Here is a 56,993-nt window from a genome sequence, read left to right on the forward strand (position 1 = left end):
CGATGGCGTAGAAGGAACCGGACGGTGCGTCCACGCCGCGGCGGGCCAGGTAGCGGTAGGCGTCGGTGGTGTCGCGGCCGTCGATGGTCAGCAGCAGGGTGGGGGTGCGGTCCGCGGCGCGGGAGTGGACCGTGATCGGGTCGAGCGCGGCCAGTCCCTTGTCGATGCGCAGCCGCAGCGCGTCCTCGTGTTCTCCGAGGGCCGCGTACGCCGATGCCAGGCGTTCGCGGCGGCTGCCGCGCGCCCGCGGGTCCAGTCCGGCGAGGAAGTCGACGGCCGCGCGGGTCCCGGCGAGGAATTCGTACGGCAGGGTGCCCAGCTCGAACCGCTCGGGGATGGCGTTGGTGGAGGGGAGCAGCTTGTCGGGGTGGAGGGTTTCCAGGAGTTCGGGGCGGCTCGCCAGGACGCCGAGGTGGGGGCCGAGGAACTTGTACGGGGAGCAGGTGTAGAAGTCCGCTCCGAGCTGGTCGAGGTCGGCGAGGGAGTGGGCGGTGTAGTGCACTCCGTCGACGTACAGCAGCGCCCCGGCGCGGTGGGCGCGGCGGGCGATCTCCGGTATGGCCGGGCGGGTACCGATGAGGTTGGAGGCGGCGGTGACGGCGACCAGCCGGGTGCGCTCGCTCAGGACGGCGCTGATGTCGTCCGGGGTCAGCTCGCCCGTGGCCGGGTCGAAGTCGGCCCAGCGCACGGTGGCCCCGGCCCGGTCGGCGGCCTGGATCCAGGGGCGGATGTTGGAGTCGTGGTCCAGGCGGGTGACCACGATCTCGTCGCCCGGCGACCACGTCGTGGCGAGCGTACGGGAGAAGTCGTAGGCCAGTTGGGTGGCGCTGCGGCCGAAGACGACCGCGGTGGGGTCCGCGCCGAGCAGGTCGGCCATCGCCTGCCGGGCCTCCGCGACGATCGCCTCGGCGTTGCGCTCCCCCGCCGTGGCCCGCCCCCGGTTGGCCAGCGGATGGGCCAGTGCGTCGGTGATGGCCTCGATGACGGGGACGGGGGTCTGCGTACCGCCGGGGCCGTCGAAGTGGGCCGAACCGGCCTTCAGGGCGGGAAACTGCGCGCGGATGGCGGTGATGTCGTACGTCACGGCAACTCCTTGCTGCGGTGCGGAGGGCGGTCGGCGGATGAGGCACCGTGGTGATCGATTATGGAGTTCGCCGGGGCTGTGGGGAACAGCGCCACAGCCCCCGCCGGTTCGCGGGAGGGGCTTCGAGGAGCCCGTGGCGGCCGCGGTCGGCTTCGCCGGGCGGAGTCGTGATCAGGCGCGTGCCCGGCCATCCTGCTTGAATCATCCCATCAGGCATATAACGGGAAGAATGGCCGCCCCGTCCCGCCGCGCGGAACCGGAGCGCGGGGACCGGGTGCGGAACCGGGCGCGGAGGGTGGTGGCACCGGCGTGAGCAGCGAGTCCCCTCCTCCGCCGGAGCGGGCGCGGAGGCGGGAGGGCGGACGGCGTCCGGAGATCCGGCGCGGCGGGCGGGCGCGGTACGCGGCGCTCGGCAGCCGTCCGCGCCGGGCGCTGCGAGCCGTGGCGCGGATGTCGGCGGGGCCCCGGGGGGCCGGTGCGGACGGGGCGAGCGATCGGGTGCATCCGGGGCTGCGGCTGGCCGCCGCGTACGCGTGGCGGCTGCTGGCCGTCGGGGTGGCGGTCTATCTGGCGTTCACCGTGCTGGGCCGCTTTCAGCTGGTGGCGGTCGCGGTGTTCCTGGCGCTGGTGGGCACGGCGCTGCTGCGGCCGCTGGCCGATGTGCTGGCGCGCGGGCTGCCCCGGCCGCTCGCGGTGGCGCTGGCGGTGTTCGGCAGTCTGCTGGTGGTGCTGGGGCTGCTGGCGCTGGTGGGCACCGCGGCGGCGGGTGAGGCGGGCCGGCTCGTGGGCGAGTTCCGGGGCGGGATCGGCCGGATCACGCAGTGGCTGGAAGGGCCGCCGTTCCATGTCCGGCACCGCACGCTGACCGGGCTGCACAACAGGATCGGCACCTTCGTGTCGACCCATCGCGCCACGCTCATCAGCAGCGCGCTCAGCAGCGCGGGCCGGATCGTGGAGGCGCTGACCGCGGCGGTGCTGGGGCTGTTCTGCTCGCTGTTCTTCGTGCATTCCGGTGACGGGATGTGGCGGTGGTTCCGCGAGCAGCTCCCGGAGGGGGCCCGCTCCCCGTGGGACCGGGCGGGCCGGGCGGCCTGGAGCACCTTCGCGGGGTACACCCGGGGGATCATCGTGGTGGCGGCGGCCAACGCGGCGCTGGTCGGCCTGGCCCTGCTGCTGCTGCGGGTGCCGCTGGCGCTGCCGCTGACCCTGCTGGTCTTCTTCGCCACCTTCATCCCGCTGATCGGCTCGCCGATCGCGCTGGCCGTGGCCACGGTGGTGGCCCTGGCCGGGCGGGGGCCGGTCATCGCGGCGGTGGTGCTCGCGCTCATCGTCGTGGTCGGGCAGTTCGAGGGACATGTGCTGCATCCGCTGGTGATGAGCTGGGCGGTGCGGCTGCACCCGGTGGTGGTGGCGATCTCGGTGATCGGCGGAAGCATCATGGCGGGGGTGGTCGGCGCGATCGTGGCCGTGCCCATGGTGTCCGTGGCCTGGTCGGTGACCCGTGCGCTGCGGGCCCCATCCCGATAAATTGCATCTGAGATTCGTATTATCTAATCTGGTGTCATGCGGCTGACGAAATCGACCGACCTGGCCCTCCGCGCCATCATGCGACTGGCGGTCACCGGGGCCGAGCCGTGCACCGCGCGGCAGATCGCCGGGGAGATGCGGGTGCCGTACAGCCACTTGGCGAAGGTGGCCGCCCGGCTGCAGCACCTCGGCCTCATCGAGACGCGACGGGGCCGCGGCGGCGGGCTGGTGCTCACCGGGACCGGCCGCACCGCGTCGGTCGGCCAACTGGTCCGGGAGCTCGAAGGACCCGCCGAGGTGGTCGACTGCGAGGGCGACACCCCGTGCCCGCTCCGGCAGGGCTGCCGGCTGCGGATGGCGCTGCGGCAGGCGCAGGAGGCGTTCTTCTCCTCGCTCGACCCGCTGACGGTCACCGATCTGGTCGACTCCCCCACCGGGCCCGTCCTGCTCGGACTGGTCGGGCGGGGCCCCGGGACGGACCGGTGAACCCGCCGGGGACGCCGAGCCGGCCCTCCCCCGCCAGACCCTCCCCCGCCCGTGTGCCGACGCTCGCCGCGCCGGGTTTCTTCGCGCCGTTGAATACGAATCTCACGTACCACTTAGGAGCCGGTGATGCTCTCCCAGAAGTCCGCTGACACCGTCCGCGCCACGCTGCCCGCCGTCGGCGCGGCCATCGAGTCCATCACCGACCTGTTCTACCGGAAGCTCTTCGAGGCCCACCCGGAGCTGCTGCGGCACATGTTCAACCGGGGGAACCAGGCCGCCGGAATCCAGCGGCAGGCCCTCGCCGGCGCCGTCGCCGCGTTCGCCACCGCGCTGGTGGAGCACCCCGACGTCCGCCCCGACGCGATGCTGACCCGGATCGCGCACAAGCACGCCTCGCTCGGGGTGAGCCCCGCTCAGTACCCGCTGGTGCACCGCCACCTGTCGGCCGCGATCGCGGAAGTGCTCGGCGACGCGGTCACCGAGGACGTGGCGGCCGCCTGGGACGAGGTCTACTGGCTGATGGCCAATGCCCTCATCGAGATCGAGCGGCGGCTGTACGCCGAGCAGGGCGTGCTGGCGGGCGGGACCTGGCGGCCGTGGGAGGTGACCGAGCGGGTCCAGGAGACCGCGGACGTCGTCACCTTCCGGCTGCGGCCCGCGGACGGCCGCCCGGCACCGGCCTTCAAAGCCGGCCAGTACGTCTCGGTCCAGGTCGAACTGGCCGACGGGGCGCGCCAGATCCGTCAGTACAGCCTGACCAACCCGCCCGGTGCGTCGGTGCGCTCCATCACCGTCAAGCATGTGCGCGGCGGCACGGGGCCGGACGGAGAGGTCTCGGGTCATCTGCACGAGCACCTCCGGGCGGGCGATGTGATCAGCGTGTCCGCCCCGTACGGCGACCTCGTGCTCGACGCCACGGACGCACCCCTGCTGCTGGCGTCGGCCGGTATCGGCTGCACACCGATCGTCGCCATGCTGGAGGACCTGGTCGACCGGGGGCATCAGGCCCCGGTCATCGCGGTCCACGCCGACCGCTCCCCCGCCGACCACGCGCTGCGCGCCGACCAGGAGCGGCTGGTCACCAAGCTCGCCCAGGGCTCCGCGCACATCTGGTACGAGCGGCCGGGGGACGGCTGGCCGGCCGAGGCCACCGGCCGGGTGGACCTGTCGGGCGTCGAGATCCCCGACGGCGTCCATGCCTATCTCTGCGGGCCGCTGGGGTTCATGCGGTCGGTGCGGGCCCAGCTGCTGGAGCGCGGTGTGCGGCCGTCGGCCATCCACTACGAGGTCTTCGGCCCCGACCTGTGGCTCGCCCAGGACTGACCCCGGCTCACCCGACCGCCGCTTTCCGGCCGTCCGCGGCGGCCGCCGGGCCCCGGATCGCGGCGTGAAGGACACGAATGGCCCAGGGTGCGGTCGCCCCGGTCCGGGTACTCGTGGGACGGTACGCAGCACGGATTCCGCCCATCCCGGATGAATGCCGGACATGGCCGCCGGTATCCCCGCACCCGACCGAGGAACCATGGATCGCGAAAAGATCACTCTCAGCGGTACCCAGGAGACGATGCTCGCCACGCTGTACGGCCGGGCGGTGGACAGCCGCTCACCGCACTCCGTCCTGGGCGACCACACGGCCCAGGAGGCGGTGGACCGCGTCGCCTACGACTTCGCCAAGACGGGCATGACGGAGACCACCGCGGTCGGCATCGCACTGCGGGCCAAACAGCTCGACGACTGGACCGCCGCGTTCCTGGCCGAGCACCAGAAGGCGACCGTGCTGCACCTGGCGTGCGGGCTGGACACCCGGGTCCACCGGCTCGACCCGCCGTCGTCGGTGCGCTGGCTGGACGTCGACTACCCCGACGTCATCGAGCTGCGCGAGCAGCTGCTCCCGCGGCCTTCGGGCGCCTACGAGATGATCGCCTCCTCGGTGACCGAGGAGGCGTGGCTGCGCGAGGTGCCCGACGACCGGCCGACCGTGGCCGTCTTCGAGGGCCTGACGATGTATCTGCACAAGGAGGAGGGCAAGCGCCTCATCCAGCGGATCACCGACCGGTTCCCCGGCGGTCAGCTGCTCTTCGACGTCTACGGATCGCTGGGCATCCGGCTCCAGAAGATGGTTCCGGCGGTGCGCAACGCGGGCGCGACGCTGCACTGGGGACTGGATGATCCGCGTGAGGTCGAGGGCTGGCACGACGGGCTGACGCTGATGGACTCGGTGCGCAGCGTCGACATGCCGGGGATGGAGGCGATGCCCACCGCGGGCAGGATGAGCATGAAGGTGATGGCGCGTCTGCCCGGTTTCAAGGACGTGGGCCGCATTCTGCGCTACCGCTTCTAGTGCCGCGTCAGTCAAGGTTTGCCCGGTAGCGAGGCGTCCTGGTGCGGTCAGACGCAAGGCGCCGGATCGGGCTCGCGGGGGCACCTCCCGGACGGAGTCTGGGGGCGGGCCTACTCGGTCGATTCGGCAACGCCGCAGATGGCCGTGCCAGCGCGGCGAGCGGGGTGAACCTTGGCTGACGCGGCACTAGCTCATGGAGAGCGCCACCGGGCGAAGGGGACGCCGGGCGATCCACAGACTGATCCCCGCCAGGGGGATCGTGGTCAGCGCGGTCACGGCGACCGTGCCGAGACCGTCGTCCCCGCTGTCGAGCAGCTGGCCGGTGAGCAGGAAGAGCACCATGTTGTTTCCCGCGTGGGCCAGGCTCGCGGTCCATATCGTGCCGCTGCGTATGAAGAGCCAGGCGAGAATGACTTCCTGACACTGGAAGCTGAGGGTCCACACCAGCAGCCCCAGCAAGAGATGCGGGAATTCGACATAGCCGATGAAGGCCAGCGGAAAGTGCCAGGACGCCCAGATGAGCCCGGTGACGATCATCGATGGCGCCGTTCTTCCGCCGAAGAGCCGCGGCCGGAGATAGCTGGTCCAGCCGAACTCCTCACCCCAGTACAGCGGGGTGAGGAGCGGCATCGCGAGCGTCAGGCCGAGTACCGCCGCCCAGCCCGGGACACCGTCCGCGATCTCGTCCAGCGGGCTGAGGTCCGGGCGCCACACGCCCAGCGCGGCCGCGAGCGCCACGGTCACGGCGGCGATCACCAACGGGCCGAACCAGGCCAGGAGGTAGTAGCGCCAGGACGTCTTCAGCCGGAGCCGGAGCCCCGCGTCGGCGAATCCCTCCCGGGTGACCCAGCGCCGTACGACGAACGCCGCGATGCCGGGGACGCAGAAGGCCGGAAGCTGCAGCAGCGGATTCAGTGCGGACAGTCCCATGACTCCGTACGCCACGAACAGCCACAGCCAGGTTCCGGCGAAGGACAGGGCGAGGTACGCCACGATCCCTCTGGTTTTCGATGACATCAACGCGCATGCCTTTCGTGAGTCATGACGGGTGGGTGCGGAAAGCCGCGGGAGAACGCTGGATCAGGCTGCCGTCCGGCGGCGTGCGGACGCATCGCTGCCGAGAGCGAATTCCCCGTCCCCCGGCATCGCGAGGGCGGCTGGCTCTTTCGGGGGAGGCGGTGCGCTCCGGGCCGCCGGTAGCGTTCGGGCCATGCGCACACTGATGCGCCCGCTTTTCGATGGCGCCACGTATCGGAGTTGGGCTTACGCGTTTCTCGGAGCGGCACTGAGCGTGCCGCCGCTGGTGGTGGCGGTGGTGTCGGCGCCGCCCGGGTGGCCGCTGCCCGGCCGTATCGCGGGCTTCACGCTCGCGCTCGTCGCGGTGATCGCCGTCATGGGCGGTCCGCGCGCGGCGCGCCGCGGATGCGTCACGCTGGCCAATCGGTGGCTCGGCACCGAACTGCCCGCCCCGGCCGCCGCGTCGCCCCGGTCCCGGTGGGCCAACCGGGCGCGGACGGCGGCCTGGCTGGTGCCGCACGCGGCGGTGGGCGTGGCGGCGACGACGGTGACCGGGGCGCTTGGCTTCGCCGCCGTCATCTTCCCGGCCGTATGGCTGGACGGCGGGGGCCGGGTCGACGTCCTCGGGGGCCACGTCACCGTGCGGGCGGGCGTGGCGGGAGCGTGGTGCCCCGTCGTCACCGCCCTGTGTCTGCTGCTGGCCGCGTACGTGACCGCGGCCGCCGCCGCGGGGCTCCGGCTGCTGGCTCCGGTCCTCCTCGACCACCGGCCCGCCGAGCGGGCGGCCGCCGCCGAGGAGCGGGCGCGCCTGCTGGCCGGGCGCAACCGGCTGGCGCGGGAGCTGCACGACTCCATCGGGCATACGCTGACCGCCTCCACCATCCAGGCGGCGGTGGCGAGCGAACTGCTGGAGCGTGACCCGGCGGCGGCCCGGCGCGCCCTGAACACCATCGAGGAGACGGCCCGCGCGGCGATGGACGACCTCGACCATGTCCTCGGCGTCCTGCGGGAACAGCACGCGCCCACCGCTCCCGCGCGCACCCTCGCCGACCTCGGCACGCTCGCGGAGTCGGTGCGCCGGGCGGGCGCAGTACTGGAGATGACGACCGAGGGCGCCCTGGACCGCGTCCCGGCGACCGTGTCGCGCGAGGCGTACCGCATCGTCCAGGAGGGGCTGACCAACGCACTGCGGCACGGCGCCGGGGCGGGGATCACGCTGCGGGTAGCCGCCCGCGAGGGCCTGCTGGAGGTGGAACTCGTCAACCCGGTGGGCGGCGGGGCGCGCTTCCGCCGGGGCGGGCGGCCGCGTCAGGGGCTGGCCGGGATCGCCGACCGGGTACGGCTGCTGAACGGCGAGGTGTCCGCCGGGCCGGTGGACGGCCCCGGGGGCGGGGGCGCCCGGTGGCGGCTGGTGGCGCGACTGCCGCTGGGGGCCGGGCGATGACCACCGCGGACGCCGGTGGGGCGCCGGACGGGGCCACGACTGCCGGCCGTACGGTGCGCGTGCTCATCGTGGACGACGAGGAACTCACCCGCACCGGACTGCGGACCCTGCTGTCCGCGAAGCTCGATCTCACCGTGGTCGGCGAGGCCGCCGACGGGTCCGAGGTGCTGCCGCTGGTGGACGCGTCGCGGCCCGATGTGGTGCTGATGGACGTGCGGATGCCCACCGTGAACGGCATCGAGGCCACGCGGCGGCTGCGGGCCGCGTCGGCGGAGCCGCCGAAGGTCATCGTGATCACCACCTTCGAGAACGACGAGTACGTCTACGACGCCCTGGAGGCCGGGGCCAGCGGGTTCATCCGCAAGCGGGCCCCGGTTCAGCAGATCGCCCATGCCATCCGGCTGGTGGCCAGCGGGGATTCGGTCCTCTTCCCCGAAGCCGTCGCCCGTCTGGCCACCGGACGCCCGGTGCGGCGGGAGGCCGCGGAGCGGGTGGCGGCGCTCACCCGGCGGGAGGCGGAGATCCTTCAGCTGATGGCGGAGGGGCTGACGAACCAGCAGATCGCGGGGGCGCTGACGGTGAGTCTGGAGACCGTCAAGACGCATGTGGGCCATGTGCTGACCAAGCTGGGCGCCGGGAACCGGACCCAGGCGGTGATCCTGGCCTTCGAGGCGGGGCTCGCGCCACGAAGGTGAGAAAGCGGTTTCAATCATCAAGTCGCTTGTGCGACAGGCACCTTGACACCACTGGTGACAGCGCTTTCTATTGCGTGATGACCTCTGGACGACGCTCCGTCAGACCCGGCCGACGGCCACTCGGCCTGCTCACGGCCGCCGCCCTCGGCGCCGCCGCCACGCTCACGGTGCTCCCCGCCCCCGCGTCCGCCTCCGCCCCCGTCGCCTCCGGGCGGGCCTCGGGCACCACCTACTACGTCGACTCCCGCTCCGGGAACGACGGCGCGTCCGGCACCAGCGTCCGGGCGGCGTGGCGCAGCCTGGAGCGCATCGGCCGGACGACGTTCCGGCCCGGTGACCGCGTCCTGCTGAAGGGTGGCGGGTCCTGGAAGGGCCGGCTGTGGCCGAAGGGCTCGGGCGAGAAGAACCGCCCCATCACGATCGGGCGTTACGGTCCCGGGCCCAAGCCCCGCATCCGCGGGGAGGGCACGGTCGATGACGCGGTGCGGCTGTTCAACCAGGAGTACTGGGAGATCCGTGACCTCGATGTCAGCAACGCGCTGCCCGCCACGGAGACACCCGGGGAGAATCTGCGCGATCTGCGCGGCATCCATGTGTCGGGGGACGACTCACGGCAGCTGGACCACTTCGTGATCGACGGGGTCGATGTCCACGACGTCACCGGCGAGGTGAACTGGATCAGCGGCGACACCGCGGGCAACGCCCCGGGGGTGCGCTTCAAGACCGGATGGGACCGGTCGAAGAAGACCGGCGGCATCGTCTTCGACACCACGGTCCCCGACATCACCGCGCCGCCCGCCGCCCCGACCGTGCTGCACGACGTGCGGGTGCAGAACTCCACGGTGCGCGACACCTCGTTCGCGGGCATCGTCGTGAAGCAGTACACCGGCGATCTGAAGGACGCGGACGGCGACCCGGTCGCCCGGCCGACGGGCTGGGGCACCCGGACCTCGGCGTCCGACACCACGTTCACCCCGCACACGGACATCACCATCCGGAACAACCACATCTCCCAGGGCGGCACCGCCTACGGCTGCAACGCGATGTATCTGACCAACGTGCGCGGCGCGGTGGTCGACCGCAACGTGGTCGACCAGGCGGGGACGTCGGGCATCGAGGCGTACTACGCGGACGACGTGGTGATCCAGCGCAACGAGGTGTACCGGACGGAGCGGAAGGCCGGGGGCGCGGACTCCAACGGCATCGACGCGGACAAGGGCACCACGCGGGTGGTCATCCAGTACAACTTCGTCCACGACAACGGCGACGGGATCCTGCTCTGCCAGTTCGCCTTCGGCGACGTCGTGGTGCGGTACAACGTCCTGAACGGGAACTCGCGCTATCCGCTGTATCTGCACTCGGACAAGGCGGCGTCGGCCGAGGTCTACAACAACACCGTGCACAACCCGGCGAGCACGTACCTCGTCTACGGCTACGGCTCCTCGCTGAACGCCCGCTACGACCTGCACGACAACGCGTTCTCCTCGGCGGTCGCCGACGCGACCCTGACGGCCAGCCCGACCATCACCTACGACCGCAACTTCTACGGCGGCGCCCCGCTGCCGGTGCCCGCCACCGACGCACACGCCCGCACCGGCGACCCGCTGTTCGTCGATCCGGACGTGTCCGGCCCGTACGGCACCCCCACCAGCGGCCCGCGGCTGCGCACCGGCCTGGCCTTCGCTCCCCGGCCAAGCTCCCCTCTGATCGACGCAGGCGCCCCCACGCCCGGCAACGGCGGCCGCGACTACCGGGGCACTCCGCTCTACCACGGCGCCCCCGACATCGGTGCGATCGAGGGCCCGCGTTAATCGCTGCCGTTCGCCGGTGGCGCCTCGTACCGTGAGGAGATGACGGAGACGGAGAGCGACATCCTCGATCCGATGGAGCGGCTGCTCGCCGAGCGGGCTTGTGAGCGGCTGATCGTGGAGTTCCTGTGGCGGCTCGATCTGGGGGAACCGGGCACGGTGGCGGAGCTGTTCACCGCCGACGGGACGTGGGAGTGGCCCGCCGGGGATCGGCTGGTGCGGGGGCGGGACGCGCTGCGGGAGTATTTCGCGTCGCGGCCGGCGGATCGGCTGTCGCGTCGGGTGTGTTCGAACGTCCTGGTCACGATGGACTCCGCGACCACGGCCGGTGCGACGTCGTATTTCGCGACGTACCGGGTCGACGGCTATCGCGGCGGCATCATCCCGTCGCGGCCGCCGGTCAACGTGGGGCACTACGAGGACGCGTTCCGCCGGGTGGAGGGGCGGTGGCTGCTGGCCTCGCGGACCACGCATCTGGCCTTCGGCGGGGACACGGAGCGGCTCGGGGGCTCGGAGCGGACGTGAGTCAGCGGTCCTCCGCTTCCGCGCCGCAGCGCCAGCAGCGCTCGAAAGGAGTGGTGTCCTGGAGGGCGCCGCACGCGGCGCAGACGCGGTCCAGCCAGCAGGCGGCGTCCCCGCCCTCCGGTTCGGCGGGGGCGGGGACCGAGGGCTGCCGGGGGTCTGTCTCGCTCATCGTCGATGTCCCTCTCTCGCCGGGCTCCCTGCCGGGTCATTGGTCGGGGTATCAGGATCCCATGCGACGGACAGATCGGACCTATGAGAGGCGAGCGAGGCGTTGATGGGCCATTGTTCGGCCTCAGCCCTCCCCAGTTGTCGGATGAATCGGTAACGTGTCCGCCTCGGGAGGCACATATGGAGAGATCTGTCAGACGCTCCACCCTGGTCCTTCTCCTCTGCGGCGCACTGGCCATGACGTTGTTCGTCACGGGCCCGGCGCGCGCGAAGGGGCAGGCGAAGGACTCCGCGTGGACGGTGAGCGGTCCCCTGCCGAACGGGGCATCCTCAGCCGCGGACTCCGGTCCGCTCGCCCGGTTACGGCTCGACCGGGCCTCGGGCGCGCTGACGCTTCAGGTGTCCCGAGGCGGTCGTACGGTGGTCGAGCCCTCGCCCGTGGGCATCGTCACCGAGCGGGCGGACCTGTCGCGCGGGCTGAGGTTCCTGGGCCGCAGCGACCGTACGGTGGCCGGGCGGTACCGGTCCACGGTCGGCAAGGAGCGCTCGCGCGCCTACCGCATGACCGAGGCGCGCTTCCGGTTCCGGGGCAGCGGCGGCGCCCGGCTGGACGTGCTGGTGCGGGTGTCCCGCGACGGGGTCGCCTATCGCTACGTCCTGCCGTCCGGCAGCGGCGATGTGCTGGGCGAGACCTCGGCGTTCACGCTGCCCGCGGACGCGGACGCGTGGCTCGGCACGTACCGCAAGGACAACGAGAACCTGTTCAATCAGTACACTGCGGCGACCGCGCCCACCGGCGAGTACATGGCGCAGGCCCTGTTCGAGACGGGCGGCGTCTACACCCTGATCGCAGAGTCGGACCTGACCGGCCGCTACTCCGCCGCCCGCCTGGTGCACGAGGAGGGCAGCACGACCTACCGCGTCGGGCTGTGGGACCAGCGGGTCGAGTCCGACGGTGCGTATCGCACCCCGTGGCGCGCGATGGTCGTGGGCGATCTGGCGACCGTCACCGAGTCCACCTTCACCGACGATCTGGCTCCGGCGTCGAAGGTCGCCGACACCTCGTGGATCCGGCCGGGGCCCGCGCTGTGGACCTGGCTGGCGGGCGGGCGCCCGGCCGGGCAGAGCCTGTCGATGCAGAAGGGGTACGTGGACTACGCGGCGCAGCGCGGCTGGCCGTATGTGGTGGTGGACGCGGGCTGGTACTTCGACCCGGAGCAGTGGGACGTCACCGACCCCGACTGGCAGCGCGACAGCTGGATCCCGGAGCTGGTCCGGTACGCCCGGGAGCGGCACGTCGGCATCCAGGTCTGGATCCACCACCGGGACCTGGACACCGCGGAGGAGCGCGAGCAGTGGCTGCCGACCCTGGAGAAGTGGGGCGTGAAGGGGGTGAAGATCGACTTCATGGATTCCGAGTCCCAGGAGACGCTGCGCTGGTACGACGAGATCCTTCCGGCCACCGCGGCCCACCATCTGCTCGTCAACTTCCACGGCTCGACCATCCCCAAGGGCATTCAGCGCACCTGGCCGCAGGTGATGTCGATGGAGGGGGTCAACGGCGAGGAGAAGCGGGTGAACACCGCGCAGCACCTGGCCACGCTCCCCTTCACCCGCAATGTCATCGGCTCGATGGACTTCACCCCGGGCGCCTTCCAGCGCGCCGAGCGCCCCAACGCGGCCTCGGACGCCGGTGAGCTGGGCCTGTCGGTGCTGTACGAATCGGGGATCCAGAACCTGGCGGGCACCCCGGAGTCGTACGACGCCCGTCCGCGGGCCCGTCGCTTCCTGGAGCAGATCCCCGCCTCCTGGGACGACACCCGGCTGCTGGCGGGACGGCCCGGGGAGAGCGCGGTGCTCGCGCGGGCGAAGGGCGGGCGCTGGTTCATCGGCGGCACCTTCACCGGCGCCGCGCACACCGCCGCCGTGCCGCTGCGGCTGGGCGGGGGGAAGTGGCTGGTCGACCTCGTCCTCGACGGAGCGGACGGCCTGGTGCGCGAGCCACGGGTGGTGCGCGGCGGGGACACCGTGTCCGTCCCGGTGGTGAAGGACGGCGGATTCGCCGCGATCGCCTGCCGCTGGCGGCCCGGCCTCACCAGCTGCGACCGGTCCTGACCGCGCATTGACGCACATGACCGCGCCCGCGCCGGATCCGGCGCGGGCGCGGAGCGGCGGATCCCGCGCGTCTGACGCATGATCGTTCCAGGGCGACCGAGCGGATCACACGTCAGGAAGCGGATATGTCGATCACCAGATGGTTCTTCGAGCCCGGCCACACGGCCGCCGAATTCAAGGCCAGGCACATGATGGTCACGTACGTGCGTGGGCAGTTCAAAAATATTCAGGGGTCGATCGAGGTGGACCCCGACAAGCCGGAGGACGCCCGGATCGAGGCGACCATCGACGCGACCCAGGTGTACACGGGGCAGCCGCAGCGGGACGCCCATCTGCGCAGCGCGGACTTCTTCGACGTCGCGCACCATCCGACGTGGACGTTCACCAGCACGGGCGTCACCCAGCTGAGCGAAACCGAGTTCGAGGTCACGGGCGATCTCACCGTGCGCGGTGTCACCCGCCGGGTGCCGCTGCACGTGGCCTATCTGGGGCAGTGGGGCACGCCCTGGTGGGAGGGCGACCGGGACCTGGGGCCGAGGCAGCGGGCGGGCTTCCTGGCCACGGGCCGGGTCAACCGGCATGACTTCGGGGTGTCCTGGAACGACACGGTGGACCGGGGCGGTGTCGTGGTGAGCGACATGGTCGACATCACCGTCGACGTCGAGGCCGTGCTCGACCCCTCGGGCACGCGTTCCTGAGCAACGGAGACGCTAGTGCCGCGTCAGCCAAGGTTCACCCCGCTCACCGCCCTGGCACGGCCATCTGCGGCGTTGCCGAATCGCCCGAGTAGGCCCGCTACGAGGCCGATCCGGCGCCTTGCATCTGACCGCACCAGGACGCCTCGCTACCGGGCAAACCTTGACTGACGCGGCACTAGGTGTGCTGTCCGGCGGATCTTCGTGGATCAGTCCGCGACGCCTGGCGCAGGGGGCACCTCCCAGCGGTAGCTGGGGGAGCATCACAAGGCGGAGGGTCGCCCTCGTACCGGGTCGTACTCGGGCGATCCCGACAACGCGGCGAGGTGCCGCGCCAGGCGTCACGGGCCCGCGAAGATCCGCCGGACAGGGCCTAACGGCCCGGGGGGCCTGCGGGTGCGCGTCCACTCCCCCAGCTGCCGGGCCGTCCAGGTGTTGATGACCCGCTCCTTCGGCACGCCGCATTCCACCGCCCGGGTGCATCCGTTGATCTGCCAGTCGAGCTGACCGGGCGCGTGGGCGTCGGTGTCGACCGAGAAGAACGTCCCCGCCCGGACCGCCTCCCGCAGCAGCCGCCGCGGCGGGTCCAGCCGCTCCGGTCTGCAGTTGATCTCCACGGCGGTGCCCGACTCCGCGCAGGCCGCGAAGACCTCGGCGGCGTCGAACGCGGACTCGGGCCGCTTGCCGCCCAGCAGCCGCCCCGTGCAGTGCCCCAGCACATCGACGCGCGGATCGCCGACCGCGGTCACCATCCGGCGGGTCATCGGGCGGGCGTCCATCCGCAGCTTGGAGTGGACGGAGGCCACCACCACGTCCAGCTGGTCCAGCAGTCCGGGCTCCTGGTCCAGCGAGCCGTCGGCCAGGATGTCGACCTCGATCCCGGTCAGCAGCCGGAAGGGCGCCAGCGTCTCGTTGAGCGCCGCCACCACGTCCAGCTGCTCGCGCAGCCGGTCCGCCGAGAGCCCCCGGGCGACGGTCAGCCGTGGGGAATGGTCCGTCAGCACCGCCCAGTCATGCCCCAGCCGGGCGGCCGTACGGGCCATCAGCTCGATCGGGGAACCGCCGTCGGACCAGTCCGAATGCAGATGGCAGTCGCCGCGCAGCGCGGCCCGCAGCTCGCCCGCGGCGGCCTCGGTCCCGCGCTCCCCGGGATCCCCCTCCCCGGGAGGGGCTTCCAGCTTCCGCAGATAGCCGGGCACCTCCCCCCTCAGCGCCTCCTTGACCACCTGTGAGGTCTTGGGGCCGAGGCCCTTGAGCGAGGCGAGGGTGCCCGCCGCCACCCGTCGCTCCACCTCTTCCGCCGGCAGCCCGGCGAGCACCGCCTGCGCGGTACGGAAGGCGCGCACACGGTACGTGGGTGCCTGCTCGCGCTCCAGCAGGAACGCGATCCGGTCCAGAGCCGTCAGCGGGTCCACCACGCCCTCCATTGTCCTCGCGGTGCCTCAGGCGCGCCGGTCCGGGCGGCGGCCCGGGGGCTGCCGGGGCTCGGGCCGGGCGGTCTGCTCGGGCATGTCGCAGGTCTGGGGCGACTTGTCGGAGACGGTGATGGGCCGGCCGTAGTGCTGGATCTCCAGCGGGGCGCCCTCGACCAGGGCGTAGGTGGCGGTGAGGTCGGTGATCTCCACCCGCAGCCGCCGTCCCAGCACCTGCACGCTGAAGGCCAGCCGGGCCAGCTTCTCCGGCAGCTTGGGCGAGAAGCACAGGCTGCCCTCGCGGTACCGCATCCCGCCGAACCCGGCGACCAGCGCCATCCAGGTGCCCGCCAGTGAGGCGATGTGCAGGCCGTCGCGGGTGTTGTGCTCCAGGTCCCGCAGGTCCATCAGGGCCGCCTCGCCCAGATAGTCGTAGGCGAGGCGCAGATGGCCGACCTCGGCGGCCATCACCGCCTGGGCGCAGGCGGACAGGGAGGAGTCCCGGACGGTCAGATGCTCGTAGTAGGCGAAGTTGCGGGCCTTCTCCTCGTCGGTGAAGCACTCGCCGCGCAGATACATGGCCAGCACCAGGTCCGCCTGTTTGACCACCTGTTTGCGGTACAGGTCGAAGTAGGGGAAGTGGAGCATGAGGGGGTACTGGCTGGGGTGGGTGTTCTGGAAGTCCCACTCCTGGTGGTCGGTGAAGTCGGCGGACTGCTCATGGACGCCCAGCGTCTTGTTGTACGGGACGGTCATGGCCTCGGCCGCGTCCCGCCAGGTCGCGGCCTCCTCGTCGTCGGCGCCCAGCACCGAGCCCTTGTCCGGGTGGCGCTCCACGACGTCCGCCGCGGCGCGCAGGTTCGACTGGGCCATGAGGTTGGTGTAGACGTTGTCGTCCGCGATGGCGCTGTACTCGTCCGGGCCGGTCACCCCGTCGATGTGGAAGCGGCCGTGGTGGTCGTGGTGGCCCAGGGAGCGCCACAGCCTGGCGGTCTCCACCAGGATCTCCACCCCGGTCTCGCGTTCGAACTCCTCGTCGCCGGTGGCGGCGACGTAGCGCACCACCGCGTCGGCCACATCGGCGTTGATGTGGAAGGCGGCCGTGCCGGCCGGCCAGTAGGCGGAGCACTCGGAGCCGTCGATGGTGCGCCAGGGGAACGCGGCCCCTTCGTGGCCCAGCTGACGCGCCCGCTCCCGGGCGGCGGGCAGGGTGGACTGGCGCCAGCGCAGCGCCTGGGCGACCGCCTCGGGGAAGGTGTAGGTCAGCAGTTGCAGGACGAAGGTGTCGGCGTCCCAGAAGGAGTGCCCGTCGTAGCCGGAGCCGGTGAGGCCCTTGGCGGGGATGGCGCGTTCCTCGGCGCGCGCGCCGGCCTGCAGGACGTGGAAGATGCCGAACCGTACGGCCTGCTGGATCTCGGCGTCGCCCTCGACCTCGACGTCGGCGCGGGCCCAGAAGTCCTCCAGCCAGGCGCGCTGCTGTTCGACCAGGCCCTCCCACCCGGTGGAGGCGGCTCCGGCGAGCGCCGCCTCGACCTGGTCGCGTACGGCGGGCAGGGAGCGGGTGCCGGACCAGCCGTAGGCCACCAGCTTGTCCAGCCGTAGCGTCTCGCCCGGTTTGAGGACGGAGGTGACGGTGAGGCGGGCGACGTCGTCGGCGCTCTCGCTGGCGTGACGGGTGGGCGGCGGCCCGGTGATCAGGTGATCGGCGGCGGCTCCGACCCGCAGCCGGCTGGCCTTGGTGCAGTGGATCAGCCGCAGCCGCTTGTCGACGGCGGCGTGCTCCTCCGGCTCCAGCGGGCTCTCCAGCGCGGAGGCGACCCGGGGATCCCCGCCGCGCTCCGGCAGCTGCTCGTTGGCGACCAGTTCGGACTGGACGACGACACGGATTTCGGCGTCCAGCGCCTCGACCTCGTAGGCGATCGCGGCGATGGACCGCTGGGTGAGGGAGACCAGCCGGGTCGAGCGGACGCGCACGCTGGTTCCCGAGGGGGAGGTCCATTCGCAGGTGCGGTGCAGCAGGCCGGCCCGCAGGTCGAGCACGCGCTCGTGGGAGCGGAGCCGCCCGTAGCGCAGGTCGAAGGGCTCGTCGTCCACCAGCAGCCGGATGACCTTGCCGTTGGTGACGTTGATCATGGTCTGGCCGGCTTCGGGGTAGCCGTATCCGGCCTCCGCGTACGGCAGCGGGCGCAGCTCGTGCACACCGTTGAGGTAGGAGCCGGGCAGTCCGTGCGGCTCGCCCTCGTCGAGGTTGGCGCGCCAGCCGACGTGGCCGTTGGAGAGCGCGAACACGGACTCGCTCTGCGGCAGCAGATCGAGGCGGAGCGCGGTCTCGCGCAGCTGCCAGGGATCGACGGCGTACGAGGAATCGGTGATCACGGGGGGCCCTCCAGCAGCTCGGCGAGATCCTTGACGACGATGTCGGCACCGTGTTCGCGCAGCGCGCCGGCCTGGCCGGCCCGGTCCACTCCGACGACGTAGCCGAAGCGGCCCGCGCGGCCCGCCTCCATGCCCGCCAGGGCGTCCTCGAAGACGGCCGCCTCGGCGGGCGCGGCACCCAGTTCCCGGCCGGCCTCCAGGAAGGTGTCCGGGTTCGGCTTGCCCGGGAGCCCCCGCTCGGCGGCGACCACGCCGTCGATCCGCACCTCGAAGAGGTGCTCGATGCCGGCGGCGACCAGCACGTCACGGCAGTTGGCGCTGGAGGAGACGACCGCGGTGCGCAGCCCGGCGGCGCGCACGGCCTCGGCGAAGCGCACCGATCCGGGGTACGCCTCGACGCCGTCCTCCCGGATCTTCTCCAGGACGAGGATGTTCTTCCGGTTGCCGAGCCCCTGGACGGTGTCCTTGTCGGGCGGGTCGTCCGCGCTGCCCTCGGGGAGGTCGATGTCCCGGGAGGCCAGGAAGGTGCGTACGCCGTCGGCGCGCGGGCGGCCGTCGACGTACTCGTCGTAGTCGGTGGTCTTGTCGAAGGGGCGGAAGGAGGGGCCGCCGCGGCGTCGCAGGAACTCGTCGAACATCTGCTTCCACGCCGCCGCGTGCACCACGGCGGTCCGGGTCAGTACTCCGTCGAGGTCGAACAGGCAGGCCCGGATGCCCGCCGGCAGGCAGAGCTTGGTCATGGCTCCCGGTTCCCCAGCGTCCGCCGGAATATGCGGCGCGGTCTTCGGCGACCGGCGGCGGTCGCGGGGAAGGCCTCAGCGCGGTACGGCGGTGCGGCCCTCGCGGCGGGAGCGGTCGGCGGCCTCCAGCACGGCGACCACCTCGCGGCCGAACCGCACGTCGCAGGGGTCGGGCACGCCGTCCCGGGCGCCGGCCAGCAGCCGGTCGACGGCCGTGGTGAACGCCTCCACCGCCGTGGTCCCGGGGTCGGGCACCTCGGCCGTCCCCTGTTCCCCGTAGAAGTCGCAGCCGAAGCCGACGGCGGCGGGCCGGGCGTCCAGGGTGAGCGCGAGGGTGCCGACCGCGCCGGAGCGGTGCCGCAGCAGTACGTGCGCGGCGCCGCGCGGTCCGTCGAGGGCGGTGACCTCGGCCACCGGGCCCAGCACCGGCAGCAGCAGCGACAGGGCGTGCGGGCCGACGTCCCACAGCCCGCCGCGTTCGCGGCGCCAGGGGGAGCCGCCGTAGGGGCTGCCGGACCTGAATATGGAACCGAAGCCGGTGGCCCGGCCGCCGTCCCACCCCCCGGCCGCCGCGGCACGGTCCAGGAACGACGCGACGGGCGCGGCGAAGCGCCGGGTGAAGAAGACCACCGAGGCCGACGAACCCTCCTCGGCGGCCGCCACGATCCGGTCGGCGGCGGCGGTGGTGAAGGCCAGCGGCTTGTCGAGCAGCAGATGGCGCCCGGCCAGCGCGGCACGCTCGGCGAGGCCGCTCTGGATGTCCGGCGGGAGGGCGACGGCGACCGCGTCGACGTCGGCGATCAGCGCGTCGGCGTCGATGTAGGCGCGGCTGCCGTAGCGGTCCGCCAGCGCCGCCGCCTTGGCCGGGTCGCGGCCCCAGATCCCGGCGAGTTCCGCCTCGGGGTGCGCGGCGAGCGCCGCGCCGTGGGTCTCGGCCGCCCAGTGTCCGGTGCCCAGCAGTCCGAAGCGCATCGTTCCCGCCCTTTCGCCCGGTCCGCCGCGGGGCGCTCCCGCGGCCGGGCGCGATCCTACGCGGCAGCCCGGGGCGCGTCGTCGGCCACCGGCGGTACGCCGCTCACCTGCTTGGACGTGGGCGGATGCCGGTGGGCGGGGGCGGTGACAATCTGGGGCCGACGGCCCCACCGCAGTCCGGCACGGCCGCGCCCCCTCACCGCTGGAGGACCTCTCCGTGGCCAGCCCGATTCGCCGCCCGAGCCGCACGACACCGGGCCCCGCGACACGGTCTTCCCCGGGCCCCCGCCGCGTCGCACCGCGCGTGGTCGCGGCGCTGCTGCTGTGCTGCGGGGTGGTCCCGGCGTGTGCCTCCTCCGAGCACGCCTCCCATCCGCGGAAGTCGGCGGCGCCGCACCACTCGGCCGGGGCGCGGTCCGCGGCCGGGAAGGCGGCCCGGGCGCGTATGCTGCCGGGCATGCCGCCGCCACTCGATCCGCACGACCTGTACGCGGCGGACCGGCCGGGCGAGTTGTCGCGGGCGGTGAAGGGCTTTCCGTCGCGGGTGTACGTGCCCAACACGCTGTCGGACACGGTGAGCGTGATCGACCCCAAGACGTACAAGGTGGTGCGCACCGTCCGGGTCGGCCACCAGCCGCAGCACGTGGTGCCCTCGTGGGATCTGAAGACGCTGTGGGTCAACAACGACCTCGGCAACAGCCTCACCCCGATCGATCCCGCGACCGGCCGGGTGGGCCGCCCGGTGGACGTCCACGATCCGTACAACCTCTACTTCACCCCGGACGGCAAGCATGCCGTGGTGATGGCCTCCAAGGACCGGGCCCTGGTGTTCCGGGACGCGCACACCATGCGGGTGGTGAAGTCGGTGCCGGTTTCGTGCTCCGGTGTCAACCACGCGGACTTCTCCCCCGACGGGCGCTACTTCATCGTCAGTTGCGAGTTCTCGGGCGAGCTGCTGAAGGTGGACACGGCCCGGATGAAGGTGGTGGCCAAGCGGCGGCTGCCGCTCGCGGGGGCCATGCCGCAGGACGTCAAGATCTCGCCGGACGGGAAGGCCTGGTACGTCGCCGACATGGCGGCGAACGGGGTGTGGGTGCTGAACGGGGACACCTTCGGCCGCCCCCGGCTGCTGCCCACCGGCAAGGGCACCCACGGCCTCTACGTCAGCCGGGACTCCCGCACCCTCTACATCTCCAACCGCGGCGAGGGCACGATCTCCCTGCTGTCCTTCAAGACCGGCAAGCTCACCGGCCGCTGGCGGCTGCCCGGCGTCACCAGCCCCGACATGGGCGGGGTGTCCTCCGACGGCAAGGTGCTGTGGCTCTCGGGCCGCTACAACGGCGAGGTGTACGCGATCGACACCCACACCGGGCGGCTGCGCGCCCGGATCCCGGTGGGCGGCGGCCCGCACGGACTCGCCGTCTATCCGCAGCCGGGCCGCTACTCCCTCGGCCACACCGGCATCTTCCGCTGAGCCCGGCGGAGTCGCCCGGCGCCCGGTGTACAGCCCGCCTGTACAGACCGTGATACACATGTACGTGTGGAGTACACGCATCAGTCCGGCTCACCGGAAACCCCGGACACCGAGGTCACCGAGGCCCGCGAGGAGGTCGCGGAGGCGCTGGAGCGGCTGGCGCTTCTCGCGGTGCGTCATCTGGCCACCCGGGACATCAGCTTCACCGCCGCCTCCACGCTCGGCCGCCTGGACCGCGAGGGCCCGGCCCGGCTCACCGCACTCGCCGCCGACGAGGGCGTCAGCCAGCCCTCGATGACCCAGCTGATCCAGCGGCTGGAGCGGCAGGACCTGGTGACCCGGGTCGACGATCCGCACGACGGACGCGTGGTGCTCGTGGCCGTCACCGACGGCGGGCGCGCCCTGCTCGCCGAACGGCGCCGCGACCGCACCGCCCGGCTGGCCGGACTGCTCGCCACCCTGCCACCCGAGGACGAACAGGCACTCGCCACCGCCGTCCGCGCCGCCGCCCCCGCCCTCCAGCGGCTGGCGACAGGGGCGCGGCGGACCCGCGGGCCATCGGGGGGTTCCGCTTCCTGAGCGGAACGCGGCGGTCAGATGCGCCAGGAGCGGATGCGGCCCGCCGCGTCGAAGACGTCCGCCTTGCCGGACAGGATGTCGCGGACCAGGTCGATCAGCGCGCCGTAGGGCGGGTCGATGCCCTCGCCGGCCGCGTGCATATAGGCCACGGCGGTCGCGCTGGCGAAGCGCGCGTTGCTCGCCGGGAGCGGCCTGAGCATGGCGAGCGTGTGCAGCAGGGCCGCGGCCCGCCACGCCGGGTCGGGATCGACGCCCAGGCGCGGCGGGTCGACGCGGTGGCGGGCCACGGCGGCGACCAGCCCCGAGAAGTCGGAGATGGCCGGCTGTTCGGGCAGGACCTCCTCATGGCGCTGGAGCAGCCACGGGACGTCGATATGAAGCGGCGGCATCGTCAGGCGGCCCGTCCCCGGTGTTCGTCGTCCGGGAACGCGTCCGCGAAGGCGTCCGCGTTGTCCGCGAAGAACCGGCGGAAGACCTCGGCGCCTTCCTGCAGAGCGCGATGGCGGGCGATGTCGGCGACGGTCGCCTCGCGGACGAGGGCCTTCATCGTCGTCCCGCGTTCCTTGGCGATCTGACGGAGGTCCTCAAGTTCCCGATCGCTGAATTCCACGTTGAGTGCTGACATGCGAAATACCCTACTCGGCCGGTACCCCGACATCAATCGCCGCAGCTCACATGATGTTTTTGTAGGTACTTGACAACTGGCGGGGAGTGTCCGCGCCGGGCGGCCGGGCACCGCCGCGGTCCACTCGTACGAACGGCTCGCGCACCTCGTGGCGCGTCAGGGCGCGGTAGGCGGCGGGGCGCCGGAACGCGTTGCCCCAGGTTTCGCGGCGCCGGTGGTCGCGGAGCGCGTCGAGGTCGAAGACCGCCGGGTAGACGCCCTCGGCCTCCCCCGCCTCGATCACCAGCATGTCCCGGGAGCGCCCGTCGGCGAAGGCGATGCCGTCGAAGGCGATGGAGTGCCCCCAGCCGGGGCCCGCGTAGTTGGCCATGGCCAGGGCGGTCATGTTCTCGTACGCGCGGGCGCGGAACTGGCTGAGCCGGTTGATCTCCAGATCGCAGGCGTTCGGGGTGAGGACGAGTTCCGCTCCGGCGAGCATCAGGGCGCGGGCGCTCTCCGGGAACTCCCGGTCGTAGCAGATCATCGCCCCCGTCAGGACCTCGCCCGCCGCGGTGTCCAGGGCGCACACCTCGAAGCCCTCCCCCGGGGTGAGGACGGCCTCGGGCACGTCGAAGGCGCAGGTGTGCACCTTCGCGTAGGTGAGGGCGAGGCGGCCGTGGCGGTCGATGAGGGAGACGGTGTTGCGCGGCGGCCCGTCCCAGCTCTCCAGATAGGTGAGCGCGATGGCCATGTCGAGCTCGGCCGCCAGCTCGCGGAAGTGGGCCACGAAGGGCCCGTCGCGGGTGATCGCCTCGTCGCCCCATACGGCCTCGTGCGCGGGCAGCGGCGGCGCGGGCGGCGCGCCGTCCCACCGCCGGGGGTGGCGGTAGACGTCGTCGCCGGGCAGGTCGGCGGCGGCCGGGCGGTAGCCGTTGCTCCACATCTCGGGGAAGAGCGCGATGTCCGCGCCGAGGGCCTTGGCCCGGCGGCAGGCGGCGTCACCGGTGGCGAGGTTCGCCCGCGGGTCGCGGCCGGGAGGCGCGAGTTGGAGCAGGGCGACGGTCAGGATGGGCATGGCTGTTGTCTCCTTCGTCGGCTGTGGGAGCGGAGGCGAAGGAGTGGCCGGTGGACCCCGGGCGCGGGGCGGGTGTCACAGCATGCCCGCCAGGCTACCCGGCTCCGGGGCCGTCCGCGAGGGGCCGGACAGGGCGACGGAACGGTGTTCGGCCGGTACGGGTACGGTGAGCCGCATCACAGGAGATCGCGGGAGGAGAGCGTGACCATGGAGCAGCGGGTGTGCGGCCGGACCGGCCGCGAGGTCTCCGTCGTCGGGCTGGGGACCTGGCAGCTGGGCGCGGGCTGGGGAGATGTCAGCGAGGCGGACGCCCTGGCCGTGCTGGAGGCGGCCGTCGAGTCGGGGGTGACGTTCTTCGACACCGCCGATGTGTACGGGGACGGGCGCAGCGAGCAGCTCATCGGGCGCTTTCTGCGGGACCGGCCGGATGCCGGGATCTTCGTGGCCACCAAGATGGGGCGGCGGGTGCCGCAGGTCGCGGAGAACTACACGCTGGACAACTTCCGTGCGTGGACCGACCGTTCACGCGCCAACCTGGGCGTGGACACGCTCGATCTGGTGCAGCTGCACTGCCCGCCGTCCTCGGTGTACGCCACCGACGCGGTGTTCGACGCGCTGGACACGCTGGTGGACGAGGGGCGGGTGGCGGCGTACGGGGTCAGCGTGGAGACCTGTGAGGAGGCGCTGACGGCGATCGCCCGGCCGGGAACGGCGAGCGTGCAGATCATCCTCAACCCGTTCCGGCTGAAGCCGCTGGAGAAGGTGGTTCCGGCGGCGGCCGAGGCCGGGGTGGGAATCATCGCGCGGGTGCCGCTGGCGTCCGGTCTGCTGTCGGGCCGGTACACCAAGGACACGCTGTTCGCCGACGACGACCACCGCACCTACAACCGGCACGGCGAGGAGTTCGACCAGGGCGAGACGTTCTCGGGCGTGGACTTCGAGGAGGGCGTCGAGGCGGCGGTGGAGTTCGGGAAGCTGGCGCCGGAGGGCGCCACGCCCGCGCAGACGGCGCTGCGGTGGATCGTCCAGCAGCCGGGGGTCACCTCGGTCATCCCCGGTGCGCGCTCCCCCGAGCAGGCGCGGGCGAACGCGGCGGCGGCGGCGCTGCCGCCGCTGCCGCGGCCCACTCTGGACGCCATCGGCGAGCTGTACGACCGGCGGATCCGTGCGCAGGTGCACCACCGCTGGTGACGAGCCGCCCCCGGGGTCTCAGAAGCCGCTGTCCGCCGCCCATCGGGTCAGTTCCCGCTGGGCGGCGGCGCGCAGCTCCGCGGAGGGGGCGGCGGTGCCGTCGGCGACGAGGGCGTAGTGCAGGGTGCCGGTGTCCCCGGGCGCGGAGAGCACCAGGCGGCGGGCGTCGGCGCCGCCGGGCTCGGCCGCGGTGGCGATGGGGTGGTCGGCGGTGTGCCCCTGGGCGGTGTACGCGGGCGGGCCGGTGACGGTGCCCAGATCGGAGACGACGGTGGTGGTGGCGGGGTCGAAATCGCGGGGCAGGTGCAGTTCGGTGGGGGCGTCGGTGCGGCCGTCGGAGCGCCACACCAGCAGGCCGTAGCGCCCGGAACCGGTGAGCTTGGCGACATTCGGAAGCGAGCTGGGGATGCGGTCCCAGCTGAGGGTGGTGCCGCCGTCGCGTGAGCGGTCCTCGAAGGTGAACGCGAGCGTGCGGCCCGCCACGGCACGCGGGTAGAGGCGGTCGAGCAGCCGGGCGTCCTGGCGCAGTCGGGCGTTGCCGGAGTCGTCGAGGCGCACGGCCGACAGGTCCTCATCGTTCCAGGCGTCGCCCTCGGTGAGGATCTTCGAGGTGTTGCCGTTCATCGCCTCGTGGTGGCGGCCGTTGTAGAGGTCCCACTGCCACTGGGTGGAGGAGAGGGCGGGGCCGGAGGCGGCGGGCTTGGTCCACCAGGTGGCGCCGGGGAGGCGGGAGTCCAGCGCCTGGTACATGCCCTTGAGGACGGTGGGCGCCTTGTCGGAGGTGAAGCCGGTGAGCGGGTGGCCGAACTCGCTCATGACGGCCGGGACGCCCAGGGCGGTGGAGCGGTCGCGGACGGCGCCGAAGTCGGTCGAGTACTGGCCGTCGGCGGCCTTGCCGGGCATGAAGATGCCGGAGATGGCCTTCTGGTCGTAGTAGTGGGTGTTGAAGACGTAGCGGGATCCGAGCTTCCCCGCGTCGAGCAGCCCGCCCTCCTGGCGCTGGAAGTCCAGGTTGGAGTTCCAGAACATGTTGGGCTCCACGAAGGCGGGTTTGTCCCGCCAGCCCGCGGCGTCCATGCGGGCGCGGAACTTCTCGTAGAACGGCCACAGCACGTTCTTCTCCCAGGTGCGGCTCTTCTCGCCGTCGTCGTAGACGCCCGCGTAGGGCTCGTTGAGCGGGTCGAAGCCGGTGACGCGGGCGAACGCGTCGGCGGAGAGGTGCTGGGCGAGGTAGGACATGGTCTTCTCGGCGGTGGCGAGGAAGGCGTCCTGGACGCGCACGGTCCCGGCGCCGGTGGTCAGCGCGCGATTGTGCCAGAAGTCGCGGGTGGCCTTCATGACGGCCTGGTTCTGGGTGATGTTCTGGCCCCAGTGGGCGCAGATGCCGCAGGACTCCTTGCCGTAGCCGCCCGCGTCGACCACCCATTTCGGGGCGCCGTCGCCGCTGTACCAGCTGCCCTTGTCGAAGAGGTGGCCGGAGTAGAGGTCCTGGTGGAAGTCGGGGAAGACCCGGATTCCGGCGTCGAGGAAGGCCTTCATCTGGGCGGTGGCCTGCTCCAGGTAGCCGGTGTCCACCTCGCCGGGCCGGGGTTCGGCGTGGGCCCAGGAGAGCAGGAAGCGGACCGAGTTCGCCCCGGTGAGGGTCCGCATCGCGGCGGCGGACTTCCTGGCGTCGGCGATGTCGGCGAAGGGGAGGCCGTCGTTCTCCTCCAGCTTGGTCTCGCCGGAGACGTTGAAGCCGCGGAGCACGACCTCGCGGCCGTGGCCGTCGGCGAACCGGGCCCCATCCGTGGTCACCTCGTCCGCGGCCCGTCCGTCGAACCAGGGCGTCTCGGCGGCGGCCGCCGGGGTGCCCGGGGCCGCGACCGCGGCCACCAGCAGAACGGCCGCCCCGAGCAGCCCTGTACGACCCGCCCGGGGTCGGCCGTTCCGTAACCTCGAAGTCGCGGTGGATCGCGTCACATGCGTCGCCATGGACACTACCGTCCAGTAGACATGAAGAATCGTCAACTAGTGGCGCACGACGGATCGTTGAGCGTCCGCGACTGTCGCGGGGGTGTGGTTACTGCGCGAAACCGGCCCCCAGGGCCGCGCCCGCTTCCGGCGCCCCGAGCGTGTCGGGCCCGAAGGAGACGATGCCGTCGGTCGTGAGTCCGGCCGGCTTGCCGCGCAGCACCCAGGCGGCACCGCTGGTGGCGTGGGCGCCGTCCTCGTCGGGCGCTCCGGCGGCGAGGTCCGCCGCACCGTCGCCGTTCGTGTCGGTGAGCCGCACCGCCGCGCCGAAGCGGTCGCCCGCCTCCGCGACGCCGGGGACCCCGGCGGTGTCCTGGGTGAACGCCTGGGCACCGGTGCCGGACAGCCCGCCCGAGCCGCCGTACAGCTGGACGACGCTGCCCGCGTCCTTCTGGCCGGCCTCCAGGTCCTCGTACGGGATGCCGACCGCGACGTCCGCGTAGCCGTCGCCGTTGACGTCGTCGGCGCTGAGCGAGTAGCCGAACTGGTCGCCGTCCTCGTTGACGCCCGGCACCCCGGCGGTGTTCTGGTCGATGGTCTTGGTGCGGGTGGTGCTCGGCCCCGAAGCGGTGCCGTAGAACACCTTGAGCGTGCCGTGGTCGTACGGCAGTTCCTCGACGACGTTGTCGGGGACGGTGCGCACGATCAGGTCGCCGTAGCCGTCCTTGTCGACATCGCCGATGGCGGTGGTGGCGGCGTCGGTGAGCCTGGTGGGCGTCTTCCCGAGCCCGTCCGTGCCGCCCTTCCAGACGAGGGTGGCCTCGGACATCTCCTCGAAGGCGTGGGTGCTGACCAGCTCGTCCTTGCCGTCGCCGTTGAGGTCGCCCGCGGTCAGGCTGGTCGGCCGGTCGATCTTGTTGGTGTCGACGGTGGCGCTGCCCGCCGCCTCGCCCGCGCGGTTGAACGGTCCGAACCGGACGCGCAGTCCGGTCCGCTCGTCAAGGTCCGAGCCCTTGTTGACGATGACCTGATCGACCAGGTCGGCGTGGCCGTCGCCGTTGAAGTCGCCCCCGGCGATGATGCTGGAGCCGAAGTTGTCGCCGTCGCCCTCGGGCAGCTGGGTGCCGCCGGTGAGGCCGTTGGCCGAGCCCCACAGGACGGTGACGGCCGCCTTGTCGCCGACCTCGATCGCCAGGTCGGTGTAGCCGTCGCCGTCCAGGTCGCGGGCGACCGTCCGGCTTCCGAAGTACGCCGAGGCACCGGGGTCACCGGGAACGCCCGCGGTGGCCTGGCTGATGATCTGCCGGTGGGCGGTGTCCGCGCCCGAGGCCGATCCGTAGACGACGGCGACATAACCGGCCTTGGCCTTGCCGTCCACGGTGCCGGCCGGCGCGGAGACGGCGAGGTCGGCGTAACCGTCCTTGTTGAAGTCGGCCCGCGGCGCGGAAGCCGCGGCGGTGGCGCGGGCCTCGGCGGCGCCCGCCGAGGGGGCGGCGAGTAAGGCGGGGGTGGTCACAAGCGCGACCACCGTGGCGCAGCGCGCGACGGTGGAAAGAGAACGGGGCCGCACATTTCCTCCAGCTCGTTGATGAGCGTTTACCTCATGTACACCCACCGAGACAGCTGGAGTTGCCAAAGGGTTGCGCATCCGGGCATAGGGAATCCACTAGTCCGCTTGGTCCACGTAGCGCAGCACTCCCATCATGTGCCGCTCGTCCACCTCCTCCGGGCGGGTCGCGACGCAGTCGGCCAGCCGCTTGGTGAGGGTGTCGGCGTCGATGCCGGTGCCGATCATCACCAGCTGGGTGGTGCGGGGTTCCCCGCGCTCCCGGGGCACCGGCTGGAACCGGAGATACGCGCCGACGGCGTGCAGTCCGTACGTGGGCCACGGGTCGGCGCCCGCGAAGTGGACGAAGCCCTTGAGGCGGTAGAGGCCCGCGGGCCGGGCGTCGAGGAATTCCATGAAGCGGCGCGGGTCCAGCGGCTCGGCCGAAGTGAATTCGACGCTCTGGTACGCGGCGTGGAGATGGTGGTCGTGATCCTGGCCCTCGGCGCACACATCGGCGAACGACAGTTGCCGGAAACGCTCTTCGGGAGTGTCCCGGGGCTCGTGGTCGAAGAGCAGCCCGGGATCGACGCGGCCGTGTTCCGCGGTGAGGACGGGCAGCCCCGGGGCGATCTCGGCGACGGTTTCCAGCACGCGCCGCCGCTCGTCCTCCCCCACCCGGTCGGTCTTGTTGAGCACGATCAGGTCGGCGTCGCGCACATGGCGGTCCAGCTCGGGATGGCGGTCGCGGGTGCTCGCGAACTCCGCGGCGTCCACGACCTCCACCAGGCCCCCGTAGCGGATGCGCTCATTGCCGCTGGACAGCAGCGTACGGATCATGCTCTGGGGTTCGGCCAGGCCGCTCGCCTCGATCACGATGATGTCGATGCGCAGCTCCGGGTCGGTGAGCCGGTCGAGCATCTCGTCCATCTCGGAGGCGTCCGCGGCGCAGCACAGACAGCCGTTCTCGATGGGGATCATCGAGTCGACCTGTCCGGCGACGGCCATGGCGTCGATGTTGATGCTGCCGAAGTCGTTGACGATGACCCCGATCCGGGTGTCCACGCTGTCGCGCATCAGATGGTTGAGCATCGTGGTTTTTCCGGCACCCAGGAAACCCGTGATGAGAAGGACCGGGATCCGTTGTGTGGCCAAGGCTCTGTCTCCGTGCGGCGATGCGTGGGCGGTGCGGGCTGGCCGTTCATGCTATCGGGACGGCCCGCCCGGATCATCCGGGGCGGATCTCGGCCATCGGCGGGCGGGCTGATGCACTGTCAGTTTCGGGGGCGCCGCCCCGCTTCGGTCATTACCAGGTCGCCATCAAGGCCACAAGGCGTACCTTTCCGCGCGGGCGCACTCTAGTGGGATCCTGGCCAACTTGCGCCCATCGCCCGTCTTCCATGCGCGCCGCACAGGTCCTTAAGCTCTCGAACAAGCGAGACGGCTGATCACCACATGCCACACGATGTGCTCGTGACCGGGTCGGCGGCGTCCTGATCCTTTCGCCGAAGTGCCACCTGCGCACCTCATACGGCTCATCACTTCTCACCCTTCACCCGCACCCGGGCCCCTTGTGCCCGCACCCGGCTCCATCAGCCGAACGATGACCGACTTGTCGAACGAGAGTGGGCGACATATGCGGATACACACCGTGCGTCAACAACCCGGCAGGCTTCCGGGCACAGCCCCGGACTGGCCCGCCGACCCCCTTCGGCACCTGTCCGGCACGGACCGGCGGCTGTTCCAGCGGTACGGCCAGGGGCCGGTGGCCACGCTGCCCTGTTCCCTGATCCACCAGGCCATCGAGCGGCACGCCGCCGCTTCCCCGCTCGCCGTCGCGGCCGAACACCTCGGCGAGACGATCACCTACGGGGAGCTGGACCGGCAGGCCGGACGGCTGGCGGCCCGGCTCGCCCGGCTGGGCGTACGCCCCGGTGACCACGTCGCGCTGTTCGTCCGGCGCTCCCTCCCCCTGCTCGTCGGCCTGCTGGCCACCCTGAAGGCGGGCGCGGCCTATGTGCCGCAGGACGTGGGGCTGGCGCCCGAGGCGCAGCTCGGCCATGTCATCCGCACGGCATCGACCCGGGTGATCCTGACGACGTCCGGCTACGCGGACCGGATACCGGCGCCGCCCGGCCACACCGTCATCCCGCTCGACACCGCGATGGCCGAACCCTTCGACGATGAGGAGACCGGACGCCCCTTCGTGCCCGCCCGGCCCGTGACGCCGGACGACGGCGCTTACGTGCTCTTCACCTCCGGCACCACGGGAGCGCCCAACGGGGTCACCGTCACCCATCGCAACGTGTGCAACCTCCTGCTCACCGAGCCGGGGGACTTGGGGATGCGGCCCGGGCTGCGGGTGTCCCAGATCCTCAATGTGGCCTTCGACATGGCCGCGTGGGAGATCCTCGGCTGTCTGAGCCACGGCGCCACCCTCGTCATCCGCGGCACCGACATCGCCGCGACGGTACGCCGGGTGGACGTGGTCATCGCGACCCCGACCGTGCTCAGCGCGGTCGATCCGGAGCTGTGCGCACGGATCAAGGTGGCGGCCGTCGCCGGGGAGCCGTGCCCGCGCTCGCTCGCGGACCGCTGGGCCCGGGTCTGCGCCTTCTACAACGCGTGCGGGCCGACCGAGACCACCATCGTCAACACCATGCAGCGCCATGACCCGGCGGCGCTGCGGCTGACCATCGGACGGCCGACCCCCAACAACACCGTGTACGTCCTGGACGCCGAGCGCCGCCCGTGCGCCATCGGCGAGACCGGCGAGATGTGGGCGGGCGGCGACTGCGTGTCGGCGGGCTATCTGCGTGATCCGCGGCTCACCGCGGAACGGTACGCGCCCGATCCGTTCCTCGGCGGCGGACGGCTGATGTTCCGCACCCGCGACCTGGGCCGCTGGACTCCGGACGGCGAGCTGGAACATCTGGGCCGCACCGACGACCAGGTCAAGGTGCGGGGCTTCCGGGTCGAACTGGACTCGGTGTCGGCCGTCCTCGAGGCGGTCCCCGGCTGCGTCCGCGCGGTGACGCTCAAGCTGGACGACCGCAGTCTGGTGTCCTTCGCCGCCCCGCTGCGGGTCGATCCCGAGGCGGCGCTGCGGGCCGTGGCCCGGGCCCTCCCCTACTACTGCGTGCCGGTGGCCGTCCACACCCTGCCGGTGCTGCCGCTCACCAGCCGCGGCAAGGTCGACAAGGCCGCCCTGCTGCGGCTGGCCGCCGAGCGCCGCACGGCCGGTGGGGTGGCGTCATGACCACACCCGGCGCCGAAGCGCCGCCGCGCGCCGCGCAGCCGCCGCTGCCGCCCCGGACGCCGGGGCTGCGCGGGCTGCTGAAGCATCCGCGCCTGATGCACTACAACCGCCTCATCGCCCTGGTCCTCGCGGTCAACCTGGGCTTCCTGCTGTCCCGTCCGGGCGAGGGCCTGCCGCCTCGTACGCTCTCCGACGCGGCGCTCGTCAACTTCGCGGTCGCCATCGTCATCCGTCAGCAGTACGTCATCAATCTGCTCTTCCGCATCGCCACCGCGCCGCCCGTCAGCTGGCCGCTGAGGATCCGGTGGACGCTGGCGAAGGTCTACCACTTCGGCGGGGTGCACGTCGGCGGGGCCCTCGCGGGCACGCTCTGGTTCCTCGCCCTGGTGGGCTCGCTGACCCGGCACGCCGCCCCGGCCGCGACGCTCACCGTCTCGTACGCCCTGGTCGTCCTGCTGCTGGGGATCACGGCCACCGCGCTGCCGCCCTTCCGGGCGCGGTTCCACGACCGCTTCGAGAGGACGCACCGCTTCGGCGGCTGGGCGGCGCTCGCGCTCTTCTGGGCGCAGACCGTGCTGACCACCCTCGACGGGCCCGGCGGCGGGTCCGCCGCCGGGCGGCTGCTGACGGCGCCGGGCGTCTGGGTGCTGGCCGTGATCACCTTCAGTGTGGCGCTGCCGTGGCTGCGGCTGCGCCGGGTGGCGGTGGCCGTCGAGCGCCCCTCCGCGCATGTGGCGCTCGCCCGTTTCAACCACGGGGTGACACCCTTCGCCGGGTCCTCGACCGCGATCAGCCGCAGCCCGCTGCGGGAATGGCACTCGTTCGCCAATGTGCCCGCGCCCGGCGAGGCGGGGTTCCGGCTCACCATCTCCCGCGCCGGGGACTGGACCGGGAAATTCATCGACGACGCGCCGTCCCGGGTGTGGGTGAAGGGCATCACCACCGCGGGCGTGGCCAACATCGAGACGCTGTTCGCCAAGGTGGTCTACGTGGCCACCGGCAGCGGCATCGGCCCCTGCCTCCCCCATCTGCTGGCCCAGCAGGTCCCGGCGCGGCTGGTGTGGGCGACCCGCGCCCCCCGTACGACCTACGGCGACGCCCTGGTGGAGGAGATCCTGGCCGTCCAGCCCGACGCGGTCATCTGGGACACCTCCGAACACGGCAAGCCCGACATGGTCCGGCTCGCCCACGCCGCGTACGCGGACTTCGGGGCGGAGGCCGTCATCTGCATCTCCAACAAGAAGCTCACCTGGCAGGTGGTCCACGGACTGGAGTGCCGCGGGATCCCCGCGTACGGCGCCATCTGGGACTCGTAGAACCGCTCACCCCCGAGGGAGACACCGTGAACTTCATCAAGATCGAGCGACATGAGCGCGTCGTCACCGTGACGCTGCACCGCCCGGAGGTGCTCAACGCGCTCAGCGGCGGGCTGCTGACCGAACTGGTCGAGGCGCTGCGGCCGCTGGACCGCGATCCGGGGACCGGCTGCTTCGTGATCCGCGGCTCGGAGCGGGCGTTCGCGGCGGGCGCCGACATCAAGGAGATGGAGCCCAGGACGTCCGTCGAGATGTTCGCCGAGGACTATTTCGCGGGCTGGGACGCCTTCGCCGCGCTGCGCACCCCCAAGATCGCGGCGGTGTCCGGCTACGCGCTGGGCGGCGGCTGTGAGCTGGCGATGATGTGCGACATCATCCTGGCCGCCGAATCGGCCACCTTCGGTCAGCCGGAGATCAAACTGGGCGTGATCCCGGGCATCGGCGGCACTCAGCGGCTGACGAAACTGGTCGGAAAGGCCAAGGCGATGGACCTGATCCTGACCGGGCGCACCATGGGCGCACAGGAGGCGGAGCGCGCCGGGCTGGTCTCCCGGGTGGTCCCGGACGACCGGCTGATGGCGGAGGCGGCGGCGGTGGCCGCGACCGTCGCCTCGTACGGCACACCGGCCGTCATGGCGGCGCGCGAGGCGGTGGAGCGGGCGCTGGAGGTGGGGCTGCGCGAGGGGATGCTGTTCGAACGGCGCGCCTTCCACGCGCTGTTCGCCACCGAGGACCAGTCCGAGGGGATGGCCGCGTTCCGTGAGAAGCGCGCTCCGCGCTTCACCGGCCGCTGACACAAGGGCGCGCCGTGTCCCCGCTCCCGGTGCTCGGGAGCGGGGACACGGCGGTTGATCAGGGGATGTCGACGCCCGCCTCGGCGGAGAGGCGGTCGATCTCGGCCAGCTCGGCGTCGCTGAAGCCGGGCGAGTCCAGGACCGCGACGTTCTGCTCCAGCTGGGCGACGCTGCTCGCGCCGATCAGCACGGACACCACCCGCGGATCCCGCAGCACCCAGGCCAGCGCCAGCTGGGCGAGGGTCTGGCCGCGCTCGCCGGCGATCTTGTTGAGGGCGTGCAGCAGCGCGAGGCGCTCCTCGGTGAGCGCGTCGCGCTTGAGGAAGTGGCCGAGCGCCATGCGGGAGTCGGCGGGCACACCGTTCAGATAGCGGTCGGTGAGCTGGCCCTGGGCGAGCGGCGAGAAGGCGATGACACCGGCACCGGCCGCCGCGGAGGCCTCCAGCACCCCGCCCTCGACCCCGCGCTGGAGCATCGAGTACGGATGCTGGTTGATCAGGTAGGGGGTGCGCAGTTCCTTGAGGATCGCGGCCGCCTCCGCGATGGCCTCCGGCGGGTAGTTCGACAGCCCGGCGTAGAGGGCCTTGCCCTGCCGTACGGCGCTGTCGAGCGCCCCCATCGTCTCTTCGAGCGGGGTGTCCGGGTCGAAGCGGTGGGAGTAGAACACATCGACGTAGTCCAGGCCCATGCGGGTCAGCGACTGGTCGAGGCTGGCCAGCACGTACTTGCGCGAGCCCCACTCGCCGTACGGCCCGGGCCACATCAGGTATCCGGCCTTGCTCGCGATGAACAGCTCGTCCCGGTAGGGGCGGAAGTCCTGGGCGAAGACCGCGCCGAAGTTGGTCTCGGCGCTGCCGGGGGGCGGCCCGTAGTTGTTGGCCAGGTCGATGTGGGTGACGCCGAGGTCGAAGGCGCGGCGCAGCACGGCGCGCTGGGTCTCGAGCGGGTGGGTGTCGCCGAAGTTGTGCCACAGGCCGAGCGAGACCTTCGGCAGCAGCACACCGCTGCGCCCGCAGCGCTGGTACTGCATGGAGTCGTAGCGGTTCTCCGCCGCGAGGTGGGCCATGTACGTCGTCCTTGTCCATGCCGGTCGGTACGGGGGCGGGCGGGCCGTGGCCCGCCCGCCCGAGCTTGTCAGCTTTCGGCCAGCGTGGCGACCTCATTCGCGCTGAGTGTCCGGCCGTACACGCGGAAGTCGTCGAACGCGGCCCTGAGGTACGGGTCGGGGTACTGCGACTTGCCGAGGTAGGCGGCGCGGATGTGGTTGCCGAAGTCGGCGGGTTCGACGGTGACGCGGGTGTTGCGCCCGGCCTCGCGCCCGCCGACGTAGAGCACGGCGGTGCCGCTGCCGTACGCGACGGCGACATGGGTCCACTGGCCGGTGGGCAGCGGCGCGGCCTCGATGCGCTGCTCCGCGCCGCCTCCGCCCGCGGTGATGGCGAAGCGCAGCTTGCCGGAGTCGGCGACCGGGGTGAGGAACATGTTGGCGGTGACGCCGGTGCCGATGTCGAAGATCCGGGTCCACTGGGCGGGGGTGCCGTCCAGCCGGACCCAGGTGGCCAGCGTGTACGCGGTGGCGCCCGCGAGGAGGTCGTCGGCCAGGGTCACGTATCCGTCGGTGCCGTTCAGCGTGACGGCGCTGCCGGACCTGCCGGTGGTCCAGGTGGCGCCGCCGGTGAGCCGGGCGGTCTTGCCGCGGCCGGTGGCGTCGGCGGCCGTGGTGCCGGAGGTCTCGTCGAAGCGGTACCAGGCGGCGAAGGCGGGCGGCGGGGTGGGCGGCCGGCCGCTCAGCCAGTACACGTTGTAGTGCTGGTGGTGGACGCGGGCCACGGGCAGCAGGGTGACGCTCTGCCCGTCCGCGGTGGCGGTGAAGCGCATCGGGCTGGTGGCCTGCTGGACCACGGAGTCCTGCTCGAGGCGCGGCATGGCCATGCCGGTGCGATCGCCGTACGCCCCGGCCAGCACGACGGGCCCGTACAGCACGGCCTGGATGTCGGGGTCGTCGGGGGTGGGGTCGAGCCGCAGCTTCATCGGCAGGGTCACCTCGACCCGGTCGCCGGCCGTCCACTGCCGGTCGATGATCAGCCAGCTGCCGGGTTTCGGCTGGTCGGGGAGGGTGGCGCCGTTGAGCGTGGCGCGTGCCCCGGACGCCCAGGAGGGGATCCGCACCCGCAGTTCCAGGGAGGCGGCGCCGGAGGCCACGGTGAGGGTGGTGGTCCGCTGGTCGGGGAAGCCGGTGATCTGGCGCCAGGTGATGCCCTTCTCCTGCCACCGCACCTCGGAGGGGATGAAGAGGTTCACCAGGAGGCTGCGGTCGCCGCGGGTGTAGATGGTGTCGGCGAACTTGGCGTGGGTCTCCATGCCACTGCCGTGGTCGCAGGAGAAGTTGTCGTAGTCGGTGGAGTACTGGTTCGGGTCGGGGCCCATGAAGGACGGCTGCTGTTTGAAGGAGCCGGGGGCGAGGCCCGTGTAGTAGATGTTGAAGCCGTGGGCCGAGTCGGGGTCCTGTTCGCCGAGCATCTGGTTGAACAGGGTGCGCTCGTAGTAGTCGAGCAGGTCGGTGCGCTCGGGCGCGTGGAAGTGGATCAGCCGGGTGAGCTTGAGCATGTTGTAGCTGTTGCAGTTCTCGCAGCAGCTGCCGCTGAGCTGGGCGGCGATGGCGTCCGGTTCGTGGAAGGCCTCGCCGTTGCTGTTGCCGCCGATGACGTACGTGTGGTGATCGGTGACGATCTTCCAGAAGTTCTCGCCGATGGTGCGGTAGCGGCTGTCCAGTCCCTCTTCCCACAGCCGCAGGGCGCCGACCATCTTGGGGATCTGGGTGTTGGCGTGGAGCCCGGCGAGCCGGTCCTCGTTCCGGGCGAGCGGGTCGAAGACGCGGGCGTGGGTGAAGCGCTCGGCGACCTTCAGCCACCGGCTGTCGCCGGTGATCGCGTGCAGATCGGCCAGCACGTCGTTCATGCCGCCGTACTCGGTCTCCAGGACGCGCTGCATCTGGTCGTAGCCGAGCCTCCCGGTGCGCGTGTCGACCCAGGCGGCCTGGCGCAGCACGGTCTCCAGGGCCTGGTCGCTGCCCGCGAGCCGGTACTGGTCCACGAGTCCGGCCATGATCTTGTGGATGGTGTAGTACGGGGCCCAGACGCCGCTGCCGGCCTCCAGCCGGTCGAAGAAGTTCTCCGGGAACGCCGACAGATAGCCCGTTGCGTAGCCGGCGGCCGGGGATTTGGCCTGGCAGGCGGCGAGCGCGGCGACCAGCTTGCGGCTCTTGTCGAGCAGTGCGGCGTCGCCGGTGTTGGCGTAGGTCAGGGCGAGGCCGGACAGCAGGTGGCCGGTGCTGTGGCCGCGCAGTTCGGTGGTGGGGCTCTCCCAGCCGCCGCAGGGCCGGGCGCTGCTGGCGATGCCGACGTTGAGCCGGAAGGTGTGCAGCAGCCGGTCGATGTCGACGAAGCGCAGATAGGCGGTGTTGCGGGACTGGTTGTCCTTGAAGGCGCCGGACAGCAGGGTCACGGCGGTGAGCGGGAAGGGCCGGACGCTGGTCAGCGCCCGGGCCCCCCGCGGGGCCGCGGGCGGGGCGGCGCCGGGCGTGGCCGCCGCCGCGGTGCCGCCCGCGGCGGCGGTGAGCATCACGGCGGCGGCACCCGAGGCGGCGGTGGCGATGAAGTGCCGTCTGTCGACTGGTTCGTTCATGACTTCCCTCACGGAGGTTCGAAATTACGAACAATGTCCGACATCGTGCGCACGTGAAGCTACCGGCACGTCCGGGGATGTCAACAGCTCCGAACGGGAAGGGCCGGAAGGAGTGCGGGCGGTCAGCCGCGCTGCCACTGCTGGTTGGTGCCGCCCGTGCAACTCCACTGGATGAGGGCGGCCTTGTCCGCCGTGGACCCGTCGGCCACGTCCAGGCACTTGCCGCTGGAACGGGCGGTGAGCCGGACGTATCCGCCGCCGGTGTCCGTGGCCTGCCACTGCTGGTTCGCGCCCGTGCCGCAGGCCGACTGGACGACGGCCGCGCCGTCGGCGGTGGAGCCGCCGGCCACGGTCAGGCACTGGGAGCTGTGCCGGGCGACCAGCTGGACGTATCCGCCGCCCGCGCTTCTGGACCAGAACAACTGGTTGCCGCCGCCGTTGCAGGTGTACTGCACGACCGCGGCGCCATCGGTCTGCGCGGCGGAGACGACATCGGCGCACTTGCCGCTGTGCCGGGCCTTCAACGTGGCGTACGGGCCACCGGAGCCGGTCACCGTGCCCTCGGCGGCGTCGATGGTCAGCTGCGGGTACCAGTCCATGGTCATGGTGGTCGCGGTGGGGAAGGCCAGCGGCAGCCAGACGTAGCGCGAGTCGTTGACCTTGCCGCCGAAGGAGTTGCCCCAGCGGTCGCCCAGGTACAGGTACGAGGTGGTCCGGGTGCCCTGCACCGGCAGGACGTAGGCGGTCTGCGAGCCGTAGGCGGTGGCGTCGCCCACGTCGCGCATCGCGCTCCAGGGGCCGGCCAGGCTGGTGGCGGTGGCGTACTGCTGCTGGTTGGGGTTCCAGCCGGTGGCGCCGGAGGTCAGCATGAAGTACACGTTGCCGCGCTTGAAGAGCGCCGGGGCCTCGCGGTGGCCGCCGGGCCAGGGGTTGGCGACCAGGCTCGCCACACCGGTGTAGTCGTCGGTCAGCCGGTAGATCTGCAGGTCGTAGTTCTCCCGGGCGGCCGAGATCATGTAGCCGGTGCCGTCGCTGTCCTCGAACAGCGTGATGTCGCGCGACATGTGCTGGTCCAGCGGGCGGAAGCTGCCCCGCCAGGTGTAGTCGCCGTCGACGGTGGCGGAGGTGGCGACGGCCGCGCGCGCCTCGCTGTAGTCGCTGCCGTTCTCCTTGTGCATCCACATCACGAACCGCTGGGTCCGCTCGTTGTAGAGGACCTTGGGCCGCTCGATGTTGGCGGTGGCCAGCTCGGGATCCGTGGCCTGGGTGAGGACGTGGCGGCGGAACTCCCAGCTCTTCAGGTCCGTGGAGCGGTAGGCGGACACGTAGCGGAAGGTGTTGTCCGCGTTGCGGTTCTCACCGAACCAGTAGTAGTAGGCGCCGACTTTGATGACTCCGCCGCCGTGTGCATGCACCGCCTCGCCCGATGGGGTGGTGAACTGCGTGGCGTTGACGATGGTGGCGGGGGCCGCCTGCGCCGGGCCGGCACCCGCCAGCGGGGCCAGCAGCCCGAGGAGGGTGGTCACGACGAGGGCCCACAGGCGTCCGCGCATCACACGCTCTCCTTGAGGACGGTGAAGTGGCGGGCGAAGCCGGAGAGCCGGGGCAGCTCCCGGATGGGGGTCCAGGTGCGGAAACCGTCGAGGCTGTCGCTGTAGTAGTACTTCTTCTCGGCGTAGCCGTCGAAGAAGATCCGCCACCCACCATTGTCCAGCGGGACCAGCGCCGGTCCCTCGCGCCAGCTGCCCCAGCCCGCCCAGTCGCCGGTGCCGCGCAGGGTGTAGGGACCGCCGAGGCTGGTGGCGGTGGCGTGCTCGATGTACTTCGTCGTCTCCTGCTTGGTGAAGGCGTGGTACTGACCACCGTGGCGGACCACGAAGGTGTCGATGTAGTTCGCCTTGTCCAGGCCGGTGAGCGGCTTCGGGGTGGTCCAGGACGACAACGAGGCGTTTGTGGCGGTGAGCAGATGCGGCCGGAAGATGTAATCGGGGGTGTCGGTGGTGTCCAGCGACACGATGATGTTGACGCTGCCGCCCGCGTCGACGAAGAACTCGGGCGCCCAGGTGCGCTCGAGACCGGCCAGCGGCAGCGTGTGGTTGCGCACGAAGGTCCAGTTGACGCGGTCGCGGCTGCGCGCGAAACCGATCGTGTTCCCGGTCCAGTTGGTGGTGTAGACGATGTAGTAGTAGCCGTCGCTGTGCTTGATGATGCTGGGGTCGCGGATCAGCTCCGCGGGCGGGGTGTACGCCGGCCCCTTGAGCAGCGTGTAGGTGAGCGCGTCCGGCGAGTCGTACACGTACAGGTTGGATTCGCTGCTGTTGGTGAAGGCCGTCATGGTGTAGCGCGTGGCGGCCTTGATCTCCGGGGCGGGGCCGTCGGCCACGGGGATGCCGAAGTCCGGGGTGCCGTCGGCCTTCCAGCCGAGAGTCTGGACCCGGGTGTGCCGGTTGGGGTCGTTGAGCGGGTCTCCGGTGATGTCCTTGTACTGGCGGGCGTGGTAGACGAGGACATCGGTGCGGCCGTCCTCGGCGACGGTGAAGGAGTTGTGGCCCGGCCCGTACTGCTTGGTGGTGTCGTTGCTGGTGAAGACCGGCTGCGGGCTCTTCTTCCAGGAGGCGGCGGCCAGCGGGTCGCTGTCCGCGGAGGCGGTGAGCAGCCCCATGCAGTAGTTCGCGTCGGTGGCGCTGGCAGAGTAGGTGAGGAAGAGCCGGCCGTTCTTCTGGAGGACGGACGGGCCCTCGTTGACCTTGTAGCCGCGGGTCTCCCAGTCGTAGGTCGGGCGGGAGATCTCCACCTGTGGCCCGGTGATGGTCCAGGGGTTGGCCATCTTGGCGATGTAGATGCTGGAGTTGTTGCCGACGTCCGGGTTGCTCTGGGCCCAGATCAGGTAGCGGGTGCCCCGGTGGACGAAGGTGGAGGCGTCCAGGGAGAAGGAGTCGATGGGGGTGGCGATGCGCCCCTTCTCGGTCCAGGTCCCGGCGAACGGGTTGGCGCTCGCGTTCTCCAGCACCCACATCCGGATCTTCCAGACGTCGTCTGCGGGCGCGGACGCGAAGTAGACGTACCACTTGCCGTCGATGAAGTGGATTTCCGGGGCCCAGATGTGGGCGCCCATGTCACCGCCGGCGTGCTTCTTCCAGATCACCGACTCCGCCGCGGTGGCCAGGCCCGCCAGGGTTCTGGAGCGGCGCAGGATGATGCGGTCGTACTCCGGGGCGGTGGCGGTGAAGTAGTAATAGCCATCGCTGTGCTTGAAGATGTGCGGGTCGGCGCGGTTGCGGACCAGCGGATTGGCGTACCGGGCGGCCCTGGCGGCCGTCTCCCGCGCGGCGGGGGCGGCGGCCTCGGCGAGGCCGGGGGTTCCCGCGGCCGCTCCCAGGGCCAGGGCTCCCATCAGGACCAGTCGCCGGCTGGGCTGTCCATCGCTGCGGCTCGATCGTCGCTCTCTGGCTGTGGGCATGTGGGGGCTCCTGGCTCTCCGTTGATCAACCCGCTCGTTGATCGAATTTGTTCGGAGATTAAGGGTTCTGATGACTTTCGACAGCCCCTGAGGCAGGTGCGAAAGTTTCGAAAACCGTGGAGCCCCCGAAGGGCACCGTTCAGACGAACGTCTGGCGCTGCAGCCAGAGGTCTCTGGCGGTCCCGTTGCCCTGCAGGAACACGTAGAGCAGGTTCTCCTCGTTGGCGATGGGGACGCTGATGCCGGCGGAGCCGATGACCCCGCCGAGGGACTGGAAGCCGGTGTAGGTGGTGCCGTTCTCCGTGGTCTGGACGGCGACCCACAGGGCGTTGTCGGTGGCCTTGATGAACACGTTGATCCGGCCGTCCTGGCCCAGGCCGCAGGTGGGCCGCCACACGATCTGCGCGCCCAGGCTCACGGGCGCGTTGAACGCGTCGTAGTCGTCGGTCTGTCCGACGCGCCGGACGGAGCCGTCCGAACTCCGGTAGAAGATCTGCACCCGGCCGGCCGCGTCCAGGCACACCGAGGGGCGGCTGGTCACGTTGGAGGCGTTGAGCGAGAACCCCTCCCAGGTGGCGGAATTCTCGGCTGTCTGCTGGTTGGTGTAAAGGGTTTCGCCGCTGCCCTTGACCGCCACCACGATCCGCCCTCCCCCGTCGAGGATGGGCGACGGTGTGGCGAAGATGGCGCCGCCCAGCGAGGTCGCGGTGGTGTACGTCTCGTACTGCAGGTCCTGGTTGCGCAGGAACCACAGGGCGTTGTCGGCGCCGGGGAAGAACACGTAGATGCGGCCGTCGGCACCGAGCGCCGCGGCCGGATCGTCCCCGATGCCGGTGGCCAGGATCTGGGGCGTGCCGTAGCCGGAGTTGATGGAGGTCTGGGTGATGACCTCCAGGTTGTTGCCCGGGGTGCGGTAGAAGACCCGCACCTTTCCGTCCTTCCCGCGGATCGGGGCGGGGATGCCGTCGACGGACACGCCCGGGTACTGCTGCCAGGGACCCCACCCCCCGTCGCGGGTCTCGAGTCTGCTCCAGAGGACGTTCGAACCGCCCCTGATGAAGACTTGGATCCGGTCGTCGGCCTGGGCCACCGGCGCGGGCTCGGAGTGGATGCCGCCTTGCAGATTGATCCAGGTGCCCCACACGGTTCCGGGTGTGGTGGAAACGGACATGGGTCCTCCCTCGCCTCGTGGCTGCCACGAGTCTGTGCGGATGCCCCGTCATTTCCCGCGCTAAGCACAACGAATACCTGAAGAAGACCGAATGAAAGTATATGACTGATAAATATAAATGAGGGAGGTATGTGCTTTTGAACGTGACCCATAGATGGTCTTCATTGGTCTTGATTGGCCTTGGTTGACCTTCTCCGAGGGGGAAGCTCCAGCATCGTGGTGGCCGGGCGAGGTGCCCGGCGCGAGGAGGGCGGGCATGGGACTGCTGACGATCGGCGCGTTCGCGAAGGCATCGAGGCTGTCCCCCAAGGCGCTGCGCCTGTACGACGAACTCGGGCTGCTGCCGCCCGCCCGTGTCGACCCGCACTCCGGCTACCGCCTCTACGACCCGGCGCAGCTGGAGCGGGCCCGGCTGGTGGCCTGGCTGCGTCGGCTCGGGATGCCGCTGGCCCGGATCCGTACCGTGTGCGAGCTGGATCCGGGTGCGGCGGCGCGGGAGGTCCGCGCGTACTGGGCGCAGGTCGAGGCCGATACGGCGGCCCGGCGTGACCTGGCCGCCTTCCTCGTCGAGCAGTTGTCCGGAAAGGACGTCACCATGTCTTGTTCTCCCAGCTCCCTGGGAATCCGCTACGCCGTGCTCTCCGACCGGGGCGCGGTCCGGACGAGCAACGAGGACGCCGGGTACGCCGGTCCGCGTCTGCTCGCCGTCGCCGACGGCTTCGGCGGCGGCCAGCATGCGAGCGAGGCGGCGATCGAGGCGCTCAAGCCGCTGGAGGCCGAGGTTCCGGGGGCCGAACTGCTGAGCGCTCTGGAGGACGCGGCGCTGCGGGCGCACACCTCGGTGTGCGAGCTGGCCGCGTCCGACCCCGCGCTGCGCGACGTCGGGACGACGCTGACCGCGATGGTGTGGTCGGGGTCCCGGCTGGGCCTGGTGCACATCGGCGATTCGCGGGCGTATCTGCTGCGCGACGGCGAGCTGTTCCAGATCACCCACGACCACACCGTGGTGCAGTCACTGATCGACGAGGGGCGCATCACCATGGCGGAGGCCGCCTCCCACCCCCAGCGGGCGCTGCTGCTGCGCGCCGTGGGCGGCGGGTCGGCGTTCGAGCCCGATCTGGCGCTGCGGGACGCCCTGGCGGGCGACCGGTATCTGCTGTGCTCGGACGGGCTCAGCGGGGTGGTGGCCGCGGAGGAGATCCGGCGTGTGCTGGGCTCGGTGGCCGATCCGGGAGAGGCCGCGCTCGAACTCATCGCCCTCGCCAACCGCGCGGGCGGCCCCGACAACGTCACGTGCGGTGTGGCGCATGTGGTGGACGGGGCGGAGTCGTCCGCCGCCTGACGTTCCGTCGCCTCCTCGCACGGAACCCGTGTCTCCCCTCCTGACTCCGGCGCCGAAGTGCAGTGGAATGGGCCACAGGGCGCGTGCGGCTCGCCACGTCGTGGAAGGCATGGCCGCCACGGAACGTACGGGGTAAGGGGTAGGCAGATGTCCACAGGACCGATCCGGCTCACGCACGACGCGCACACCGCTCTCCGGCCGCCCGCCACGGCCCGGATCACCGGAGGGTTCTGGGCCGCGAAGCGGCGGATCAACGCCGAGGTCAGTGTTCCGCAGGGGCCGGCGAGACTGGAGGAGGCGGGCAACCTGGCCAATCTGCGGGCCGCCGCGGGGACGGCGGAGGAAGGATTCACGGGGGACTTCCCGTTCCAGGACTCCGATGTGCACAAGTGGCTGGAGGCCGCGTCCTGGCAGCTCGCCGACGAGCCCGGCGGGCCGGCCGCCGGCGAACTGGCCGGGCAGGTGGCGCGGCTGGCGGCCCTGGTGTCGGACGCTCAGGGCACGGACGGCTATCTGCAGACGTACTACCAGGCCCGACCGGGCACCCGGCGGTGGGCCGAGCTGCACTGGGGGCACGAGCTGTACTGCGCGGGCCATCTTCTCCAGGCCGCCGTCGCGCACCGGCGGGCCACCGGCCAGGACGGGCTGCTCGATGTGGCCGTGCGGTGCGCCGATCACATCGACGCGGTCTTCGGCCCGGGCAAGGCCGTGGACGCGGTGTGCGGGCATCCGGAGATCGAGACGGCGCTGGTCGAGCTGTACCGGGAGACCGGCGAGCGGCGCTATCTCGATCTGGCCGGGTATTTCGTGGACCGGCGCGGTGCGGGAACCCTGGGCGACGGCGGGGCGACGGGGCCGCGCCCCGGGGCGCCCTACTGGCAGGACCACATCCCGGTGCGCGACGCGACGGCGGTCGCCGGACACGCGGTCCGCCAGCTGTATCTGCTGGCCGGGGCCGCCGACCTGGCGGCCGAGACCGGCGACCGGGAACTGCGGGAGGCACTGGTGCGGCTGTGGGAGGACATGGCCGCCACCAAGACCCATCTGACGGGCGGGGTGGGCTCGCGGCACGACCTGGAGTCCTTCGGCGACCGGTACGAACTCCCGCCGGACCGGGCGTACGCGGAGACCTGCGCCGCCATCGCCTCGATCCAGTTCAGCTGGCGGATGGCGCTGCTCACGGGGGACGCCCGCTACAGCGATCTGATCGAGCGGACCCTGTTCAACGGCTTCGCCTCCGGCGTGTCCCTGGACGGCGAGCGCTGGCTGTATGTCAATCCGCTCCAGGTCCGGGACGGCCGTACGGAGTCGCACAGCGACCAGGAGGCGCGGCGGACACCATGGTTCCGCTGCGCCTGCTGCCCGCCCAACGTGATGCGGCTGCTGGCCTCGCTGCCGCACTACATGGCGAGCGGCGACGCCGGGGGCCTGCAGCTGCACCAGTACGCGTCGGGGGTGTACACGGCGGGCGGCGGAACGGTGCGGGTGGGCACCGGCTACCCGTGGGAAGGCCGGATCGCGGTGGTCGTGGACGAGGCTCCCACGCAAGCCGACTGGACGCTGTCGCTGCGCATCCCGCACTGGGCCGACCGGTACGAGGCGACGATCGGCGGCGAGACGGTGACGGAGCGCGCGGAGCGGGGCTGGCTGCGGCTGCGGCGCCGCTGGCGGCCGGGCGAGACCGTGGTCCTGACGCTGCCGCTGACGCCCCGGCTGACCCGCCCCGACCCGCGGATGGACGCGGTGCGCGGCTGCGCCGCGATCGAGCACGGACCGCTGGTGTACTGCCTGGAGCAGCCGGATCAGCCCGCCGGGCTGCGGCTGGACGGCATCACGCTCGACACGGACACCGAGCTGGTCCCCGAGCACCGGCCGCGACTGCTGGGCGGAGTGACCGTGATCATGGCCCGGGCGCTGCGCCGGGCGGCCCCGCCCGGCGACTGGTGGCCGTACCCGGACGCCGGGGGCGGCAGCGGTGGAGTGGACGACCCGGTGCGCGTCACCGCGATCCCCTATTACGCCTGGGCGAACCGGGAGCCCGGGGCGATGCGCGTCTGGATCCCCGCGTAGCACCCACCGGAACTCGGCGGGCGTCCCGCACGTTCCTCGCTCCAGGAACACGCTTTCGTGCCCGAGCGGCACACCGGCGGACGGGAGGTGCCCCTTGAGCACCGGCTCCACAGACCGGGGGGACGAGGCGGACGACCGGGACCGGGACGACTGGGACGACGTCGTTCTCGACGAGGACTTCGTCCGCGGCGCCGAGGTCACCGAGCCCGCCGCGCGCACGCGCATGCTGACCGCGCGCTGGCGGCGGCGCGGGGCTCCCGAGCCCCAGCCCTGGCGGGCGGACGAGCCGCCGGCCGGCTGGTTCTTCAGCAAGCGCCGCAGGCGCCGCCGGCGCCGACGGTAGTGCCGCGTCAGCCAAGGTTCACCCCGCTCGCCGCCCTGCCACGGCCATCTGCGGCGTTGCCGAATCGACCGAGTAGGCCCGCCCCCAAACTCCGTCCGGGAGGTGCCCCCGCGAGGCCGATCCGGCGCCTTGCATCCGACCGCACCAGGACGCCTCGCCACCGGGCACACCTTGACTGACGCGGCACTCGCTTCCCGACCGGGGCGGGCTCCCCCGCCGTTATGCGCTCGCAACGCACACGGCGGGGTCATGACGGCACGGAGAGTGGCAGGATGCGGGCCGACGTCCTGATCACGTGTCCCATGGGGTCGTTCGCCGACCATGTCCCGGAGGTGCCGTGTCCGCTCGCTCCGCGCCGCCCGTCATAGCCATTGCCGCCGCTGCCGCCCTGCTCATCGGCTGTACCAGCACACAATCGTCGGACTCCGGCGGCCCGGGCATCAGCCTGGTGACGTCCGGCAAGCTGACCACCTGCACCCATCTTCCCTATCCGCCCTTCCAGTCCCGGCAGGGCAAGAAGATCGTCGGCTTCGACGTGGATCTCGTCGATCTCGTCGCCTCCGAGCTGAAGGTGAAGCAGGAGATCGTGGACACGCCCTTCGAGGGCATCCAGTCCGGTGAGGACCTGAACACCCGCACCTGCGATGTTGCCGCGGCCGGGATGACGATCAACGCCGTCCGCGAGAAGAACCTGGACTTCTCCCGCCCCTACTTCGACGCCACCCAGGCGCTGCTCACCCGGAAGGGCGAGCCCTACCGGAAGCTCGGCGACCTCAAGGGCAAGCGGCTGGCGGTCCAGCAGGGCACCACCGGGGAGGCCTACGCCCAGAAGCGGGCCGTGGGCGCCACCCTGGTCCAGTTCGAGGACCTCGGGCTGCTGGTCTCCGCGGTCAAGACCGGGCAGGTCGCGGCGGGCATCAACGACAACGGGGTGCTGTACGACTTCGTCAAGGACAACCCTGACACCGAGGTGACGGCCGAGTTCAGCACCGGCGAGAAGTACGGCATCGCCGTACGCACCGGCAACGACGCCCTGCGCAAGAAGATCAACCAGGTGCTCGAGGCCGCGAGGGGGGACGGCCGCTACGACGCGATCTACCGGAAGTGGTTCGGCACCGCGCCCAGGAAGTGAGCTGTGACCATGACCCGTCGGCAGCGGACGCGGGCGATACGGGCGGTGCAGTACGCGGTGCTCGCCGCCGTAACCCTCACCGTCGTCCTGGCCGCGGACTGGGGCGAACTGCGCCGCGCGTTCTTCGACGCGGGCGTCGCCCGGTCCCTGTTCCCCGACATCATCACCACCGCCCTGGTCAACACCGTCCTCTACACCCTGCTCGGCTTCGGTTTCGGGCTCGTGGCCGGACTGGTGCTCGCGCTGATGCGGCTGTCGCGGGTGCCGCCGTACCGGTGGCTGTCGGTGGCGTACATCGAGTTCTTCCGCGGCGTCCCGGCGCTGCTGGTGTTCATCGCGCTCGGCTTCGGGGTGCCGCTCGCCTTCCAGGTGGCGCTGGACCGCTATGTCACCGTCATGCTGGCGCTCGGTCTGGTCGGGGCCGCGTACATGGCGGAGACGATCCGCGCGGGTATCCGGGCCGTACCCAAGGGGCAGATGGAGGCGGCGCGTTCGCTCGGCATGTCCCACGGCCGGGCCATGGTCTCGATCATCATTCCGCAGGCGTTCCGGATCGTGCTGCCGCCGCTGACCAACGAACTGATCCTGCTGACCAAGGACTCCTCCCTGGTCTATCTGCTCGGGCTCTCCCTGGATCAGTACGAGCTGTCCAAGTTCGGCCGGGACGCGCTCAATCAGCACCGCAGTCTCACCCCGATCCTGGTCGCCGGGCTGTGCTACCTGCTCATCACCGTTCCGCTGGGCCAGCTGGTCCGGTGGCTGGAGGCCCGTACCGCGAAGGCGAGGTGAGGACCCGTGATCCGGATCCGGGGGCTGCGCAAGTCCTTCGGCGGGCTGGAGGTGCTGAAGGGCATCGACCTCGACGTGGAGCGGGGCGAGGTGGTCTGCGTCATCGGGCCGTCCGGCTCCGGCAAGTCGACCCTGTTGCGCTGTGTGAACCTGCTGGAGGAGCCGACGGCGGGCTCGGTGACCGTGGGCGGGGCCGAGGTCACCGACCCGGACGTGGACATCGACCGGGTGCGGCGGCGGATCGGCATGGTCTTCCAGGCGTTCAACCTCTTCCCCCATCTGACCGCGCTGGAGAACCTTACCGTCGCGCAGCGGCGGGTGCTGCGCCGCGACAAGGCCGAGGCGGTGCGAATCGGCCGGGACACGCTGCGCCGGGTGGGCCTGACCGGCAAGGAGACGGCCTATCCGGCGCAGCTGTCGGGCGGGCAGCAGCAGCGGGTGGCGATCGCGCGGGCGCTGGCGATGGATCCGGAACTGATGCTGTTCGACGAGCCGACCTCGGCCCTCGACCCCGAGCTGGTGGGGGATGTGCTCGCCGTGATGCGGGCGCTGGCCGACGAGGGGATGACGATGCTGGTCGTCACGCATGAGATGAGCTTCGCGCGGGAGGTCGCCGACCGGGTGGTGTTCATGGACGACGGGGTGATCGTGGAGGAGGGGGGTCCGGAGCAGGTGGTGGTCGCGCCACGGCATCCGCGGACCCGGGCGTTCCTCACCCGGGTGCTGGACCCGGCCGCGGCCCGGGTGGTCCCGGACGACGGCTCGCGGGACGCCCGCAGCGGCCGCTGAGCGCACGGCGGTTTGTCAGACGGCGCGCATTCGGCAGGGGGCGGCAACCTTCCGGGGCGCGGAGCCCACTGGAGGGTGCGGGCGGCGTCCCCGTACGGCCACTCCCCGGGGGGTGCGCCGCCCGCTCCCGTTTCCCCACACGGAAGAGAGCCGCCATGCCCGTACGAAGATTCCGCGGATTACGCGCGCTCCTGACCGCCGCGGCGGCCGGGGCGCTGTCCCTCATCGGATTCACCGCACCCGCCGACGCCGCCGGGACGGGCGCGTCGGACACCTGGAATCCGCCGAGCAATCTCGTCCAGCCGCTGAACGAGGTCTGGAGGCACGTCGAATCCACCTATCCCGACCTGTACGGCTTCAAGAACTACGGCTGGGATCAGGTGATGGCCAACAAGGGCAGCCTGAACTACTGCGTCCGCTGGGATTCCGACCAGCCGGTCACGGCGCAGATGCGCGACCAGATCCATGCGGCGCTGGGGCGTCAGTCGAAGAGGTGGATCGACTCGGTCGCGGGATTCGAGAAGTTCCCGTACAAGGAGGTTCCGGTCAAGGTCGTCGGCTGGGCGGTCAAGAACCGCTCCACGCTGCAATGGAACGACAACTCGGTCGACATCTACACCGGTCTGGACGGCGGCGGCGCCCCGCAGTGCTCCCCGGACTGCGGCCGCTTCTTCCACCAGGACGGCAACTACGCCAAGTGCCCCGGTGGCGCGGCGCGCCACTACGACCAGTCGCTGTGGCTGACCAAGGGCTTCGGCGGCGGCGCGGGCGGTGACTGGGGGCAGCGCATCGGCAGTGAGTACATGCTGGGCGCGCTGAACCAGGACAACATCCACATCCTGCTGCACGAGATCGGGCACACCTACGGCCTGGACGACTTCTACGACTGGACCCCGACCGGGGTGGGTGGTTTCCTCATGCAGGCGGGAACCGCCGACCACATCACCGAATTCGACAAGTGGATGTACCGGGACTTCTGGCGCCATCTGAAGAACCGCTACGGCCTGTGACCGTGACCGGCTGAAGGGTCGGCGGGTGCGCCGCCTCAATTCCCGGGTCTTCCCGTCGTAGTTGAGGCGGCCTTACTGTAGTAACCGGTTTCTGCCCGGTCGGTGTCGCGCTTGGGCGGGTTCGGGAAGGGGTATCTCGATGGCGCGTTCCCCGGGGTCGACGGGTCCGACGCTGGCGGTCGTCGCCCGCGAGGCAGGGGTTTCGGTGCCGACCGCTTCGAAGGTGGTCAACGGCCGCGAGGATGTGGCGCCCGACACGCGTCGCCGGGTCAGCGAGGCCCTGGACCGTCTGGGGTACGTCCGCAAACCGCGCCTGGAGGCGCCCCGGCCGCCCGCCCTGGTCGATCTGGTGGTGCATTCGCTGGACGGCGCGTGGTCGGGAGCGGTGCTGCACGGGGTGGAGGCGGCTGCGCACGACGCGGGGCTGGAGGTGGTGGTGTCGGCGGGGCTGCCGCGCACCCGCGACGGGCGGCCCGAGCGGGGCTGGCTGGACAAGCTGTGCGACCGGGGCAGCTCCGGGGTGCTGTTCCATCTCGCCGAGCTGACGCCCGCCCAGTACGCCTGGCTCGATGAGCACCGGGTTCCGTTCGTGCTGATCGACCCCGGGCCGGTGCCGCCGCCGGGCGTGCCGTCCGTGGGCGCCGCCGACTGGCAGGGCGGGGTGAGCGCGACCGAGCATCTGCTCGCGCTGGGGCACCGGCGGATCGCGGTGATCGGCGGGTACCGGCGGAAGGTGTGCAGCGGTGCGCGGGTGGCCGGGTTCCGCTCGGCGATGGCCGCGGCCGGGCTGCGGGTGCCGCTCGCGTACGTGCGCTACGGCGACTTCCGGGAGGCCGGCGCGTACCAGCGGATGATGGAGCTGCTGGAGCTGCCCGAACCTCCGACGGCGGTGTTCGTGTGCTCCGACCCGATGGCGCTCGGCGCGTACCGGGCGCTGCGGGAGCGGGGGTTGCGGGTGCCGGAGGACGTCAGCGTGGTGGGCTTCGACGACCTGCCGCAGGCCCGCTGGACGACACCGGCGCTCACCACGGTCCGTCAGCCGCTGTCGGAGATGGCGGCGACGGCGCTGCGCACCCTGCTGCGGCTGAGGGCGGGTGAGGTCCCGGAGGGGATGCGGACCGAGCTGTCCACCCGGCTGATCGTCCGTTCCAGTACCGCTCCCCCGGCGCGTATTCCCTCTTGACCGAGAAGTCGAACGCTGATCGGATGTCCGAACGATCCTTGACGTCCGAGCCCGCTCCTCCCCCGTTGTCCCCGGCCATCGCCGTACCGATTCTCCGGAGGTCTTCGCCCCGTGTTCGTCGATATGCCCCTGGACCAGCTGCGCACGTACCGGCCCCCGCTGCCCGAGCCGGATGGCTTCGACGCGTTCTGGAAGCGCACCCTCGCCGAGTCCCGCGCCACGGAGCTGGACGCGGTCTTCACCGGGACCGACGCGGGCCTGGCCCGGCTGCACACCTACGACGTCGAGTTCTCCGGTTTCGGCGGGCACCGGATACGCGGCTGGCTGCTGGCCCCGCGCGAGGCCGCGGGCCCGCTGCCGTGCGTGGTGCAGTACATCGGCTACAACGGCGGCCGGGGTCTGCCGCACAACTGGCTGCTGTGGCCATCGGTGGGCTACGCGGTCTTCGTCATGGACACCCGGGGGCAGGGCTGGGCCCAGCACTCCCCCGGCGCCACCCCCGATCCGGCCGGCGGCACGGGCCCCGAGGCGCCGGGCAAGATGACCCAGGGCATCCTCTCCCCGGACGACTACTACTACCGGCGGCTGTACACCGACGCCGTGCGCGCGGTGGAGGCCGCCCGCACGCATCCGCTGGTCGACCCGGGGCGGATCGTCGTGAGCGGCGGCAGCCAGGGCGGTGGCATGGCCCTGGCGGCGGCCGGACTGGTGCCGGACCTGACCGCGGCGCTGGTGGACGTGCCGTTCATGACGCACATCCGGCGGGCCGTCGAGATCACCGACGCCGATCCGTACGGCGAACTGGCCCGCTTCTGCGCCGGTCAGCGCGATCTCACCGAGCGGGTCTTCGCCACCCTCGACCACTTCGACGGTCTCAACTTCGCGGCCCGGGCCACCGCGCCCGCGCTCTTCTCGACCGCCCTGCGCGACGAGATCACGCCGACCTCGTGCGGCTTCGCCGCGTACCACCACTACGCGGGCGAGAAGGACCTGAGGGTGTGGTCCTTCAACGGTCATGAGGGCGGGGGCACCCACCAGCAGGCCGAGCAGATCGCCTACCTGCGGAAGCTGCTCGGCTGAACCGGAAGCCGTCCGGCTGAACCCGGCGCGGTGAGCGGCGTTCGGCGGCCGCTCGCCGGGGGGAAGACAGGGGCTATCCGGACCGAAGGAGTCGCCCATGCCCGCACAGCCCCTCGACGGCATCACCGTCGTCGCCCTCGAACAGGCCGTCGCCGCCCCGTTCGCCACCCGCCAGCTCGCCGACCTCGGCGCGCGGGTCATCAAGGTGGAGCGGCCGGGGCGGGGCGACTTCGCCCGGGAGTACGACCGTGAGGTCAAGGGCATGTCGGCGTACTTCGTCTGGATCAACCGCGGCAAGGAGAGCGTCGTCCTCGATGTGAAGGACGACGCGGACCGGGCCCTGCTCGACACCCTCCTGGCCCGCGCCGACGTGTTCGTGCACAACCTCGCGCCCGGGGCGGTGGACCGGCTCGGGCTCTCGGCGGACACGCTGCGGGCCGGGCATCCGCGCCTGATCAACTGCGCGATCACCGGATACGGCGACCGCGGGCCGTACCGGGACAAGAAGGCGTACGACCTGCTCGTCCAGTGCGAGGCGGGGTTGCTGTCGATCACCGGCAGCCCCGAGGAGCCCGCCCGCCCCGGCATCTCGATCGCCGATATCGCGGGCGGGATGTACGCGTACACCGGCATCCTGACCGCGCTGTACGAGCGGGAGCGCACCGGCGCGGGGACGGACCTGAGCGTCAGCCTCCTCGACGCGCTGGGCGAGTGGATGGGGCATCCGTACTTCGCGCAGGCCTACGGCGGGAGCGGGGTGGTGCGCAGCGGGGCCCGCCATCCGTCGATCTCCCCGTACGGGGCCTACGCCTGCGGGGACGGCGCCCAGGTGTTTCTGAGCGTGCAGAACGACCGCGAGTGGATCGCCCTGTGCGAACGCGTCGTGGGCCGCCCGGAGCTGGTCCGCGACGCCCGCTTCGCCGACAATCCGCTGCGCCGCACGCACGACGAGGAGCTGACGGCCGAGCTGGAGCGGTCCTTCGCGGGCCATACCGCCGACGGTCTGGTGGCCCTGCTGGACGCGGCGGGCATCGCCAACGCCCGGCTGCGGGATGTCGCGGGGCTGGCCGATCATCCGCAGCTGGCCGCCCGGGAGCGCTGGGGTGAGTTCGGCTCGCCCGTCGGGCCGCTGCGCGGTCTGCTGCCGCCGGTCGAGGTGGCGGGGCGTCAGGCGGCGCTGCGGCCGGTGCCCGCGCTGGGCGAGCACACGGAGGCGGTGCGGGCCGAGTTCTCCTGACGCCCCGGTGCGGGCTCACGCGCCCGGGGCTATACGGCGGGGGCGACGGGTGACAGCTGGGCGTCGCGCCGTACCAGGGCGGCGTAGCGCCCTTCCTGGGCGAGCAGTTCCTCATGGGTGCCCTGCTCGGCGATGCGGCCACCGTCGAGGACGACGATCCGGTCGGCGTCGCGCACGGTGGAGAGCCGATGGGCGATGGTGATGGTGGTGCGGCCGACCGCGAGGCCGTCGATGGCCTTCTGCACGGCCTGCTCGGTGCGGGTGTCCAGGGCGCTGGTGGCCTCGTCGAGGATGAGGACGGGCGGGTCGCGCAGGATCGTCCGCGCTATGGCCAGCCGCTGCTTCTCACCGCCGGAGAAGCGGTACCCCCGCTCCCCCACCAGGGTGTCGTAGCCGTCGGGGAGGGCGGCGATGTGGTCGTGGATCTGGGCGGCCTCGGCCGCCGCGACGATCTCCGCGTGGGTCGCGTCGGGCTTGGCGAACCGCAGGTTGTCGGCGATCGAGGCGTGGAAGAGATACGTCTCCTGGGAAACGACGCCGACCGCGCGGGCGAGACTGTCGAAGTCGAGGTCCCGCACGTCGACCCCGTCGATCAGCACCCGGCCGCCGGTCACGTCGTACAGCCGGGGCACCAGATAGCTGAGGGTCGTCTTGCCGGAGCCGGTCGAGCCGACGACGGCCAGACTGCCGCCCGCCGGGACGGTCAGGTCGATGGCGCGCAGGGTACCTCGCGGCGAGGCCGGGTCCTGGGCGTCGTAGTCGAAGTCGACGCCGTCGAAACGGACCTCACCGCGCACCGTCTCCAGCCGCACCGGCCGGGCGGGCTCGGTGATGTCGATCGGCAGGTCGAGATACTCGAAGATGCGGGCGAAGAGCGCGAGGGAGGTCTGCATGTCCACCCCGGTGGACAGCAGGCTGACGGTGGGCCGGAACAGCCCCTGCTGCAGCGAGACGAAGGCGACCAGGGTGCCGATGGAGACGGCCGGGCCCCCTGCCTGGAGGGCGATTCCGGCAGCCCAGTAGATGACGGCGGGCATGGCGGCCATCACGACGCCGATGGTGGACATCCGCCAGCGGCCGGCCATGCTGGCCCGCACCTCCAGGCCGACCAGGCGCTCGGACTCCCGGGTGAACTCCTGGGTCAGCGAGTCGGAGCGGCCCATGGTGCGGCCGAGCAGGATGCCGCTCACCGACAGGGACTCGGTGACCATCGCGGACATGGCCGCCATCTGCTTCTGGCGCTTCGAGGTGATCTTTTTGCGCTCGTTGCCGACCCGGCGGCTGATCCAGACGAACAGCGGCAGCAGGAGCAGCGAGACGACGGTCAGCCGCCAGTCGAGGGCGAGCATGGCGACGACCGTGGCCACGACGCTGGTGAGGTTGGAGACCAGCGAGGTGGCGGTGGAGGTGACGGTGGCCTGCATGCCGCCGATGTCATTGGCGATCCGGGACTGCACCTCGCCGGTGCGGGTGCGGGTGAAGAAGGCGAGCGGCATGCGCTGCAGCCGGTCGTAGACGGCGGCGCGCAGGTCGTGCATGACGCGCTGGCCGACGGTGGTGGAGATGAGGGTCTGCAGGACGCCGAAGACGCTGTTGACGACGGCGGCGGCGATCATGCCGAGGGCGAGCAGGGTCAGCAGACCGGTGCGCCGCCCGGGGATGGCGTCGTCGAGGATCTCACGGAGCAGGAACGGCGAGGCGACCGAGACCAGCGCGGAGGCGCCGACCAGCAGGCCGACCAGGGCGAGCCGGCCGCGGTAGGGGCGGAAGAGCCGGAGGATGCGCCGCACTTGCGCGGGCCGCTCCGGTTCGGGGCTGGAGGGGGTCGATGGCGGTATGTCGTGGTGCATGGGCTCCTTCTGATGGCAGACGCCACGGACTTTCCGAGGATAGCTCACTGTTACCTATACTCACAATGAACAAGGTCCGATAGACTGCGATCATGCCCATCTCCGAGACATCCGGCCTCGCGGAGCAACTGCTGCGCCTGACCCGCCGACTGCAGCGTGCCCAGAAGCGCCATATGGAACCGCTGGGCATCACCCCGGCCCAGGCCCGGCTGCTGCGCACGGTGGCACACCACGACGGGCCGCCGCGGATGGCGGACCTCGCGGAGCGCCTGGAGGTGGTTCCGCGCGCGGTGACCTCACTGGTGGACGCACTGGAGGCGCACGGCTCGGTGCGCCGCGCGCCGGATCCCTCCAACCGCCGGGTGGTGCGGATCGAGCTGACCGAGGCCGGCCAGTCGACGCTGCGCGCCCTGCGCGACGCGCGCCGGGCGGCCGCCGAGGACGTCCTGGCCCCGCTGAACGATCAGGAGCGTGACGCCCTGGGCGGCCTGCTCGACACCCTCTCCGGCCCCCCCGGCAGCCGCTGCTGACGCGGAGGGGCGGGAGTGGTCAGCCCCGGGGGGCCGGGCTGGTGGCGGGCTCGGCCGGGACGGCGGGGTCCGGGGCCGGGACGGCGTCCTTCGCCCCGGCCTCGTCATCGGTCTTCCCGTCGGGCTCGCCACCGGCCTCGTCACCCGCGAGGACCCGCTTGGCCTGTTCGGTGTCCAGCGCGCCCTCCCACCGTGCGACGGCGAAGACCGCCACGCAGTTGCCGAGCAGATTGGTGGCCACCCGCATCGAGTCCATGATCCGGTCCACCCCGAGCAGCAGCGCGACTGCGGCGGCCGGGATGACTCCGAGGGCCGAGGCCGTCGCCGACAGGGCGAGGAAGGCCGAGCCGGGCACACCCGCCATGCCCTTGCTGGTGAGCATCAGCACCAGGACGACGGTGATCTGCTGGCCGAGGCTCAGATCGACGCCGACCGCCTGGGCGATGAACAGCGTGCCGATGGACAGGTAGATCGACGCGCCGTCCAGGTTGAAGGAGTAGCCGGTGGGCAGCACCAGCCCGACCGCGTCCTCGCGGCATCCGGCCGCGCGCAGCTTCTGCATCATGCGCGGCAGCACGCTCTCACTGGAAGCGGTGCCGAGCGCGAGCAGCATCTCCTCGCGGGTGTACCTGACGAACTTCCAAAGGCTCAGCCCGGTGACCAGCTTGAGGGCCACGGCGAGCAGGGCGAGGAAGAGCAGCGCGACGCCGTAGCACAGCGCGATCAGCTTGCCGTACGTCGACAGGGCGCCCAGTCCGTACTGCCCGACCAGATGGGCCATGGCGCCGAAGACCGCGAGCGGCGCGAGCCTCATGAGGAACCCGACGACGGCGAAGACGACCTGCTGCGCCTGGTCGATGGCCGGGAGGATCGCGGGCACCTTGGTCTTGCCGAGGTGCAGCACGGCCGCACCCACCAGGCAGGCCAGCACCAGGACTTGGAGCAGGGAGTTCTCGGCGAAGGCGCCGACGGCGCTGTCCGGCAGCGCGTCCAGCGCGAACTGGGACGCCGACGGCAGATGACCGCCGCCGGTCTGGTCGTCCACGGCCGAGCCGTTCAGGGAGGCGGGGTCGACGTGCATGCCGGTGCCGGGCCCGACCAGATTAGCGGCGAGCAGACCGAGGATCAGCGCCGCCGTGGTGGCCACCTCGAACCAGATCAGCGCCTTCAGCCCGATCCGCCCGAACGCCTTCAGATCACCGGCCTTCGCGATGCCCGCGACGACCACGCAGAAGACGAGCGGCGCGATGACCGCCTTGATCAGGCGCACGAAGCCGTCGCCGAGCGGCTGAACGGCCGTGCCCACGTCCGGCCACAGCTTCCCGACCGCGACTCCGAGGACGAGCGCACAGGCGACCTGCGCGAACAACGAGGTGCGCAGCACTCGGCTTGCGCGCCGGACGACGGATGGTGAGGGGTGCGGCACGGAAACTCCTCGGCAGGGATGTCCAGGGACATCCAGAGACTTCTGAGATGCGGAAAACCATTTCCGCGCAGCGCCACTGTGCCGAGCGCACGTTTCCGCCGATGAGTTCCGTGTAACAGCCGCGAAAACCCTGATGTCGTTGTGTTACGTCCGTGCCTCGCCGGGGCTCAGGCCGCCAGGTGCGCCTTGTCCCCCATCACCACCACCGGGTGCCGCTTGGGGTCGAGGTTCCTCAGCAGAAACTCCATACCGGACTTGGGCAGGCTCACACAGGCCGACGTACCGCTGCCGTGGTCCATGTGCAGCCAGATGCTCCCGCCCTTGCGCTGCCCCTCGGGCCGGGACGGGTCGAGGGGCGAGGTGCCCTTGACCCGGTTGTAGTCGATGGCGATGACGTAGTCGAAGTCCGTCCAGTGCGACTTGGGCCAGGAGTGGGGAGCGGCGAAGGCGGCCGTTTCGGTGTACGGCAAGCGGGCGCCGGGGTCCGGGAGCACTCCGCCCGCGTCACTGAGCGTGTAGACACCGACCGGACTGCGCTTGTCGCCCTCGTGATGACCCGTCGTCCAGCCGCGCTTGCCGTTGTGCCCGGCCCAACTACGGGTGCGCTTCCAGTCCTTGCCGTCCTTGGTGTACAGCACCACGGTCGCGTCGGCGGAGTTCACTCCCTTGCCGTAGACCGCGACGACCTGCCGTGAATTTCC

General features: G+C 71.6%; 48 protein-coding genes (2 of these 48 running past the window's edge). 27 read left to right on the top strand and 21 right to left on the bottom strand.

The genetic code is table 11. The annotated features are described in order from the left end of the window. On the bottom strand, positions 1 to 1,084 hold the 5' portion of the coding sequence (locus ABZ562_RS18290) for a cysteine desulfurase-like protein (RefSeq protein ID WP_361480172.1). It extends 119 nt beyond the left edge of the window; 1,084 of the gene's 1,203 nt are visible here — the first part of the coding sequence; its start codon is at positions 1,082 to 1,084; the stop codon falls past the left edge of the window. Between the two features lie 450 nt (positions 1,085 to 1,534). Here ABZ562_RS18290 and ABZ562_RS18295 point away from each other — a divergent pair, with 450 nt between their 5' ends. From ABZ562_RS18295 to ABZ562_RS18310, 4 genes are all read left to right on the top strand, one after another. After that, complete coding sequence (locus tag ABZ562_RS18295) at positions 1,535 to 2,611, top strand: AI-2E family transporter (protein ID WP_361480393.1); 1,077 nt, start codon at positions 1,535 to 1,537, stop codon at positions 2,609 to 2,611. Between the two features lie 36 nt (positions 2,612 to 2,647). After that, entirely contained in the window at positions 2,648 to 3,097 is a 450-nt protein-coding gene (locus ABZ562_RS18300) for an Rrf2 family transcriptional regulator (protein ID WP_361480175.1), read from the top strand. Between the two features lie 126 nt (positions 3,098 to 3,223). Then, the gene (locus ABZ562_RS18305; protein ID WP_361480178.1) at positions 3,224 to 4,420 is read left to right on the top strand and encodes a globin domain-containing protein; all 1,197 of its coding nucleotides are present in this window, start codon (positions 3,224 to 3,226) and stop codon (positions 4,418 to 4,420) included. Between the two features lie 199 nt (positions 4,421 to 4,619). Continuing rightward, entirely contained in the window at positions 4,620 to 5,438 is an 819-nt protein-coding gene (locus tag ABZ562_RS18310) for a class I SAM-dependent methyltransferase (protein WP_361480181.1), read from the top strand. A 186-nt stretch (positions 5,439 to 5,624) separates the two neighbouring features. Here the strand turns inward: ABZ562_RS18310 and ABZ562_RS18315 are convergent, their stop codons facing one another. Then, positions 5,625 to 6,431: a CPBP family intramembrane glutamic endopeptidase gene (locus ABZ562_RS18315; RefSeq protein WP_361480184.1), complete on the bottom strand. Its 807-nt coding sequence runs from the start codon at positions 6,429 to 6,431 to the stop codon at positions 5,625 to 5,627. Between the two features lie 217 nt (positions 6,432 to 6,648). Between ABZ562_RS18315 and ABZ562_RS18320 the strand changes: the two genes are divergently transcribed. The 4 genes from ABZ562_RS18320 (at position 6,649) to ABZ562_RS18335 (ending at position 10,927) form a co-directional block, all read left to right on the top strand. Continuing rightward, positions 6,649 to 7,899, top strand: coding sequence for a histidine kinase (locus ABZ562_RS18320; protein WP_361480187.1), 1,251 nt, complete (start codon positions 6,649 to 6,651; stop codon positions 7,897 to 7,899). Beyond that, complete coding sequence (locus ABZ562_RS18325; RefSeq protein WP_361480190.1) at positions 7,896 to 8,594, top strand: response regulator transcription factor; 699 nt, start codon at positions 7,896 to 7,898, stop codon at positions 8,592 to 8,594. Before ABZ562_RS18320 ends, ABZ562_RS18325 begins: the two co-directional genes overlap by 4 nt. Positions 8,595 to 8,671: 77 nt before the next feature. After that, positions 8,672 to 10,405, top strand: a complete 1,734-nt coding sequence (locus tag ABZ562_RS18330; RefSeq protein ID WP_361480193.1) for a right-handed parallel beta-helix repeat-containing protein — start codon at positions 8,672 to 8,674, stop codon at positions 10,403 to 10,405. A gap of 39 nt (positions 10,406 to 10,444) precedes the next feature. Continuing rightward, positions 10,445 to 10,927, top strand: coding sequence for a nuclear transport factor 2 family protein (locus tag ABZ562_RS18335; protein WP_361480196.1), 483 nt, complete (start codon positions 10,445 to 10,447; stop codon positions 10,925 to 10,927). A gap of 1 nt (position 10,928) precedes the next feature. Here the strand turns inward: ABZ562_RS18335 and ABZ562_RS18340 are convergent, their stop codons facing one another. After that, positions 10,929 to 11,096 carry a hypothetical protein gene (locus ABZ562_RS18340; RefSeq protein ID WP_361480199.1) on the bottom strand — a complete coding sequence of 56 codons (168 nt, stop codon included), beginning with the start codon at positions 11,094 to 11,096 and terminating at the stop codon, positions 10,929 to 10,931. Positions 11,097 to 11,275: 179 nt separating this feature from the next. Between ABZ562_RS18340 and ABZ562_RS18345 the strand changes: the two genes are divergently transcribed. Both ABZ562_RS18345 and ABZ562_RS18350 read left to right on the top strand, forming a co-directional pair. Continuing rightward, complete coding sequence (locus ABZ562_RS18345) at positions 11,276 to 13,210, top strand: glycoside hydrolase family 97 catalytic domain-containing protein (protein ID WP_361480202.1); 1,935 nt, start codon at positions 11,276 to 11,278, stop codon at positions 13,208 to 13,210. A 125-nt stretch (positions 13,211 to 13,335) separates the two neighbouring features. Then, on the top strand, positions 13,336 to 13,908 hold the full coding sequence (locus ABZ562_RS18350; protein WP_361480205.1) for a YceI family protein: 573 nt from the start codon (positions 13,336 to 13,338) through the stop codon (positions 13,906 to 13,908). Positions 13,909 to 14,246: 338 nt separating this feature from the next. On the opposite strand, the gene ABZ562_RS18355 is transcribed toward ABZ562_RS18350, so the two are convergent. The 4 genes from ABZ562_RS18355 to ABZ562_RS18370 all read right to left on the bottom strand — a co-directional run bounded on the left by ABZ562_RS18355 (position 14,247) and on the right by ABZ562_RS18370 (position 19,405). Next, a complete protein-coding gene (locus ABZ562_RS18355) occupies positions 14,247 to 15,332 on the bottom strand; it encodes a PHP domain-containing protein (protein WP_361480208.1) in 1,086 nt (361 codons plus the stop codon). 15 nt (positions 15,333 to 15,347) lie between these two features. Then, positions 15,348 to 17,693: a glycosyl hydrolase family 65 protein gene (locus tag ABZ562_RS18360; protein ID WP_361480211.1), complete on the bottom strand. Its 2,346-nt coding sequence runs from the start codon at positions 17,691 to 17,693 to the stop codon at positions 15,348 to 15,350. Continuing rightward, positions 17,690 to 18,433, bottom strand: a complete 744-nt coding sequence (locus ABZ562_RS18365; protein WP_361480214.1) for a beta-phosphoglucomutase family hydrolase — start codon at positions 18,431 to 18,433, stop codon at positions 17,690 to 17,692. Before ABZ562_RS18365 ends, ABZ562_RS18360 begins: the two co-directional genes overlap by 4 nt. A 75-nt stretch (positions 18,434 to 18,508) precedes the next feature. Next, complete coding sequence (locus tag ABZ562_RS18370; RefSeq protein WP_361480217.1) at positions 18,509 to 19,405, bottom strand: Gfo/Idh/MocA family oxidoreductase; 897 nt, start codon at positions 19,403 to 19,405, stop codon at positions 18,509 to 18,511. Positions 19,406 to 19,721: 316 nt separating this feature from the next. On the opposite strand from ABZ562_RS18370, the gene ABZ562_RS18375 reads away from it, so the two are divergent. Continuing rightward, positions 19,722 to 20,879, top strand: a complete 1,158-nt coding sequence (locus ABZ562_RS18375; protein WP_361480396.1) for a beta-propeller fold lactonase family protein — start codon at positions 19,722 to 19,724, stop codon at positions 20,877 to 20,879. Positions 20,880 to 20,945: 66 nt separating this feature from the next. Next, entirely contained in the window at positions 20,946 to 21,458 is a 513-nt protein-coding gene (locus ABZ562_RS18380; protein ID WP_361480220.1) for a MarR family transcriptional regulator, read from the top strand. Between the two features lie 14 nt (positions 21,459 to 21,472). On the opposite strand, the gene ABZ562_RS18385 is transcribed toward ABZ562_RS18380, so the two are convergent. Genes ABZ562_RS18385 through ABZ562_RS18395 form a run of 3 tightly spaced genes read right to left on the bottom strand, consistent with a single transcriptional unit; the run spans position 21,473 to position 23,137 of the window. Then, positions 21,473 to 21,847 (bottom strand): toxin Doc, encoded by a 375-nt coding sequence (locus ABZ562_RS18385; protein ID WP_361480223.1) that lies wholly within the window; start codon positions 21,845 to 21,847, stop codon positions 21,473 to 21,475. Between the two features lie 2 nt (positions 21,848 to 21,849). Beyond that, entirely contained in the window at positions 21,850 to 22,083 is a 234-nt protein-coding gene (locus ABZ562_RS18390; RefSeq protein WP_361480226.1) for a hypothetical protein, read from the bottom strand. A 46-nt stretch (positions 22,084 to 22,129) separates the two neighbouring features. Beyond that, positions 22,130 to 23,137 (bottom strand): carbon-nitrogen hydrolase family protein, encoded by a 1,008-nt coding sequence (locus ABZ562_RS18395; protein WP_361480229.1) that lies wholly within the window; start codon positions 23,135 to 23,137, stop codon positions 22,130 to 22,132. A gap of 207 nt (positions 23,138 to 23,344) precedes the next feature. On the opposite strand from ABZ562_RS18395, the gene ABZ562_RS18400 reads away from it, so the two are divergent. Continuing rightward, positions 23,345 to 24,328 carry an aldo/keto reductase gene (locus ABZ562_RS18400; protein WP_361480399.1) on the top strand — a complete coding sequence of 328 codons (984 nt, stop codon included), beginning with the start codon at positions 23,345 to 23,347 and terminating at the stop codon, positions 24,326 to 24,328. Between the two features lie 18 nt (positions 24,329 to 24,346). Here ABZ562_RS18400 and ABZ562_RS18405 read toward each other — a convergent pair whose 3' ends face one another. The 3 genes from ABZ562_RS18405 to ABZ562_RS18415 all read right to left on the bottom strand — a co-directional run bounded on the left by ABZ562_RS18405 (position 24,347) and on the right by ABZ562_RS18415 (position 28,982). Further along, a complete protein-coding gene (locus ABZ562_RS18405) occupies positions 24,347 to 26,203 on the bottom strand; it encodes a cellulase family glycosylhydrolase (protein WP_361480232.1) in 1,857 nt (618 codons plus the stop codon). 187 nt (positions 26,204 to 26,390) lie between these two features. Then, positions 26,391 to 27,797, bottom strand: a complete 1,407-nt coding sequence (locus ABZ562_RS18410) for an FG-GAP and VCBS repeat-containing protein (protein WP_361480235.1) — start codon at positions 27,795 to 27,797, stop codon at positions 26,391 to 26,393. Between the two features lie 150 nt (positions 27,798 to 27,947). Beyond that, complete coding sequence (locus ABZ562_RS18415) at positions 27,948 to 28,982, bottom strand: GTP-binding protein (RefSeq protein ID WP_361480237.1); 1,035 nt, start codon at positions 28,980 to 28,982, stop codon at positions 27,948 to 27,950. A 448-nt stretch (positions 28,983 to 29,430) separates the two neighbouring features. On the opposite strand from ABZ562_RS18415, the gene ABZ562_RS18420 reads away from it, so the two are divergent. Genes ABZ562_RS18420 through ABZ562_RS18430 form a run of 3 tightly spaced genes read left to right on the top strand, consistent with a single transcriptional unit; the run spans position 29,431 to position 33,196 of the window. Further along, positions 29,431 to 31,086, top strand: coding sequence for an amino acid adenylation domain-containing protein (locus ABZ562_RS18420; protein WP_361480240.1), 1,656 nt, complete (start codon positions 29,431 to 29,433; stop codon positions 31,084 to 31,086). Then, a complete protein-coding gene (locus tag ABZ562_RS18425) occupies positions 31,083 to 32,402 on the top strand; it encodes a hypothetical protein (protein WP_361480243.1) in 1,320 nt (439 codons plus the stop codon). The genes ABZ562_RS18420 and ABZ562_RS18425 overlap by 4 nt, the downstream gene beginning before the upstream one ends. A 26-nt stretch (positions 32,403 to 32,428) precedes the next feature. Continuing rightward, positions 32,429 to 33,196 (top strand): enoyl-CoA hydratase-related protein, encoded by a 768-nt coding sequence (locus ABZ562_RS18430; RefSeq protein WP_361480246.1) that lies wholly within the window; start codon positions 32,429 to 32,431, stop codon positions 33,194 to 33,196. Positions 33,197 to 33,254: 58 nt separating this feature from the next. Here ABZ562_RS18430 and ABZ562_RS18435 read toward each other — a convergent pair whose 3' ends face one another. From ABZ562_RS18435 to ABZ562_RS18455, 5 genes are all read right to left on the bottom strand, one after another. After that, positions 33,255 to 34,262, bottom strand: a complete 1,008-nt coding sequence (locus ABZ562_RS18435) for an aldo/keto reductase (protein ID WP_361480249.1) — start codon at positions 34,260 to 34,262, stop codon at positions 33,255 to 33,257. A 68-nt stretch (positions 34,263 to 34,330) separates the two neighbouring features. Then, entirely contained in the window at positions 34,331 to 36,880 is a 2,550-nt protein-coding gene (locus tag ABZ562_RS18440; RefSeq protein ID WP_361480252.1) for a beta-L-arabinofuranosidase domain-containing protein, read from the bottom strand. 122 nt (positions 36,881 to 37,002) lie between these two features. Next, positions 37,003 to 38,433, bottom strand: a complete 1,431-nt coding sequence (locus tag ABZ562_RS18445) for an RICIN domain-containing protein (RefSeq protein WP_361480255.1) — start codon at positions 38,431 to 38,433, stop codon at positions 37,003 to 37,005. Next, positions 38,433 to 40,340 (bottom strand): family 43 glycosylhydrolase, encoded by a 1,908-nt coding sequence (locus ABZ562_RS18450; protein WP_361480258.1) that lies wholly within the window; start codon positions 40,338 to 40,340, stop codon positions 38,433 to 38,435. Before ABZ562_RS18450 ends, ABZ562_RS18445 begins: the two co-directional genes overlap by 1 nt. A gap of 139 nt (positions 40,341 to 40,479) precedes the next feature. Further along, on the bottom strand, positions 40,480 to 41,511 hold the full coding sequence (locus ABZ562_RS18455; protein ID WP_361480261.1) for a hypothetical protein: 1,032 nt from the start codon (positions 41,509 to 41,511) through the stop codon (positions 40,480 to 40,482). A 256-nt stretch (positions 41,512 to 41,767) separates the two neighbouring features. Between ABZ562_RS18455 and ABZ562_RS18460 the strand changes: the two genes are divergently transcribed. The 10 genes from ABZ562_RS18460 to ABZ562_RS18505 all read left to right on the top strand — a co-directional run bounded on the left by ABZ562_RS18460 (position 41,768) and on the right by ABZ562_RS18505 (position 52,486). Continuing rightward, a complete protein-coding gene (locus ABZ562_RS18460) occupies positions 41,768 to 42,853 on the top strand; it encodes a MerR family transcriptional regulator (RefSeq protein ID WP_361480264.1) in 1,086 nt (361 codons plus the stop codon). A gap of 147 nt (positions 42,854 to 43,000) precedes the next feature. Beyond that, positions 43,001 to 44,923: a beta-L-arabinofuranosidase domain-containing protein gene (locus ABZ562_RS18465; RefSeq protein ID WP_361480267.1), complete on the top strand. Its 1,923-nt coding sequence runs from the start codon at positions 43,001 to 43,003 to the stop codon at positions 44,921 to 44,923. A gap of 94 nt (positions 44,924 to 45,017) precedes the next feature. Next, the gene (locus ABZ562_RS18470; protein ID WP_361480270.1) at positions 45,018 to 45,266 is read left to right on the top strand and encodes a hypothetical protein; all 249 of its coding nucleotides are present in this window, start codon (positions 45,018 to 45,020) and stop codon (positions 45,264 to 45,266) included. A 337-nt stretch (positions 45,267 to 45,603) separates the two neighbouring features. After that, complete coding sequence (locus ABZ562_RS18475; protein ID WP_361480273.1) at positions 45,604 to 46,398, top strand: ABC transporter substrate-binding protein; 795 nt, start codon at positions 45,604 to 45,606, stop codon at positions 46,396 to 46,398. 9 nt (positions 46,399 to 46,407) lie between these two features. Beyond that, the gene (locus ABZ562_RS18480) at positions 46,408 to 47,187 is read left to right on the top strand and encodes an amino acid ABC transporter permease (RefSeq protein WP_361480402.1); all 780 of its coding nucleotides are present in this window, start codon (positions 46,408 to 46,410) and stop codon (positions 47,185 to 47,187) included. A 6-nt stretch (positions 47,188 to 47,193) separates the two neighbouring features. Then, positions 47,194 to 47,976 (top strand): amino acid ABC transporter ATP-binding protein, encoded by a 783-nt coding sequence (locus tag ABZ562_RS18485; RefSeq protein ID WP_361480276.1) that lies wholly within the window; start codon positions 47,194 to 47,196, stop codon positions 47,974 to 47,976. Between the two features lie 155 nt (positions 47,977 to 48,131). Continuing rightward, positions 48,132 to 48,986 (top strand): hypothetical protein, encoded by an 855-nt coding sequence (locus ABZ562_RS18490; protein ID WP_361480279.1) that lies wholly within the window; start codon positions 48,132 to 48,134, stop codon positions 48,984 to 48,986. Positions 48,987 to 49,125: 139 nt separating this feature from the next. Further along, positions 49,126 to 50,169, top strand: a complete 1,044-nt coding sequence (locus ABZ562_RS18495) for a LacI family DNA-binding transcriptional regulator (RefSeq protein ID WP_361480282.1) — start codon at positions 49,126 to 49,128, stop codon at positions 50,167 to 50,169. 111 nt (positions 50,170 to 50,280) lie between these two features. Then, a complete protein-coding gene (locus tag ABZ562_RS18500; protein WP_361480285.1) occupies positions 50,281 to 51,249 on the top strand; it encodes an acetylxylan esterase in 969 nt (322 codons plus the stop codon). Between the two features lie 97 nt (positions 51,250 to 51,346). Then, complete coding sequence (locus ABZ562_RS18505; protein WP_361480288.1) at positions 51,347 to 52,486, top strand: CaiB/BaiF CoA-transferase family protein; 1,140 nt, start codon at positions 51,347 to 51,349, stop codon at positions 52,484 to 52,486. 29 nt (positions 52,487 to 52,515) lie between these two features. Here ABZ562_RS18505 and ABZ562_RS18510 read toward each other — a convergent pair whose 3' ends face one another. Continuing rightward, positions 52,516 to 54,336, bottom strand: a complete 1,821-nt coding sequence (locus ABZ562_RS18510; RefSeq protein ID WP_361480291.1) for an ABC transporter ATP-binding protein — start codon at positions 54,334 to 54,336, stop codon at positions 52,516 to 52,518. Between the two features lie 92 nt (positions 54,337 to 54,428). Between ABZ562_RS18510 and ABZ562_RS18515 the strand changes: the two genes are divergently transcribed. After that, positions 54,429 to 54,866: a MarR family transcriptional regulator gene (locus ABZ562_RS18515; RefSeq protein ID WP_361480294.1), complete on the top strand. Its 438-nt coding sequence runs from the start codon at positions 54,429 to 54,431 to the stop codon at positions 54,864 to 54,866. 19 nt (positions 54,867 to 54,885) lie between these two features. Here the strand turns inward: ABZ562_RS18515 and ABZ562_RS18520 are convergent, their stop codons facing one another. Further along, complete coding sequence (locus ABZ562_RS18520) at positions 54,886 to 56,292, bottom strand: cation:dicarboxylase symporter family transporter (protein ID WP_361480297.1); 1,407 nt, start codon at positions 56,290 to 56,292, stop codon at positions 54,886 to 54,888. A 167-nt stretch (positions 56,293 to 56,459) separates the two neighbouring features. After that, a protein-coding gene (locus ABZ562_RS18525) for a hypothetical protein (protein WP_361480300.1) crosses the window boundary here: on the bottom strand, positions 56,460 to 56,993 show its 3' portion. Its footprint extends 204 nt past the window's final position; only the last 534 of its 738 coding nucleotides appear in the window; its start codon lies off the right edge, out of view; its stop codon occupies positions 56,460 to 56,462.

It is taken from the genome of Streptomyces sp. NPDC019937 (assembly GCF_040631655.1).
Taxonomy (GTDB): domain Bacteria; phylum Actinomycetota; class Actinomycetes; order Streptomycetales; family Streptomycetaceae; genus Streptomyces.

Excerpts from the sequence above, each read along its gene's own strand:
- ABZ562_RS18305 (WP_361480178.1), top strand. The coding sequence starts at position 3,224 with ATGCTCTCCCAGAAGTCCGCTGACACCGTCCGCGCCACGCTGCCCGCC.
- ABZ562_RS18465 (WP_361480267.1), top strand. The coding sequence starts at position 43,001 with ATGTCCACAGGACCGATCCGGCTCACGCACGACGCGCACACCGCTCTC.
- ABZ562_RS18495 (WP_361480282.1), top strand. The coding sequence starts at position 49,126 with ATGGCGCGTTCCCCGGGGTCGACGGGTCCGACGCTGGCGGTCGTCGCC.
- ABZ562_RS18340 (WP_361480199.1), bottom strand. The coding sequence starts at position 11,096 with ATGAGCGAGACAGACCCCCGGCAGCCCTCGGTCCCCGCCCCCGCCGAA.
- ABZ562_RS18365 (WP_361480214.1), bottom strand. The coding sequence starts at position 18,433 with ATGACCAAGCTCTGCCTGCCGGCGGGCATCCGGGCCTGCCTGTTCGAC.
- ABZ562_RS18355 (WP_361480208.1), bottom strand. The coding sequence starts at position 15,332 with ATGGAGGGCGTGGTGGACCCGCTGACGGCTCTGGACCGGATCGCGTTC.
- ABZ562_RS18295 (WP_361480393.1), top strand. The coding sequence starts at position 1,535 with ATGTCGGCGGGGCCCCGGGGGGCCGGTGCGGACGGGGCGAGCGATCGG.
- ABZ562_RS18450 (WP_361480258.1), bottom strand. The coding sequence starts at position 40,340 with ATGCCCACAGCCAGAGAGCGACGATCGAGCCGCAGCGATGGACAGCCC.
- ABZ562_RS18330 (WP_361480193.1), top strand. The coding sequence starts at position 8,672 with ATGACCTCTGGACGACGCTCCGTCAGACCCGGCCGACGGCCACTCGGC.
- ABZ562_RS18510 (WP_361480291.1), bottom strand. The coding sequence starts at position 54,336 with ATGCACCACGACATACCGCCATCGACCCCCTCCAGCCCCGAACCGGAG.
- ABZ562_RS18515 (WP_361480294.1), top strand. The coding sequence starts at position 54,429 with ATGCCCATCTCCGAGACATCCGGCCTCGCGGAGCAACTGCTGCGCCTG.
- ABZ562_RS18490 (WP_361480279.1), top strand. The coding sequence starts at position 48,132 with ATGCCCGTACGAAGATTCCGCGGATTACGCGCGCTCCTGACCGCCGCG.
- ABZ562_RS18435 (WP_361480249.1), bottom strand. The coding sequence starts at position 34,262 with ATGGCCCACCTCGCGGCGGAGAACCGCTACGACTCCATGCAGTACCAG.
- ABZ562_RS18425 (WP_361480243.1), top strand. The coding sequence starts at position 31,083 with ATGACCACACCCGGCGCCGAAGCGCCGCCGCGCGCCGCGCAGCCGCCG.
- ABZ562_RS18345 (WP_361480202.1), top strand. The coding sequence starts at position 11,276 with ATGGAGAGATCTGTCAGACGCTCCACCCTGGTCCTTCTCCTCTGCGGC.
- ABZ562_RS18310 (WP_361480181.1), top strand. The coding sequence starts at position 4,620 with ATGGATCGCGAAAAGATCACTCTCAGCGGTACCCAGGAGACGATGCTC.
- ABZ562_RS18370 (WP_361480217.1), bottom strand. The coding sequence starts at position 19,405 with ATGCGCTTCGGACTGCTGGGCACCGGACACTGGGCGGCCGAGACCCAC.
- ABZ562_RS18440 (WP_361480252.1), bottom strand. The coding sequence starts at position 36,880 with ATGAACGAACCAGTCGACAGACGGCACTTCATCGCCACCGCCGCCTCG.
- ABZ562_RS18350 (WP_361480205.1), top strand. The coding sequence starts at position 13,336 with ATGTCGATCACCAGATGGTTCTTCGAGCCCGGCCACACGGCCGCCGAA.
- ABZ562_RS18390 (WP_361480226.1), bottom strand. The coding sequence starts at position 22,083 with ATGTCAGCACTCAACGTGGAATTCAGCGATCGGGAACTTGAGGACCTC.
- ABZ562_RS18320 (WP_361480187.1), top strand. The coding sequence starts at position 6,649 with ATGCGCACACTGATGCGCCCGCTTTTCGATGGCGCCACGTATCGGAGT.
- ABZ562_RS18335 (WP_361480196.1), top strand. The coding sequence starts at position 10,445 with ATGACGGAGACGGAGAGCGACATCCTCGATCCGATGGAGCGGCTGCTC.
- ABZ562_RS18300 (WP_361480175.1), top strand. The coding sequence starts at position 2,648 with ATGCGGCTGACGAAATCGACCGACCTGGCCCTCCGCGCCATCATGCGA.
- ABZ562_RS18460 (WP_361480264.1), top strand. The coding sequence starts at position 41,768 with ATGGGACTGCTGACGATCGGCGCGTTCGCGAAGGCATCGAGGCTGTCC.
- ABZ562_RS18445 (WP_361480255.1), bottom strand. The coding sequence starts at position 38,433 with ATGCGCGGACGCCTGTGGGCCCTCGTCGTGACCACCCTCCTCGGGCTG.
- ABZ562_RS18400 (WP_361480399.1), top strand. The coding sequence starts at position 23,345 with ATGGAGCAGCGGGTGTGCGGCCGGACCGGCCGCGAGGTCTCCGTCGTC.
- ABZ562_RS18455 (WP_361480261.1), bottom strand. The coding sequence starts at position 41,511 with ATGTCCGTTTCCACCACACCCGGAACCGTGTGGGGCACCTGGATCAAT.
- ABZ562_RS18480 (WP_361480402.1), top strand. The coding sequence starts at position 46,408 with ATGACCCGTCGGCAGCGGACGCGGGCGATACGGGCGGTGCAGTACGCG.
- ABZ562_RS18395 (WP_361480229.1), bottom strand. The coding sequence starts at position 23,137 with ATGCCCATCCTGACCGTCGCCCTGCTCCAACTCGCGCCTCCCGGCCGC.
- ABZ562_RS18505 (WP_361480288.1), top strand. The coding sequence starts at position 51,347 with ATGCCCGCACAGCCCCTCGACGGCATCACCGTCGTCGCCCTCGAACAG.
- ABZ562_RS18420 (WP_361480240.1), top strand. The coding sequence starts at position 29,431 with ATGACCGACTTGTCGAACGAGAGTGGGCGACATATGCGGATACACACC.
- ABZ562_RS18325 (WP_361480190.1), top strand. The coding sequence starts at position 7,896 with ATGACCACCGCGGACGCCGGTGGGGCGCCGGACGGGGCCACGACTGCC.
- ABZ562_RS18385 (WP_361480223.1), bottom strand. The coding sequence starts at position 21,847 with ATGCCGCCGCTTCATATCGACGTCCCGTGGCTGCTCCAGCGCCATGAG.